This window comes from Algoriphagus boseongensis, from assembly GCF_004362805.1.
Lineage (GTDB): Bacteria > Bacteroidota > Bacteroidia > Cytophagales > Cyclobacteriaceae > Algoriphagus > Algoriphagus boseongensis.
In genome coordinates, this window is record NZ_SNYF01000008.1 from 1 (window position 1) to 55,538 (window position 55,538).

The following is a 55,538-nucleotide window of genomic DNA, read 5'->3' on the forward strand; positions in this document are numbered from 1 at the left end:
CCTCTTCCCATCCCGAACAGAGAAGTTAAGCCCTGCAGCGCCGATGGTACTGGGGTTACACCCGGGAGAGTAGGTCGCCGCCACATTATTCAAAAAGCCCTTCGATCACTCGGAGGGCTTTTGACGTTTATAGGCGAGAAGAACAAAGACACTAGAAACAAGACGCAAGACACTAGACATAAGAATAGGCTTACCTAGGACAATTTCACATATTAACGCAGAGGTTAGGATGCCATAATAGCCAATAAGGAGCCCAAATTATTCTGACCTGCTTTTTTGTTAAAACGAATTTCTGCTGAAAATTCTTTTTGCAGTTGTCTGGCTTAAATTCTGATATCTGGCCTTCTTTTCCAATTGGTGATTTATGTGTTTCAATTTTCACTGTACTAGTTTTCACCTTATAACATTTCATTTTAGGGAATATTATTGCAGTTTTGCACTAAATCTTAATGGATGTCAGTATTATTTAAGAATCTCAGATTTATTCGTAACGGAAAAATTTCCGAACCAAAAAACTTTTTTATCCATGATCAATCTTTCAAAGAATTGGTCGATTCTTCAGAATCAGAGTTCAAGGAAATAATTGATTGCTCTTCCTATTTTGCTTCTTCTGGCTGGATAGATCTCCGTTGTGGCCTTGGTGAGCCTGGACAAGAATATCGAGAAACAGTAGAAAGTCTTTGTCAAAGCTTGATTTCTTCTGGTTTCGTAAAGGCGGTTATTATGCCCAATACCGATCCGGTTATTCAATCCAAAAATGAAGTGGATTTTGTCCTAAATAGATCCAGAAAATTTGGGATAGATCTTGAAATCATGGGTGCTGTTACCAAGAATACTTTGGGAGAAGATTTAACCGAGATTCTTGATATGCACTTTCAATCAGGTGTTAAGATTTTTGGAGATGGGATTAAGCCTCTCTCCAATTCGGACCGCTTCATGAAGATTTTGCAGTACCTCCAAAAGTTTGACGGGGTACTGTTTGATCATGCCTATGATCCGCTTCTTTCAATATTTGGACAAATGCATGAAGGTGAAATCTCGACTCAACTCGGAATGAAAGGGATCCCCAATCTTTCTGAAGATATTGCTATTCAAAGAAATCTTGAAATACTTCGCTATACTGGTGGTAGGGTTCATTTTCAGACATTGAGTACCAAAAAGGGGGTAGAATTGATCAGGAAAGCTAAAGCAGAGGGCTTAAATGTTACCGCTGATACTTCTATCTATCAGTTAATTTTTAAGGATAAAGATCTGATGACCTTTGATCCTAACTATAAGGTGAACCCTCCTTTCAGGTCAGAATCCGATAGGGCCGCCTTGATTGATGGAATTCTGGATGGAACTATTGATGCGCTAGTTTCTAATCACCAACCTCAAGATTTTGATTCCAAATTTTCAGAATTTGATTTGGCATCTTTTGGGATGGCAGGACTTCAGGCTTTCCTTCCTGCTCTAGTTCAACTTTCGCAGGAATTGAGTTGGGAGGTTTTAATTGAAAAAATCACCGCTGGGCCTTCAAAAATTATTGGATCGCAAAATGAATCCGTGACTATTTTCGACCCTACCCAATCCTGGGTTTATGATGAAAAGTCAAATAAATCCCTTTCCTCTAATCATCCTTGGTTTGGAACAAGTCTTACTGGACAGGTAAAGTTTGTATTTCAAAAGGGAAACCTCCAGAGAGTAAATGAATAAATACCTTAAAACTGCCTATCAGTTCGGAGTTTTAGGTGGTGTCCTCAGTTTGATTTCCTTCTTTTTACTTCGGTTTTTAAGCCCTGATCCGACTAATCTGAGTTTGATTTTTGGTTATGTACTTATACCTGTCGCGGTTTTTTTGGCGATTAAGTTTTTCAAGGAATATTCCAATAACGGATTTCTTTCTTTTGCGGAAGGAATGACAATTGGATTTGTAACCTATACCATGATAGGAATACTGTCTTCACTTGGAATTTGGCTTGTACTTTCTTTAATGCCAGATTTTTTTCAATTAATCAAAGAATCAAAGATTCAAGTATTGCAAGAAAACAGGGACATGATAATATCCCAGGTAGGTGAAGCATCTTTTAACTATACTCAAGAAAGTATAAAATCGCTTACCTCGTGGGATATAGCTTTCAATGATGGGCTATGGAAAATCATTCCTGGAATGTTTTTCAGCATTATTATTTCTATTATTTTAAGGAAAAATCCTAACTGATATCTTATGGAAGAGCAAGCACAATCCCCTTTTCAAGCAGCAATTAAGCCAGGGATCACTATGGGTCTAATAGCTTTGGCGCTGACCTATATTGCCTATTTTGTTGATTCTACCTTACTGGCCACTTGGTGGTTTGGTTTGGGATTTCTGGTCATTTTCTTTGGTTTGATTATTTATTTCGGAAAGCAATACAGAACCGAACTTGGTGGGTTCATGTCCTTTGGTACCGCCTTCAATTTCAGTTTTCTTACCATGATCGTTTCGGGATTAGTTTCCTTGGTAGGACAGCTATTATTATTCCAAGTAATTGACCCGGATTTGGGTTCAGTTTTGGCAGATATAACTTTCGAAAACTCTATGAAAATGATGGAGAGCTTTGGAGGTAATCCAGATTCATTAAGTCCAGAAATGCTTGATGAGATGCGTAAAAGCTCCTCAGATCCTTATACCCTTTCAGGTCAATTGAAAGGCTTTGGTTTCGGATTGATTGCTTATGCGATAATTGCATTAATTTTGGGAGCAATTTTAAAGAAACGAGACAAGTCCCTCGATTATTAATCTATGATCCAAATTTCCGTCGTAATACCAGTTTTTAACGAAGAGGAATCCTTACCAGAATTAACCCAATGGATCAGCCGTGTGATGAATGCACACGGCTTTTCTTATGAGGTGATTTTGGTAAACGATGGAAGTACGGACAGGTCCTGGGAAGTGATCTTAGAATTGACTGAAAAGGATTCTTGTTTGCGGGGTTTGAATTTTACCAGAAATTATGGGAAATCCGCTGCCCTTGATGCCGGTTTTAAAAGAGCTCTCGGTGAAGTAGTAATCACCATGGATGCGGATTTACAAGACAGTCCAGATGAAATTCCTGGCCTTTATGAAATGGTAAAAGGAGGTCTTGATGTGGTTTCGGGTTGGAAAAAAGATCGCCATGACCCTATTTCAAAAACTATCCCTTCAAAATTTTTCAATGGAGTAACACGATGGATTTCCGGAATTCAGTTGCATGATTTCAATTGCGGTTTGAAAGCCTATCGAAATAAAGTAGTCAAAAATATCCATGTTTACGGGGAAATGCATCGGTATATCCCGCTATTAGCCAAGTGGAATGGTTTTCCAAAAATCGGAGAAAAAGTAGTTCAGCATCAAGCCAGAAAGTATGGTTATTCCAAATTTGGACTAGAACGTTTCCTTAATGGGTTTCTGGATTTGGTCAGCGTTACGTTTGTACACCGGTACAAAAAGAAACCTATGCATTTTTTCGGATTGCTGGGAAGTCTTTCTTTCATGACCGGTTTTATAATAACTGCATATTTGATTTTTGAAAAAATCTATGGACTTAGCAAAGGGCTAAAAGTAAGGGAGATTGTCGATCAACCATTGTTTTTCCTCGCCTTGGTTGCTTTGATCATCGGGGTACAACTTTTTGTCACAGGCTTCTTGGCTGAATTGATGACTTCCAATACAGCCAAGGAAACAGAATATAAAATCGATGAAGAGGTCAATTTTGATTTCTGATGTTCTTTTCTGTAATCATTCCAGTTTTTAATCGCCCGGAAGAATTAAGGGAGCTTCTTGAAAGCCTTAGAAATCAAAGTTTTACTGATTTTGAAGTGCTGGTGGTTGAAGATGGTTCATCGATTGATTCTAAGGAGGTTTGTGAATATTACGCTTCAAAACTTTCCTTATCCTATTTTTTTCAATTCAATACCGGACAGGGATTCGCTCGGAATTTCGGAATGAGTCGCGCCAAAGGAGACTTTTTTGTTATTCTAGACTCAGATGTAATTCTTCCTAAGGATTATCTTCAAAATCTTTGGAATGCAATTAAAAGCCGAAGTTTAGATGCTTTTGGAGGTCCCGATGCAGCTGGTGAGGACTTTACCAATCTTCAAAAGGCAATGGATTTTGCCATGACTTCTTTTTGGACTACTGGGGGGATCAGAGGAAAATTAAAAGATGTTTCCAAGTATCAGGCCCGCGGCTTTAATATGGGTGTTTCCCGAAAGGTTTTTGAGGAAGTAGGAGGCTTTGTAGATCCTAATAGAGGTGAGGATATTGAATGGAGTATCAGAATTAAAAAAGCCGGGTACAGAATGGAATTGGTTCAGGATGCATATGTTTTTCACAAAAGAAAAAACACCCTTTTTTCATTTGCTAAGCAAGCATTTTCCTTTGGTAGAAATCGAGTAAATGTTTCAAGATTTCACCCCGATGCCATTAAACTGGTACACTTGCTTCCTAGTGGGTTTTTGTTGTTTTTGCTTTCCATTCCCGTTTTTGGAGTTTTGGGCTTCCTGATTTTTAAGCTTCAGCTAGTGATTTTGGGAGCCTGGATGTTGGGTGTTTTTTTAAATTCATTAGCCAAATACCAATCTCTTCAGGTTGCGGTTTTGAGTTTAATTACTTCTATTATCCAATTAATGGCTTACGGATCCGGGCTAATTTTTGAATGGATAAAGAAAAAGATTACGAGTTAAACTCCCTTTCTGCATACAAAAATCACTTCATCTGGCGCTAATGCGTGACGTTTAACGAGTTCTTTTGGAAGGTTTTTAACAAACTGATTTTCCTCAATTAAAAGACCTGATTTTCTCAGCCTTTCAGCATAATCTTTCCCAAATTTCCTGACATGATCTCTTTGGCCAAATAAGCGTTCTCGTTCTGCGGGGTCGGTTATAGATTTATCTTCTATGGTTTTTTCAAGGTTATAAACGGGGGATTGTAGGATTCCCCAACCTCCGGGCTTTAAAACCCTGTTGAATTCGGAGCAGGCTAAAATGTCGTCATCTACATGTTCCAAAACGTGGTTACAAAAGATGACATCAAAAGAATTTTCCGGAAAAGGGATCGCATGGACGTCCATTTTCACCTTGGCCAGAGGAGATTCTATATCGGCTGTGATGTAGTCAAGATTTGGCAGTGACTCAAATCGATCAATGAAACAATGCTCAGGAGCCACATGAAGTACCTTCAAGGAATCGGTAAAAAATGCAGTTTCTTCCTGCAAATAGAGCCACATCAGGCGGTGTCTTTCCAGAGAAAGGCAGGAAGGACAAAGTGCATTTTCTCTTGGGTTTCTGCCATAGGGAAGGAATTTTTTATACTCACTTTTGCAAATTGGGCATTGTACGTCCTTTCCTTGATTTAATGTGCCGAGGACTTTCATGACCAATGGACTAACCTGCTGAAGGATAGGCCTTGGAATAAATCTTATGGCTAAACTGATTACTTTTTTCATGGGTTAGATTCAGCCTCAAAGGTAAAAAAATCTCTTTCTCCTTAAGCCTAAAAAAACCTTTGGATTATCTATAAAAAAAGAGCCTTAAAAAGGCTCTGCTTAAAATTGGATTATCCATCTTTTTTATTTTCCCGGATATATTCCTCTAGGTCCTCGATCTCCTTTTCAATCTTTTCAATTTTCTTGGTTTGATCGCTTAAGGACTTGGTTTGTTTTGAAATCGCATCGGGAGAAAGTTTTCCTTTAGAGCTTGATTTCTCAAAGCTCTTTTGCATTTTGCTTCGCTTTTCTCTTTCTTCATTTAGTTTTTCTTTTGCTTTTTCAAGGTCAATTTCAGCCTTTTCAAGGCTTTCCTTAGCCTTAAGAAGTTTTTTCTCCTCCTTAGTTAGCTCAGTGCTTGCTTCTTGTGCAAAAGAGGAAATGGCTGGAGTTAAATAAGCTGTAAAAACTAAACTCCCGAGAAATAGGATTTTCTTTAAATATTTCATGGTAAAAGAATTTTAACTTTTTCAATTTACCAAAATCCTTTTATCAAATCTGAATTTGGAGTGGCTATTTGAATAGATTCAAGGAATCTATCCTAAAACCTACTTCTGCAGCCTACCCGCTTTTTTCAAAGCTTCTCGTATGATCCATTCCAATTGCCCATTTGTACTGCGGAATTCATCGGCAGCCCATTTTTCAATGGCTTTTAGCGTTTCTTCATCTAACCTCAGGGCAAAAGCTTTCTTTTTTGACATGCTATTCCTCCTTTACCCATTCTTCAATATAGGACTTAAGCTCTTTTGGTTTCTGTGTGCCAATCATGACTTTCTTCTTTTGGCCGATATCCAATAAAAGCCCCTGATCACCTAAAACGCTGTAGGCTTTTGTCGATCTATTTCCCTTTAATCCCCATCCACCAAAGTCGGATAATGGGCTATATTCCACCACTTCAATACTCAGGATTTCCTCTTTTCGGAAAGTTTTCCAGCTATTGATAAAAGGTGAAAATCTGAATTTCACACCATCTGGGTCAATTCGTGTTTTTAGCTTGATAGACATCAAGAAAAAAAACACCAAACTCAAAACTCCAAGGAAAGACCCAATGATTAAGACAGCCCTACTTTTATCAGGCTCTGATCTCCAAATTAAAAAGGAGACCAGTGAAATCATTGGGACTTCCAGCATTAGAATAAGATACATCAGCCAGGTCCCTCGATAGGATTGTTCCTCTTTGAAGATCAGATTGGTCATGGGAATTATTGATGTAAGGTTCCGACATTTAATACCGGGCTGGCACTTTTATCTGAGCAAAGGACTACCATTAGATTGGATACCATGGTTGCCTTTTTCTCCTCGTCAAATTCGATGATGTCTTTGATCTTTAGGTCTGCTAATGCCATTTCTACCATGCCTACTGCTCCTTCTACAATCTTTTGGCGAGCTGCTACAATTGCAGTTGCTTGCTGTCTTTGGAGCATGGCTGAGGCAATTTCTGAAGCATAAGCCAAGTGAGAGATTCTAGCTTCGATTACTTTAATGCCGGCGTGGTTTAATCGCTCTTTGATTTCTTTCTCCAAGGAATGGTTGACTTCTTCTACCCCAGATCTAAGCGTGACTTCCGCTTCTTCATCCTCAAAATTATCGTAAGGATAAAGGCCAGCCATTTTTCTTACAGCTGCATCAGTTTGTAGGTGCACAAAGTTTTCGTAGTCTTCTACATCAAAGATTGCCTTGAAGGTGTCTTCGACCTGCCAAACAACGATGGTTCCAACCATGACAGGATTACCAATTTTATCATTAACCTTTAACGGCTTATTCTCAAAATTTCTTACCCGGAGTGAGATTTTTTGCTTGCTCATAAATGGGTTTACCCAAAAGAAGCCATTGGCCTTTACAGTTCCTTTGTAGGCTCCAAATAGAATCAAAACCATTGCCTTGTTTGGCTGAAGGGTAAAATACCCAGGAATAATTAGGATCATTAGTAGGCCCAAAATGGCGCCCAGTAAATGCAATTCATTGATAAACGAAAATGCAGCAGCGGGAATCAAGGCAAGATCTACGCAAAGGATAAGATAGCCTGAAAGAGGTTTAGTTATTTTTTCCATTTCAATATGATGTTAAAATGATATCATTGTGAATTACGATAAAAAAAGAATTAGGTTCAAATTTTTTCAAAAAAAAAGTCCAACCGGAGCTGGACTTTAAGAGGAAGAAGGATTTCTTATTTCTTTTTGAATAGAGAATCCACAAATTCTTTTCGGTTGAAAATCTGAAGATCAGTCATCTTTTCTCCGACCCCAATATATTTCACAGGGATTTTGAATTGGTCAGAAATCCCGATTACTACCCCACCTTTTGCCGTTCCGTCCAGCTTGGTTATCGCCAGTGAGGTGACTTCCGTTGCTTTTGTGAATTCCTTGGCCTGAATAAAAGCGTTTTGTCCTGTAGAACCATCAAGGACTAGCATGATTTCATGAGGTGCGTCCGGGATGAACTTTTGCATTACGCGTTTGATCTTGCTTAGCTCATTCATCAAATTGACTTTGGTATGAAGTCTTCCTGCAGTATCGACAATTACCACGTCCGCTTGGGTGTCTACTCCTTGCTTCACTGCGTCAAAAGCAACAGAAGCAGGGTCTGTATTCATTCCGTGAGAAACCACAGGAACACCAACTCTATTTCCCCAAAGAATCAATTGGTCGACTGCCGCAGCTCTAAAAGTATCTGCCGCACCTAGTATTACCGATTTGCCTGCGTTTTTGAAAAGGTTGGCAAGTTTTCCGATGGTAGTGGTTTTTCCTACCCCGTTTACTCCTACCACCATTATTACATAAGGCTTTTTATCTGCAGGGATTTCAAAATCCAAAAATTCTTTAGTATTGCTTTCTTCCAATAGGCCTGCGACTTCTTCTCTAAGAATGGTGTCCAGTTCAGCTGCATTGAGGTATTTGTCTTTGGCAACCCGCTCCTCGATTCTTCTGATGATTTTAATGGTGGTATCAACACCTACATCAGAAGTAATTAGAATTTCTTCGAGCTCATCCAGAATTTCTTCATCGACGGTGGATTTGCCGACTACAGCCTTACTGATTTTAGAAAAGATCGATTCATTGGTCTTTTGAAGACCTTGGTCAAGACTTTCTTTTTTATCTTTTGAAAAGAAACCAAAGATTCCCATGCTTGGATTATGTTTATAAAAATGGAATATAACGAAAAAGTCCCTACTGATTGAGGTCAGAGGGACTTGGATACATTACGATGCACTAGGCAAATTATTTTTTCAAGGTGTCCTGAACCAATGTGGAAGGAACCATTTCTTCTTTGAAGGTATATGCACCAGTCTTGTCAGACTTTACGGCACGGATAACTTTGGCGTAAGACACGCCACCTTCTTTTTTTAGGGTTGCTACTACTTTCTTAGCCATTTCTTTGTCGTTTAAGTGGGCCTAGACCCAAGCTAAATTACTTGATTTCTTTATGAACAGTCACTTTCTTAAGGATTGGGTTGAATTTCTTCAATTCCAATCTTTCGGTAGTGTTCTTTCTGTTTTTGGTAGTGATGTATCTTGAAGTACCTGGCATGCCAGAGTTCTTGTGCTCTGTACATTCCAAAATCACTTGTACTCTATTACCTTTCTTAGCCATCTCGGTGTTGATTTAAGGGACTGTGACTTTGATTATTTGATTACAATCATGCCGTTATCCTGAGCTTCTTTCAAAACTGCAGAAATTCCTTTCTTGTTGATTGTCTTCAGCGCTTTTGAGCTTACTTTCAATGTAATCCATGCGTCTTCTTCAGGTACGTAGAAGCTCTTCTTATGAAGATTTGGATAAAATCTACGCTTCGTCTTGTTGTTTGCATGGGACACGTTGTTACCTACTCGAGGTCTTTTGCCGGTAATGTCACAAACTTTTGCCATGATCTATATCGTAATTGGTATGCGTTTCTGTAATGAGTCTGCAAATATCGGAACTTTTTGGGAATTACCAACAAAGCATTTTAAAAATATTCTGAATGATCCTACCCTTTTGGATAAGGGCAGTGTTTGCAGCCGCTTCCGCAGCAATATCCCCGCTTCAGATGATATTTTTCAGTGAAAACCATCAGTCCATTTTCATTTATATAATAATCCTCTTTGGTAAGGGGGGAACTTTGGTTCTTTTTATTATTCATGGCTTAGCCTTCCAGCAATCACTATATTTAGGGCAAAATTGAAGAAAAAGCCCAAAAATTGATATGAAAATGGAAAAAATTACCTCAAGCAAGCAGGCCATTGAGCTCGAAAACAAATATGGAGCGCATAACTATCATCCATTGCCTGTTGTGCTTTCAAGAGGTGAAGGTGTATTCCTTTGGGATGTAGAAGGGAAAAAATATTATGATTTCCTTTCTGCTTACTCAGCAGTAAATCAAGGCCACTGTCATCCTAAAATCAAAGATGCTATGATTGAACAAGTGGGAACACTGACTTTGACTTCCCGGGCATTTTACAACGATCTTTTGGGTCCCTTTGAAAAATACATCACCGAATATTTCGGATTTGACATGGTGTTGCCCATGAATACTGGTGCGGAAGGAGTAGAAACTGCCTTGAAAATCGCCAGGAAATGGGGATATGAGAAAAAAGGAGTAGACGAGAATCAGGCAAAAATCATTGTCGCTGAAAATAATTTTCATGGTAGAACCACCACGATCATTTCTTTTTCCAATGATTCAAATGCGAGAAAGAATTTTGGTCCATTCACTGATGGTTTTATTCGCATACCTTATAATAATGTAGAAGCGCTTAAATCTGCCTTGGAAATAGATGGAGTGGTAGCATTTTTAGTTGAGCCAATTCAGGGAGAAGCCGGTGTATATACTCCAGCTGAAGATTATATCAAAAAAGCTAAAGAAGCCTGCGAATCTAAAGGAGTACTCCTCATTGCCGATGAGATCCAGACAGGGATAGCCAGAACAGGTTCTTTACTTGCAGTTTGTGGGAATTGTACTTGTGAAGGTCATTGTGAAAAGCAGGAGACTTATACCAAACCAGATATTTTGATTTTGGGTAAAGCGCTTTCAGGAGGTTTTTATCCGGTTTCAGCAGTCTTGTCTGACAAGTCTATCATGGAAGTCATCAAGCCAGGGCAGCATGGATCCACTTTTGGAGGAAATCCTCTGGGAGTAAAAGTTGCGATGACTGCTTTGGAAGTAGTTCGAGATGAAAAATTGGCTCAAAACGCCAGAAAACTAGGGGAGATTTTCAGATCTCGAATGCAGCAAATGGTCAATAAATACTCTATCGCCAAACTCGTTAGAGGAAAAGGATTGTTGAATGCAGTGGTAATCAATGATAGCCCGGAAAGCTCAACTGCCTGGGATATTTGTGTGAAACTTGCTGAAAATGGTCTTTTGGCAAAACCTACCCATGGAAATATCATCCGATTTGCACCTCCATTAGTAATGACTGAAGAGCAAATTCATGAGTGTTGCGACATTATTGAAAAAGTGATTTCAGCCTTTGATAAGAAGTAACTTCAAGATTGCCTGATTACTAAAATGTCCAAAGCAGTCATATTTGATATGGATGGGGTGATTTGTCATACCAACCCATTCCACTCGCAAGCTTTTAAATTATTCTTCGAAAAAAGGAATTTGTTTCCGACTGAAGAGGATTTCAAAGCTCACATGTATGGAAAAAACAATGGGTATATCCTGAGCCACTTCTTGGGCAGAAAGATAGAAGGGCAAGAGCTGCTGGAGTTGGAAGATGAAAAGGAGAGTTTGTTTCGCGAGATATATAAACACCATGTAGAGCCGATTTCAGGTTTTATGGAGTTTTTTAGGGATTTGAGATCTGCAGGTTTTAAGACTGGGGTCGCAACTTCAGCTCCCTTTGCAAATTTGGAATTGATTGCTGGACATTTAGATTTATTCCCCCATTTGGAATCTGCCTTAGCTAGCGAGCACGTATCCAAACACAAACCTGACCCGGAAGTTTATTTAAATGCTGCAAGCAATTTGTCCTTCAAACCATCAGATTGCCTCGTTTTTGAGGATTCATTTTCTGGGGTAATGGCAGCCAAAAATGCAGGGATGAAAGTGGTTGGTGTCCTTTCCACGCATGAAAAAAGCGATTTGCCTCCTTGTGAAGCTTATATTACTAGTTATACGGAAATTTCATCTGATGATGTTTTAGCCCTTTTGATTTGAGTTAATCTCCTGAAAAGGTTAATATCATACAAAGCCAAAGTAGTTTTCCTTCATTAGTTTTGCCCGATAATTCCTATACATATGCAGAGAAGACCTAGAAGAAACCGGAAATCAGAGTCTATTCGTGGACTGGTAGAAGAAACCCAAGTTTCTGTCAAAGACCTCATATTTCCTTTATTCCTTGTAGATGGAAGAAATAAGCAAATAGAGGTGAATTCCATGCCAGGCATCCATAGGTATTCCATTGATTTGATGCTGAAAGAAATTGAATCTTGCATGAATTTGGGGATTATGGCCTTTGATGTATTTCCGGCTTATCCTGAGACCTTAAAAGATTCCATTGCTTCTGAAAGTTATAATCCGGAGACTTTTTATCTGAAAGCCCTAAGGGAAATCAAGAAGCGGTTTCCTGAAGTTTGCCTGATGTCCGATGTGGCAATGGATCCCTACAGTAGTGATGGACATGATGGTTTGGTGAAAGGTGGAAAGATTTTAAATGATGAAACCCTGACAATCCTTGGGAGAATGTCTCTTGCTCAGGCTGATGCGGGGGTAGATATTTTGGGCCCTTCGGATATGATGGATGGCCGTGTGGGCTATATCCGGGATATTTTGGACGAAAACGGATTTATCGACACGTCAATCATGTCCTATACTGCAAAATATGCCAGTGCATTTTATGGGCCTTTCCGTGATGCCTTGGATTCAGCTCCGAAATTCGGGGATAAAAAAACCTATCAAATGAATCCAGCAAATTCTCAAGAAGCTCTGATTGAAGCTGATTTAGATGTAGAAGAAGGCGCTGATTTCTTAATGGTCAAGCCGGCTTTAAGTTATTTGGATATTATTAAGCTATTGGCGGACCAATATCCCTTGCCAATCGCGGCTTACAATGTATCCGGAGAGTATAGCATGGTAAAGGCAGCAGCAGAAAAAGGCTGGTTAGATTATGATCGATCCATGAATGAAATACTTCTATCCATTAAGAGAGCCGGAGCCAAGATTATCCTGAGCTACTTTGCAAAAGATTTTGCAAAGGCTCAGAAGTAAGCTGTTTTAAAAACAAACTTAAAATCCCGATTTATCGGGATTTTTTTTGCTTGTAGGGTTAATTTTTACTTTAAAAATGAATCATTGTGAGACTTTTTTAAATAAGAGGTTAAAAAAAATATCTGATTTTTTAAAAATTATATTTTCGATAATTTTTTAATTGAAGACAAAAATTCTGAAAAACTAGTTTTTAAAGAATTAAAATCCGAATAATGATTTTTTTAAGATAAAATATTCTGATAAAGTCTTTTCGTAATCGATTCCAGAAAATATTCTAAAGAAATTCAAAATTTTATTTCTTATCACAATAGGCTCTCAAAATGACTTGTTTTTAAATAAAAATTGAAAAAAATGAAATTTTGGGTTTAAAAATGATAGTTATTTTACCTATTTAATGCATTAGTTTCAAAAACTGGTTTGTTTTTTTATAATTTTTATAATTACATTCGAAAAAGAGAATTGCTCTCAAACCTATATTAAATTCTGAAATAAGTTCAAAATTTAAACTCAAACCTATGAAGTATTTCGCAACCCTGTTGGCCAATGATGTGGCCGTGATGGATTTGTCGGTAGAGATTTCGAAAAATCTCCTCACGACAAACAATGTTTGGATGATGCTTTCCACTGCCTTGGTGTTTATCATGCACTTGGGATTTGCGGGAGTGGAAGCAGGTTTTGGCCAGGCCAAAAACACTGTAAACATCCTTTTCAAAAACACAATCACACCAATTATCGGCATTATCTCCTATGCGGCGATTGGATTTTACTTAATGTATCCGGGTTTTGAAGTTCCGGGGTGGTTGTCTTTTGATTTTGCAGGCTGGAATTTATTCTGGTTTGCTCCTGCTACCGCAGATGTTTCAGCCGCTTATGCAGATGCCGGTTACACGTATTGGACTGATTTTCTTTTTCAGGCCATGTTTGCAGCAACCGCCGCCACGATCGTTTCTGGAGCAATTGCCGAACGGGTAAAGCTCGGAGCTTATTTGATTTTCACCTTATTCTTTGTGGGATTGGTTTATCCTATCATCGGAAGTTGGAAATGGGGCGGTGGCGCATTGGATGAAATGGGCTTCTATGATTTTGCAGGAAGCACTTTGGTTCATTCCGTAGGAGGCTGGGGAGCCTTGGCAGGTGTAATTTTAGTGGGTCCTCGAATCGGTAAATACGTCAATGGAAAGACCATTGAAAAACCTGGAGCCAGTGTTCCTTTGGCTGTAATTGGTGTATTCCTTTTGTGGTTGGGATGGTTTGGATTCAATGGAGGATCAGTACTTTCCGCGGATCCGGGTCTGGTTTCTTTTGTACTGGTGACTACTTCTCTGGCAGCTTGCGCTGGCGGGCTTGGTGGATTTTTGGCAGCTTATTTCGCTTTTAAAAGATTGGACCTTGGGATGGTATTAAACGGGATATTGGCTGGGCTTGTGTCTATTACAGCTGGTGCCGATGTAATCAATCCAGGAGGGGCCGTCTTAGTCGGATTTATCGGAGGGATTTTAGTAGTGGTATCCGCAGTCCTTTTGGACAAAGCCAGACTTGATGATGTAGTAGGCGCAGTTTCCGTTCACCTTACCTGTGGTATTTGGGGAACTTTAGCTGTTGGAATTTTCTCCACAAATCCAGAGCATTCCTTTCTTACCCAATTAATAGGCGTAGCTATTTGTGGAGTTACTGCTTTTTCTGCAGCATTCGGAATTTTCTATATCCTCAAAAAGACGGTCGGAATCAGAGTTTCTGAAGAACATGAAAGAACAGGGCTGGACTCCCATGAACACGGGATCAGAGGATACACCATCGTTTTTGACGAATAAAAACCACCAATCATAAACAAAACGAACCCCGTCCGGAGAAAAAAACGCGACTCTCTTTCGACCGGATCGGGGATCTATTGATCAACTCTATCATTAACCAACACTCAAAATTAAAATGAAAAAAATATTCCTACTAATACTTTGCGCATCTCTATTTGGTTCTCAAGTTGTAATGGCTCAAGAAGAGTCTTCTGAAGAGGAAGGTACATTAACCCTCTCAGGCTCTGTAGATGCTTATTTCCGCACTAATTTCAATGCTCCCAACAAGGGAGAAAATTTTCAAGCTCCAGCTTCATCTTTTGGAAACCTTCCTGGATTTTCTTTGGGTATGGCAAATATCATTGCCACTTACCAAGGTAAAAAAGTAGGGGCTGTGGCAGATCTGGTCTTTGGACCTAGAGGTGAAGATGCTGTTTTTGGCTCTCCTTTATATGCCAATGGAATGGCAGGTTCCTCGCAAATTGTAAATCAATTATATGTCTATTGGAATGTGTCTGACAAGGTAACTTTGACATTTGGAAACTTCAATACCTTTTTAGGATATGAGGTGATTTCTCCAACTGCTAATTTCAATTATTCCACATCCTATATGTTCTCGTATGGTCCGTTTTCTCATACGGGCTTGAAAGCTAATTTTCAGTTGTCTGACAAGTTTTCCTTTTTGGCAGCGGTCATGAACCCTACGGATATGACTGAGTTTAATTTAAATGGGACATATACTCTAGGAGCACAATTGGGTTATTCCACAGATTTGGGAAGTACTTACCTTAATTTTGTGTATGGTGACCAAGATGGAAGGCTAAGCGATGACGGAGGCTTGATTACTGATCAATCTTCTTTAGGTAAAACCTTTCAAGTTGATTTGACTACTGGATTTGATCTTTCAGAGAAATTCTATTTGGGAGTAAATACGACCTATAATACCACCAGTGCAGGAGAATTTTACACTGGATCTGAGATCCAAGATTTGGATGGAGATGGTGCTGGTTTCTACGGATTTGCAGGATATCTTCAAGTGAAACCAACTGAGAAGTTTGGTTTGGGATTCAGGGGTGAATACTTCAGTGTATTCAACAATGGTCTCGAAGGCGTGGTTGGAATTGATCCTTCGACTGGTGATGGAGGTGTATTTGCTGCAACTTTGTCCGGAAATATCAAGGTTGGTGGAAATCTTACCCTAATTCCTGAATTAAGGGTAGATAGCATGAAGGAGGAATTCTTCGTCAATAAGGACTTAAACGGAAGTAAAGGATTGGCTTCATTTTTATTCGCTGCCGTATTTGCTTTCTAAAAATATTTAAGATTATAAACAGGGTCTATTGTTATAAAAGCCGGGGTGATTTTCACCTCGGTTTTTTCTTTTTTATAGATGATTTCTAATAATTGGGTTGGATTTTTAGTAAGATATTAATGAATCTATGAAAAAATTGAAAATTACAGTTTCAAAACAATGTATTGTTTGAATATTTTTAAATCATTGTAAACGAATAAAATTTCAAAAAATATAGGTTTTTGACTTAAATCAGTCGAATCTTAAAACATTTGGTATTCTAAATCTGTATATTTTTGTACAACCCAAATATACAGATATGAAAAAGTTAACCTTCATATTTTCAGCCATGCTATTTGCCATGACTGCCTATTCCCAAGATTTCTTGATGGGACCTAAAGCCAAAAATGCAACGGTTGGAAAGTCCTTTAGCCCTAAAATCACCCTTGTCCACGATTCTGCTCCGAGTTCATTGCAAGGCCCGGTAGCTAAAAATTCAGAAGTTTGGATGGGGAAGCCTTCCAAAAAACTAAAAGTAGGATTCAGAGAGACCATCGATAATCCAAAAGGATTGCAAGCTAAAAATAGTAAGCCTTGGGAGCGAAAAACAAGAATTCCTAATTCTAAGGCGGTGTACGAAGAACCAAAATCCATGAAACCCAAGAAGGTTTGGATCCATTAAAATAAAGAAGCCCGATTCTCATCGGGCTTCATTTTTATAGGTCATGTTCTCTTTCCAGCATGAGGATCGCTCCCTGGGAAACGATGTAGTATTTTTCACCTTCATAAATTACCTCGTGGGCTCCAGAAAGTAGAAAAATTGCCAAATCACCTTCTTTTGCCTGTAGAGGCACGTATTTGACTTTTTCTTCACTATCCATCCACGGCTCGTGATCTTCCACTGGCATAGGAATTGGGTACCCTGGACCTGCTTTGATGATATATCCTTGCTGAACTTTTTCCTTTTCCTGAACTCCAGGGGGGAGATAAAGTCCTGAGTCAGTTTTTTCATGTGGCTTCTTTAGTCGGATCAAAACTCGGTCTCCAACTACGATTAGCTTTTTTAATTTATTATCTGCTGTGAGCTGCATAAAAATTGAAGTGTCTTTCAAGTGAATCGTTTATCTGGACTATAGGGCTAGGAAAATAAACGGCACCTGTTTTTCAACAGATGCCGACCTATTTGGTTTAGTTTACCTTATTTTTTGTCTTCGCTAACCTCTTCATAGTCTACGTCAGAAACTCCGTCTCCGGAAGTACCTGAATTAGCTTCTGCGTCAGGTCCTGGTTGAGCTCCAGCGCCTTGAGTAGCGTTATACATTTCTGTGGATGCAGCTTCCCATGCTTTGTTCAAATTAGCCATCGCCTCATCGATACCTTCGATGTTTTTGGCTCCGTGAGCTGACTTCAACGCTTCCAAAGCAGAATTGATATTTGCCTTGTTTCCATCCGATAGCTTATCTCCATACTCTTTCAATTGCTTGTCAGTTTGGAAAATCAAACTGTCAGCCTGATTGAGCTTTTCGATTTTTTCCTTTTCAGCCTTATCAGCAGCAGCATTAGCTTCTGCTTCTCTCTTCATTCTTTCGATATCATCTTGAGAAAGACCTGAAGAAGCTTCAATCTTAATCTTTTGCTCCTTGCCAGTTCCCTTGTCTTTAGCAGACACATTTAGGATACCATTGGCATCAATGTCAAAGGTTACTTCGATTTGAGGAACGCCTCTTGGAGCTGGTGGAATGTCAGACAATTGGAATCTACCGATTGATCTGTTGTCCTTAGCCAATGGTCGCTCTCCCTGAAGTACGTGGATATCTACTGCAGGCTGATTGTCAGCAGCGGTGGAGAATACCTCTGACTTTTTGGTAGGGATAGTAGTATTAGCTTCGATCAGTTTGGTAAATACTCCGCCCATGGTTTCGATACCCAAGGAAAGAGGAGTCACGTCCAAAAGAAGTACGTCTTTTACCTCACCAGTCAAAACACCACCTTGAATAGCAGCACCAATTGCTACCACTTCGTCAGGGTTTACACCTTTGGAAGGTTTCTTTCCGAAGAACTTCTCTACCTCTTCCTGAATTTTAGGAATACGGGTAGATCCACCAACCAAGATGACTTCGTCGATATCAGCAGCGCTAAGGCCAGCGTCCTTTAGAGCCTTAGCACAAGGCTCCATTGATCTTCTTACCAAAGTTTCTGAAAGCTGCTCAAACTTGGCTCTACTTAGATTTCTCACTAAGTGCTTTGGCCCAGTCTGTGTTGCTGTGATATAAGGCAAGTTGATCTCAGTAGAAGCAGAGCTTGACAACTCGATTTTAGCCTTTTCAGCAGCTTCCTTCAGACGCTGAAGTGCCATTGGGTCTTTTCTCAAGTCAATTTGCTCCTCAGCTTGGAATTCAGCGGCCAACCAGTCGATGATTACTTGGTCGAAGTCATCACCACCCAAGTGAACATCACCGTTTGTGGATTTTACTTCGAATACCCCATCGCCTAGTTCCAAGATTGAAATATCGAATGTACCACCACCAAGGTCATACACCGCTATTTTCATGTCCTGGTTTTTCTTGTCCATGCCATAAGCCAAAGCTGCGGCAGTAGGTTCGTTGATGATACGCTTTACTTCCAAACCTGCGATTTGTCCAGCTTCTTTGGTTGCTTGACGCTCAGCATCATTGAAGTATGCAGGTACAGTGATGACAGCTTCGGTTACGGTTTGTCCCAAGAAGTCTTCCGCAGTACTCTTCATTTTCTGAAGGATCATGGCAGAAATCTCCTGTGGAGTATAAGATCTGTCGCCAATTCGGATACCTACCGTATCGTTTGGTCCTTGTTCTACTTTATAGGAAGCATGTTTTTTCTCCTCAGATACTTCAGAGAATTTCTTTCCCATAAATCTTTTTACTGAGGAAATAGTATTAGCTGGGTTGGTGATAGCCTGACGCTTTGCAGGGTCACCTACTTTTCGCTCTCCGTTTCCATTGTCCAAGAAAGCCACGATTGATGGCGTGGTTCTTCTTCCTTCACTGTTTTGGATGACTACAGGCTCGTTACCCTCCATAACGGCTACGCAGGAGTTGGTGGTACCCAAGTCAATGCCTATAATTTTTCCCATGATTATATATGTTTTTGTGTTTTCAGTTTGAATACATTCCCCTTTCTTCAATGGATGTGCCATAGGGGATTTTTAAGGATTTGGTGTCAGTTTGTCAGGAATTATGGCTCATTCGCTTGAGATAAAAATCAGATTTGTCATTTTTCCTCCTGAATTCAGAGTTTGCTTTGACATGTTTTTGTCAGAGTATTTTAGGAGATGCAACCTCAACTGCTCTTTGGTCATCTAGTGAGGTATGGGACTTTTTTCATCCAAGGTAAATCAGGAGAGAGCTAGGTGGCTTGCTGTCATTGGGTTTGGCTTTCTTGTCATGGCAGTTGTTGAAAACATCGATTTCACCTCTTTTTTCTCTCAATGCATTTATGCTTTTACTTCTGGTAATTTTCTCCCCTTTGGCTAATCTTCAGGAGATATTAGTCTAATTTTGGGCTATGGAAAAGGAATTGGTTGTACAGGATATTTTTATTTATCCCATCAAGTCTCTTGGAGGGATTCGCTTGGAAAGTGCCAAAGTGGAGGAAAAAGGCTTTCAATATGATCGCCGTTGGATGTTGGTAGATCATTCCGGAATGTTTGTTTCACAGCGGACTTATCCTCAATTGGCTCTTTTGGGTGTGAAAATTCTTCAAGACCAGCTGGAGGTTTTTCATAAACAGAATATTTCCTATCAGTTGACCTTTCCTATGGATAGAGCTACCGGACCAGAAATGGAAGTGACTGTTTGGGATGATCAGGTTTTGGCAAAAATAGTAGATCCAAAAGTTTCCAAATGGTTTTCTGATTTTTTAGGATTTGAAGTTCATTTGGTAGTAATGCCTGAAAATTCACACCGAAAGGTTGATCCTCGCTACGCGGTACAGGGTGAGTCAGTAAGTTTTGCAGATGGCATGCCCTATTTGATAATCGGTGAGGCTTCTTTGGAGGATTTGAATTCCAAATTGGAAACTCCAGTGCCTATGGACCGATTCCGTCCAAATATCGTTTTCTCAGGAGGGGTTGCTTTTTCTGAAGATGGATTTAAAAAAATAACCATTGGAGAAGTTTCTTTTCAAGTAATAAAACCTTGTGCTCGATGTGTACTCACTACGGTAGACCAGCAAACAGGGGAGCAAGGAAAAGAGCCTTTAAAAACCTTGGCGAGCTATCGAACCCAAAACAACAAAGTTTATTTCGGACAAAATATGGTTGCTCTTCATAAGGGTATTGTTTCTCAAGGTGATTTCCTAAAAACTGTATGATTAGCAAGAGATTTTACAGGCTAATTGCCTTATGGGTTCTTGCAGAGACTTTTTTGGGAGGCTTATTGCATGCCTTTCGAATTCCCCTGGCAGGAGTTTTTATTGCTTGTTTTTCGGCTTTGTTCATTTCTTTGATATATACAGTTACGGGAAGTTCAAAGAAGGTACTTCATGCGACAGTTATCGTATTGATTTTCAAAATGATTCTAAGCCCTCATGCCCCTCTTGGAGCATTTCTTTCAGTTGCCTTGCAGGGGGGATTTGGGGCTATTGCATTGGCAGCTATTCCTTCAACCAAAACAGCTCGAATGTTAGTCACTGTTTTCGCATACCTACAATCTGCCACGCTCAAATTGATAAGTTTGACGATTTTATTTGGAATGGGTTTTTGGGAAGCCTTGGATGAATTTATGCTTTCAATAGTTTCCTATTTTCCATTCTTTGCCACAATCTTGAGTGCTAAAAATCTTGTACTTGCCTATTTGGGGATTTACCTGCTAAGTGGTGTTATTGCTGGCTGGATGATAGGAAGGGTTACTCTGAATCCGGTAAAGATCAACTTGGATATCGAAGTGAAAAATGGCAGGATCGCTAAGAAAAAAGGAAGTCTTTTGCAATCTGAGTGGTTGTTGATTGCTGGATTGAGTGCGGTCTATTTTGTTCCAATTTTTCCAGACTCTTTTCGAGAAATGTGTTTGAGGGCAGCAATAATTCTCACGGCCTGGCATTTGATTTTTGGCCCATTACTCAAAAAGGCCTTGTTCAGGATTCTTGGAATTAGGAAATCTAGCCTACTCAGGGAGATCTTATTGATTGAATCTATTTTACCTGAGCTCAGAGAAAATCTAAGCCGCTCTTGGCAAATAGCTTCTACTCAAAATTTGATGAGAAGAATTCCGTTTTTTGTCAAGACCTGGCTACAGATGAGTCTCTAAGATTATTTTTTCTTAGTTAAACTCTTTGACAGTTTGGATAAATACCTTAACCATTTCGGGATCAATATCCGGATAGACTCCATGTCCGAGGTTGGCTATATGTCTTTTTCCACGAAACTGTTCCATCATTTCTTGGGTTGCTGCTCTGACCTGCTCAGGATTTCCGTAAAGTGCTGCAGGATCTAAATTTCCTTGTAGCGTTTTGTTCGGGCCAATCAGTTTATGGGATTCCTCAATTCCCATATTCCAATCCAATCCGATTGTTTCGCAGTTTAATTTCCCCATTTCTTCTCTTGCGAAAAAAGCACCCTTTGCAAAAACTGTAACAGGGACTTCTGTTATCGCATCGCAGATTTGAGAAATGTATTTCAGAGAAAATTCCTGGTATTGCTTTGGTCCCAAAATACCTGCCCAGCTATCAAAGATTTGTACCAAGTCTGCTCCTGCTCGAATTTGAGCCTTGAGGTAATTGATCGTAGAATCCGTTATTAACTGAAGCAGCTGATGGGAAAAAACAGGATCTCTGTAAAGCATTTCCCTGGATTTCGAAAAAGTTTTGCTTCCACTTCCTTCGACCATATAGGCAAAAATGGTCCATGGAGCTCCTGCAAATCCTATCAAAGGAACTCTACCATTCAGATTCTTTTTTGTGAGCTGAATCGCATCGATCACATATTTCAGATCATTTTCCCCGTCTGCTACCCGGAGTTTTTTGAGATCAGCTTGGCTTCTTACTGTTTGAGGAAACCAAGGTCCCCGCTTTTCTACCATTTCATAGGGTAATCCCATGGCTTCGGGAATCACCAAAATGTCAGAAAAAATAATGGCAGCATCTACCCCCAAAATATCCACCGGCTGAATTGTTACCTCCGCCGCTAATTCCGGTGTTTGAGCCAATTCAATAAATCCACTGACTGATTCTCTAACTGCGCGGTATTCAGGGAGAATTCTTCCAGCCTGACGCATAAGCCAAACGGGAGTTCTTTCAGTTTTTTCGCCTCGGGCTGCTCTTAGCAGCAAATCATTTTGGAGTTGCATGGCGCAAAGATAAGCGCCAAATTTTATTCGGAAGCGCTTCTTTCCAACATAAAAAAGAAGGACCTGATTTCAATCAGGTCCTTCAATAGGTTTGTCATTAGAATTTAGAATTATTTCTTGGTTCCTAGCTTGATGAAATCTTTCTCTTCAATGCCGAGAAGTCTGGTGACTCCTTCATAATCCGTCCAATCTATTCTTCCTCCTGCAAAATCAGCAGGGACTACTATAAGTCTGAATACTTGATTTTGAGTCCAATCTGGACCCAAAGAAGAGAAGTCAATGGCTCCGTCTAAAAACAAGCGAAAATCAGTTCTGGTAAAATCATAATTGTAGACCAAAACTCCGTTGTTGAAAAAGACATTCTGAGGCAATGCTCTCCAAACAGGCTGATTGCTTGAGGTGGTTTCCCACTGTATAAAAGCAAGAACTACATCGCTTTGGACAATAGCCGGATCGAAATCAAAAATAGATTCGTATCCGTTTTGAGAGGTGAAGTCAACTTCTACTTCGAATGCTTCCCCTACAATGGTGACACCAGGTTCACCTTCTGGACCTTGAGGACCTGGAGGGCCAATTGGGCCTTCACATGCCTGAAAAGCCAATAGGCCGATCAGTGCAAAAATGCTTAGATATCTGTTCATAGTTGGAATAGTTTGTTCCTTTTCCACGGCAGGTATCATGCCAAGGTTATCTTTTGTTTTGGTTAATAAACCTTAAAAGCCTAATCCTTTACTGGTGCAATTACCTGAACTTCTGATTCAGAGATGATTTTATCGATAAAAATTCCAGACAGCTCAACTTGATTTTTCTTGGCAAATTCCTCGATTTGAGCTTTTACTTTGGCTGGACTTGGCATCACCCACTTGTTAGCTGTAATGGTAGCTTGGATATATTTTTTTTCTGAAAAAGTTTTTCCTTCCAAGTCCCCAGTTGCAAAAGGTAGATTGAGACCAACAAAAACATTCATGGTGTCCAATTTGCCAGCTGGTTCGATATAATAGATGGTATGAATTTTTGTCCCGGGATTCAAGGTCTTAAGGGATTCAATGGACTTGAACGTTTCCTCCAATTTGGGATCCTGAGGAATTCCGATAAAGGTTTTTCCAGCCATTGTCTCTGGAGAACTTTCTATCAAAATCATCTCAATGGGAGTATTTCCTCCTAGCTGATTGAAGAAATAAAATCCTGCAAAACCCAGAAACAACAAGAAAATTAAAATGAACCCAAGTTTTTTCATGCCCTAAAATAAGTAGCGAACCCCAATTCCTCCTTGACCTCTCATATTGATTCTGTCAATTAATTCTACGAAAAGCCCAATTTCTACGAAAACACTGATTGGTGTTTCATCAAAGTAATATTCAGCTCCTCCAAAGACTTCAGGGCCAAAATCAAAATTGGTTCTTTCTTCCTCCAAAAAAGGACCGGACTGAATGGGATTGGGTTGATAGGCGTAGGTCACCCGAGTTGTTCTGATTTGAGCTCCTGCGCCGGCATAGCCAAGAAGATATCCCTGTTCAATGTCAAACATATCGGTGATGTCTTCATGCAAAGCCATCCTGAAATTCAAGGAAATTCCCCGGTCTGCGGTATGGTTTAGGTAAAATGAATTAGAGGAAGGAGGGTTGTTTTCAAAGGATTTTCTATAGTAATCTCCCTTGTTGACTCCTCCCGAACCTACCATTACTTCAAAAGAAAGGTAGTCATCAAGAAAGTCTTTATAGGTTAATGAGAAAGGTTCACCAAGACGGACTCCAGCTCCTCTTTCTTGAGCCAAACCCAGAAATGGTAAAAATAAAATCAGCAGGGTAAATCTGAATTTCATTAGTTATTGGTTTAGTATGCTTTAGATGGCCATAGTCTTCAACTGCATTTGGTGCAGCTGAGTATAGTATCCTCCAAGTTCCAAAAGAGAGGAATGGGTTCCTGTTTCCACGATTTCTCCTTTGTGGAGGACTATAATTTTATCTGCTTTTTGAATGGTAGAAAGTCGATGGGCGATGACGATCGATGTTCTTCCTTTCATCATTTTTTCGATAGATTCCTGAATCAATTCCTCAGTTTCAGTATCCACAGAAGAAGTAGCTTCATCCAAAATCAAAATCTCAGGATTGTAAACCATCGCTCGGACAAAGGAAATCAATTGCCTTTGGCCCACTGAAAGCGTAGAGCCGCGCTCCATGACGTTGTAGTCTAAGCCTCCCGGAAGTCTTTCAATAAATTTTCTCGCCCCAACCAATTCGGCAGCTTCCAGTACCTGTTCTTTGGAGATGCTCGGATTTCCCAAGGTGATGTTATGGTAAATGCTGTTAGAGAATAGGAAGACATCCTGAAGAACAACTCCGATATGTTTTCTAAGTATACCAAGTTCAAATTCTCGGACGTCAGTTCCATCAATCAGAATCTGCCCTTTATTGATTTCATAAAAACGAGAAATCAGGTTAATGATTGAAGATTTTCCGGCTCCCGTCGCTCCAACCAAGGCGACGGTTTCACCTCTTTTCACTTCGAAATTGATGTCCTTCAGGACATATTCCTCGTCATTATAAGCAAACCAGACATTTTTTAGCTCGATGTTTCCTTGGAGTTTTTCAGGCTTGAAGCTGCCTTCGTTGGCGATGTGCTCTGAAGAAGCCAATAATTTGAAAATTCTGGAGGAACTCACCACTCCCATTTGAAGGGTGTTGAATCGGTCTGCAATCATCCGAATCGGTCGGAAGAATAATTGCAAGTACATGATAAATGAAATCAGAACACCGATCTGGATATCCATTCCCAAAACTCTGACAGCACCATACCAAACCACTAATCCAATCCCGATAGCCTGAATAATTTCAGCTACTGGAAAATAGATCGAGTAATACAAAACTGATTTGATATGAGCAGTTCTGTGCTCGCGGTTGATTTCTTTAAATTTCTCAAATTCTCGGGCCTCACGGTTGAATATTTGCACAATATTCATCCCGGTGATATGCTCTTGAAGAAAAGAGTTAAGGTTAGAAACTGCGTTTCGGACATCGTTAAAAGTCACTTTGATCTTTTCTTTGAACACATAAGTGGAAATGACCAAAAGTGGAAGCGTACATAAACTGACCAAGGTTAACCTCCAGTCGATGTAAAACATGACCCCAAGGATGGTGACGATCTGAAGTAAATCTCCAATGATTGCCGCCAAGCCCTCACTGAATACATCTGCTAAGGTCTCAATGTCAGAAATATTTCGAGTCACCAATCTTCCGATAGGTGTATTGTCAAAAAACTTCAGGCGTAACTTGAGCAAATGCTTGTATAATCTAACCCGGATGTCCTTGATAATTACCTGGCCGATCCAACCCGAATAAAAAGTATGTGCCCATTGGACTACTGCCTGTAAAACCATCAATCCTATCAGGATATAAATGATCTTGATCAAGCCCGGAACATCCCCCAAAGCCACATAGTCATCGATGGCAACTTGGATGTAATAGGGTCTTGTAGGAGCCAAAATGGCCAAGGCTATCGTCAAAAAGACCAAAAAGTAAAACTGAAGACGATAGGGCTTTACAAAACTGTAAAGCTGCTTCAGGACTTTCATGTCTATGATTTCCCCGGAGGATTCTTTTTCTTTTTCTAAGCTCAAGGCTGTTTAGTCTAAGTAGATGGTGGTTGGGTAATTAATGTTGCACAAAAACAAACCCTTTGCGGGGGCGGCTTTTCCTGCTTTTGTTCGGTCTTTGGAAAGAATCAGCTCTTCCATGGATTCGATTGATCTGGTACCCAAGCCAATTTCCATCAAAGTTCCAACAATTGCTCTTACCATTCCACGCAAAAAGCGATTGGCGGTTATATGAAATAACAATTGGCCGTCCTTTTGTTCCCAATGGGCAGAATAGATTTTGCAACGGAAGTGATTTACTTCCGTGTGGACCTTGCTGAAGCATTCAAAATCCTCATGCCCAAGTAGGATTTTGGCTGCCTGATTCATTTTTTCAATATCAGGATTATGGAAAATCAACCAAGCCAAATCGTCCAAGAAAGGATTTTTTTGGAAGATGATCCGATAGAAATAGGATCGGTTTTTCGCATCAAATCGCGCATGGGCATCTGGCTTTACCAATCGGATACTATGAATTGCGATTTCCTTGGGTAAGATCGCATTGATTCCTTTCAGGAAATTTTCACTTGGAATCTGATCCACCAAATCAAAATGGCAGACTTGCATGCTGGCATGAACTCCCGTGTCGGTTCTCCCACTACCCATGATTGCAATGGGCTGTCTGAAAAAAGTAGAAAGCCCTTTTTCCAAACATTCCTGAACAGTAAAGGCATTTTGCTGAATTTGCCAGCCATGGAAAGGAGTGCCTTTGTAGCTTAATTCCAGAAAATACCTTCGGGTCACTTGCATAGGACTGCAAAGATACAATTCCGATTCAATTCCCCTTGAGAGAAGTGGATTCTTGGTATTCAATGGAAATGGGCTTTTCTTTGCAAAAAATTAAAAACAATGATTCAGCGAATTCAATCAATTTTTCTATTGCTAGTGGTGATCAGCATGGGAGTTACTATTGGAACAGAACTTTGGGAGCAAACCGTAAATGAGCAAACTTGGAAGCTAAATGCTTTTGTGTTGGAAAACTTTGATGCTAACCAAGAAGTAGTGAGCAGTACGTCTAAATGGTTTTTGGGAGCACTTGCTGCATTTTCAGGTCTTTTGGCTTTGATTTCTATATTTCAATATAAAAACCGAACCCGTCAGATGATGATCAACATGATCAATAGTCTCTTGATGGTGGGTTTGGTAGCTGCTACTTTTTTGACAACCAATGGGCTTAATTCCGAAATGGGAATCGAAGCTGCAGGAACTTATAAAATTGGATTTTGGGCAATCTTGGCAGCTATGGTGTTCAATATGCTCGCTAATCGATTTATCCGAAAGGACGAAATGCTGGTCCGCTCTGTGGATCGAATCAGATAATACGAAACCCGGTTACTCACCGGGTTTTTTTGTATTCTGTGACTAAAGGCATCTAATTCTTCTGCAGACTTTCCTATTTTCAACTCAAATTCTTTTCGCTATGAAATTCGAAACCCTAGCCATTCACAAAGGCAATCTGATCTCTGATAAAAACAAACCTGTAGTCCAGCCCATTACGCTGAGTACCACCTTTGAGCATGGAAACGAAGGGGGAGTATTGTACACCCGTGCGGGAAATCCCAATAGATTGGCTTTGGAAGAAGTCATTGCGGCTTTGGAAAAAGGAGTGGATGCTGCGGCTTTTTCATCCGGGAATGCAGCAGGGACGGCAGTGTTTCAGGCATTAGAAGCGGGTTCGCATATCATCGCTCCTGATGATATGTACCATGGCTTACACAATTCCATGGTCATGTTATTCAAAGGAGTTTTAGAAGTGAGCTTTGTGGATATGAGCAAGTTGGAGGAAGTAGAAAAAGCCATGCGACCAAATACCCGACTGATTTGGGTGGAAACACCTTCCAATCCATTGCTGAAGATTACAGATATCCGAGCCGTTTCTACTTTGGCAAAAAAGCATGGGGCGATTTTAGCTTGCGATAACACGTTTGCCACTCCGGTATTTCAGAACCCATTGCTTTTGGGAGCGGATATCGTGATGCATAGCAGTACGAAGTATTTTGGAGGCCACTCGGATATTTTGGGTGGTGCTTTGGTGACCAAAGAAAAAAATGCCTTTTGGGAAAAAATCCGAACAGTTCAGAAAGTCGGAGGGGCAGTTCCTTCTCCTGCAGATTGTTATTGGCTGGCCAGAAGTATCCGAACTTTGGCTTACCGAATGAAAGGGCATGCAGAACATGCCATGATTTTAGCGGAATACCTGAGCAATCATACGAAGGTTGAAAAAGTATTTTATCCGGGTTTAAAAACCCACCCCGGACATGCCGTTGCGGCTTCTCAGATGACAGGTTTTGGGGGTATTGTTTCCTTTACTGTTAAAGGAGGAGCGAAGGAAGCGGATGAGGTAGTTTCAAAACTCCACCTATTCATGAATGCAACAAGTCTCGGAGGTGTGGAAAGTCTAATCGAACGCCGAGCTGCTGTGGAAGGACCAGACACGTTGACTCCACCCAATCTCTTGAGAGTTTCCGTTGGTCTGGAGCATACCGATGATTTGCTCGAAGATATGGATCAGGCTTTGGGATAAGAGTTTGAAATTTAAAGTGAAAAAAAGGGCTTCGGTATTCCGAAGCCCTTTTTCGTTATTTCTTGTAGATTTCTACTGGCCAAGAGTCATTACCCAAATTGATATCAGTAATCACTTTGTCAGGATCGATTTCCACTGCAGTTACTTTTTTGGAGGTTTTAAGAAGATGAGTCCAGCTATCTCCTCTTTGCCAAATTTCCACCGGTAATTTCACCCGTTCTTTGCTTCCATCTTCGAATGAGATTTCCAAAAGAACTGGCATTGGGAAATCTCCTTTATTCACCAAGCTGATCAGGTAATTACCTCCATAAGGTTGAACTCCAGTGATTCCCAAATCAATATTTCCATTTCCATAAAACCAACCTTTCCAGAACCAGCTCAGGTTTTCACCTGACACATTTTCCATGTGGTTAAAAAAGTCGTTAGGCTGAGGATGCTTGTATGCCCAGGTTTTGATGTAAGATCGGAAGGCATTGTCAAAGCGCTCAGGTCCAAGGATGTATTCCCGAAGCATGATCAATCCGATTCCTGGTTTCATATAAGCCACCATTCCCAAATTTCGCGTATCCGTCACATCTGGGTAATTGTCGATGCCTTCTCTTCCTTCATTGGTGAAATAGCTGTTGAATCGACGAGTCTGGGTAAGGGAGCTTGGATATTCCCCATTGTTAAATGCATTGGAGCTGTAATGGTTGATGAAGGTATTGAAGCCTTCATCCATCCAGGCGTATCTTCTTTCGTTGGTGCCGACAATCATCGGGAACCAGTTGTGCCCAAATTCATGGTCCGTTACTCCCCAAAGTGAGGCGCCTTTGGAATTATAATGGCAGAAATTTAAACCAGGATACTCCATGCCATTGATCTCCGCTGCAACGTTGGTAGCAGTTTCGTAGGGGAATTCAAACCATTGCTTGGAGTAGTATTCGATGGAAGCTTTGCTGTATTCGGTTGATCTGGACCAGGCTTCCTGACTATTGCTTTCCATTGGATAAACCGACTGAGAGAGGATAGTTTTTCCGCTTGGGAGATTGATTTTGGCAGCATCCCAGATAAATGCATTCGAAGTAGCAAAAGCTGCATCTCTGGAATTTTGGATTCTGAAATGCCAGGTGATCATTCCATCTTGCTTTGGACGGGTAAGGGCTGTGTTTTTGATTTCCTCTGGAGAAATCAGATAAACGGTTTCATCACTTTGAGCAGCTTTGGCATAGCGGTTTTGAAGCTCTTTACTCAAAACTTCCCCCGGGTTCATCAGTTTTCCCGAACCTACCACTATGTGGTTGTAGGGTACAGTGACTTTATAGTCAAAGTTTCCATATTCCAGATAAAACTCGCCTGCACCTAAATAGGGTTCGATATTCCAGCCTTCGATGTCGTCAAAAACAGCCACCTTTGGATACCACTGAGCAAAGGCATAAATCCATCCGTCATTTACTTTCAATCGACCCATCCGGTCCATTCCTTTTACTGGAACTTTGAATGAAAAATCCATCGAAACAGTTGCTTTTCCACCTTTTGCTGGGATTGGCTCAGCAAACCAAACCTGCATTCTGGTGTCATCGATCAGGTGCTTGGAGGAATTTGCTCCCTTAGCTCCAACTTTTGCTGAAACATTGGAAATCTGATATCCACCATCAGTGTCCCCATTGTATCGGTTGCCTTGGATAGGAGTGGTCAAAGTCCCTCGTGAATCTGGAGTAAATCGGTTTTGCTCCAATTGAAGCCAGATGAAATCCAGAGGCTCCGGACTATTGTTGGTGTAGGTAATCGTTACTTTTCCACCTAGGGAAAAATTGGCTTCGTCCAAAGCTACCTCGATCTGGTAGTCAGCGGCATTTTGCCAATAGCCTTCTCCAGGCTTTCCTGAGGCTGTCCGATAGTAGTTTCCTTTTCGGTCTAAAAACTCCGAGAAATCCTTTTGATTATTATCGCGCCCTTGCTGGGCGAAAAGAGTATTTCCCTCTACCAAAAGAAATAGCGAGAGCAATCCTGCGATCAAACTTGTTTTTTTCATATCACTTTCCTGATTTGCGGCTAAAATAGCCACAATCGCTTTTTATATCATTAGAAATTATTTTTCCGGACAAGGTTTAACCATTTTTTAGATACTGATCCAATTTGCTTGGGAAGAGAAAACACTTGTACTTTTGGGAGCCAATTATTCTACCCTAAATGAAAAAAGCACTTCTCTTGGGCGGGTTGACGGTTCTTTCCTTCTCTTTGAAAGCCCAAACCGACACCACCACCCAAAAACTGGATGAGATAATCATCCAGGAAAACCGTATTCAAATTCCTTTTTCCAAGCAAAGCCGAAACATTACCCTAATCGACAGGCCTCAGCTCGAAACGACTCCTGCAAGAAGCCTTCAGGAAATTCTCTCCTTTGTGCCCGGAGTGGATGTAAGGCAGCGGGGAGTTTCTGGGGTTCAGGCGGACATTGGAATTCGTGGAGGTTCTTTCGAGCAAACCCTGATGCTACTCAATGGGATCAAACTTACCGATCCCCAGACAGGGCACCATATGATGAATATTCCCGTGCCATTGGTCAATATTGATCGGGTGGAGGTTTTGAAAGGTCCGGCATCACGAATTTTTGGGCAAAACGCTTTCGCCGGTGCGGTGAACGTGATTACTCAATTGAGCGAAGTCAGAAACCTTAGAGTGCAGGGCTATGCAGGGGATTTTGGGATGAAAGGAATCAATTTTGCAGGTTCTCTCCCAGTCGGAAATTATCGCCAAAATTTGGCTATCTCTTATGACGACTCGGATGGTTACCAGTACAACTCAGACTATCAAATCAGCAATATTTTCTACGAAGGCGGAGTTCAGCTCAATGAAAAGAACAGCCTGAGGGGAATGCTGGCCTATACCGACAGGACTTTCGGGGCAAATGGTTTTTATACCTCTGCCTTCCCTGATCAGTGGGAAAGTATTCAGACTGCTTTAGGTTCCCTTTCCCACACTTTTCAAGGAGATCGATTTTACTTCAATACCCGGGCCTATTGGAGGAGAAATGAGGACGAGTACCGATTGAGAAGGAATGAGCCGGCTTTTTACCAAAATAATCATACTTCTGATGTTTTGGCTTTGGAAGGGAATGGAAGCTATGAAAGTAAGTTGGGTATTACGGGCTTTGGAATCGAGGCCAGAAAAGAGCAAATCGAATCCAATAATCTTGGAGCTCATGACAGAACCCTGTATGGATTGTTTTTGGAACAGCTCATCAATTTTGGAAGTAAAGTAGACCTCAGAGCTGGCTTGTATTCCAACTATTATTCCGAATACGGCTGGAAGCATTTCCCGGGAGCCGAACTGGGTTTCCAGGCCAGCAAATCGCTCCGTTTGTATTCTGGAATTGGCTCTAGTTTCCGGATTCCAACCTATACCGACTTGTATTACAAGGGTCCTACCAATATTGGAAACCCAGACCTTCAACCCGAACAGGCTCGTTCATTTGAAATTGGAGGAAAATGGGCCAAGTCCAACTGGAGAGCGGAGTTGGTTTATTTCAACCGATTCAGTGAAAGCCTAATCGAATGGGTGAGGACTTCCTCCTCTGAACCTTGGCAGCCCCAAAACTTAAATGAAGTTACTTTTAATGGAATCGAAGCTTCTCTGGCTTACCGAATCAATCCAAGCGGTATGAATATTCAGTTGAAAGAGGTTTTGCTTTCCTATAATTACATCGATGCAGAATTCAGTTCTCAGCCTGGCTTAGAGTCTCGATATGCGCTAACAGCTTTGAAGAATCAGGTAATCGGAGGGTTTCTAGTCGGAGTTGGAAAAAAGCTGGAATGGAATACCAAAATGCGCTACGTAGAGCGTATCAGTTGGGATCCGTATTTTCTCCTCGACATGCGGGTAGATTACAACCGAATGGGTAAACTTGGCTTTTTTGCAGAAGCCTCCAATATCACCAATGAAGATTACATTGAGGCAGGAACCGTTCAGATGCCGGGAAGATGGTTTCGAGCTGGATTTATGCTGAATTTAGAGTAGAAGAATTTCTCTCACAGATAGCACAGATTAACACAGAAAAAATCGGCGGATCTCAAAAAGATCCGCCGTTTTATTTTTCTAGAAAACCGTCGTAGTTCCTTTTGGAACAAAAAAGCCCCATCCTCGATAACTTTCGGGATGAGGCTTAATGTGGAAGTTGAGGGATTCGAACCCCCGACCCTCTGCTTGTAAGGCAGATGCTCTGAACCAGCTGAGCTAAACTTCCGGAAGGACTGTTGGTATTTGTTTAAGTGGAAGTTGAGGGATTCGAACCCCCGACCCTCTGCTTGTAAGGCAGATGCTCTGAACCAGCTGAGCTAAACTTCCAAATCGTTTGCGTTCCAAACGGATTGCAAAGGTAGATTCTAAATTCTGAAAGGCAAATAAAAAATAAAAAGTCTTTACAATTCTTTGAAAATGAGTTGAATTATTTTCTTGAATTCGGGCTTGTTATGATATTTCAAATTTTAAATCCCAAATTTCAAACAACCTAATACCCATATTTCCCCTTCCATTTACTAGAAAGGTATTTCCTCAACTCATTCTCTCGGGCATTTTCTCCGGGTTCGTAGAGTTTGGTGTTTTTGATTTCATCCGGTAAAAACTCTTGCTCCACAAAATTGCCGGGGAAATCATGGGAATACTTATAGGCTTTTCCATAATTCAGGTCCTTCATCAACTTTGTCGGGGCATTTCTAAGATGAAGGGGAACGGATAAATTTCCGGTTTGGGCGACTAGCGCTTGGGCTTGATTGATGGCTAGGTAGGAAGCATTGCTTTTTGGAGAACTTGCCAAGTAAGTCACGCATTGGGAAAGGATAATTCTCGCTTCAGGATAACCAATGATTTTTACCGCCTCGAAGCAATTTGTGGCTAATAAGAGGGCATTGGGATTGGCATTTCCGATGTCTTCGGAAGCCAAAATAACCAAGCGTCTTGCGATAAATTTGACATCCTCTCCTCCTTCAATCATTCGGGCCAGCCAATACACGGCAGCATTGGGATCTGATCCCCGGATTGATTTGATAAAAGCAGAAATGATATCGTAATGCTGTTCGCCGGATTTGTCATAAAGCGCCACTTTTTGCTGGGCGATCTGCATCACCTTTTCATCCGTGATCACGCAGGGATCCTCACTGATTCCATCGATCACGATCTCCAAAAGGTTCAGCAGCTTTCTTCCATCTCCTCCTGAGATTCTCAGCAAGGCATCAATTTCCTGTAATTCAACTTTGATTTTTTTTAAATCAGAATCCTTTTCCAGCGCCTGCTTCATCATGGCTTCCAATTCCACTTTTCCCAAAGGATTCAAAATGAAAACTTGGCATCTGGAAAGAAGTGCTGAGTTGACTTCAAAGCTCGGGTTTTCGGTAGTAGCTCCGATCAAGCGAATAGTTCCTTTTTCCACAGCCCCTAAAAGTGCGTCTTGCTGGGATTTATTGAAGCGGTGAATTTCATCGATGAATAGGACGACTCCCTGTTGAAACCTAGCTTTCTCGATCACCTCTCGGATGTCTTTTACTCCAGAACTGATAGCGCTCAAGGTGTAAAATGGAGCCTTGATCTCGTTGGCGATGATATTGGCAATGGTCGTCTTGCCCACGCCCGGAGGTCCCCAGAGAATCAGAGAAGGGACATTACCTGACTTGATGGCTTTGTAAAGAAAGGAACTGGGAGAAGATAGATGTTCTTGCCCGATCAGATCTTCCAATCGGGTAGGCCTCATTCGTTCTGCCAGTGGGGTAGGGTTCATACCTTAAAATTAGAACAAGGAAGAAATCCTTCTCCCAAACTCATATAAATGCTCATCCTTGAAATCGTGGTGAGTCACAAAACGGACTAGATCTTTTCCAAATTTTACGGATTTGATATTCTTTTCAGCCAGTCTTTTCATGAATTCCTCTGGAGAAATTCCTTCTAATCGGGCTATCACGATGTTGGTGGAAACGGGTAGAATTTCTGAAACCACCGGAAGTTTAGCCAACATTTTTCCTAATTCTCTGGCTCGGGCATGATCTTCTTTTAGTCTTTCCACCTGATGATCCAAAGCATATATCCCCGCCGCAGCCAAAAATCCTGCTTGTCTCATTCCACCTCCAAATACTTTTCGGACTTTTCTGGCCCGCTTGATGTCTGCTTTTGTTCCCAAAAGAACTGACCCAATAGGACAACCCAATCCTTTGCTCAGGCAAATTGAAATCGTATCGAAGTGAGCCCCCCATGCTGCTGGTTTTTCTCCTGTCTCTACCAAAGCATTGAAAAGTCGGGCTCCATCTAAATGGAGTTTCAGGCCTTTTTCTTTGCACAGTTGATAAATAGGCTTGATTTCTTCCAAGGTATAGATGCTTCCCCCGCCTTTGTTCATTGTGTTTTCCAATGAAACCAAAGTTGTCTCAGGCGCATGCACATCATCTGGATTGATGGATTCTTCTATTTGGGAGGCGGTAATTTTTCCCAAATCCCCATCCAATAATTTCACCGAGGCCAAAGAATTAGCCATAATTCCTCCTCCTTCATATAGGTAGATGTGGGAATATTTATGGCAAATGACCTCAGTTTGGGGGCGTGTATGCAGCCTTATAGCGATTTGGTTCGTCATAGTTCCGGAGGGGCAAAAGATAGCCGCCTCCATACCGAAAAGTTTGGCAATTTTTTCCTCCAAGGTGTTCACTGTTGGATCTTCACCAAACACATCATCCCCGACAGGAGCAGAAAACATCGCTTCTTTCATTCCCGGAGTTGGCCGGGTCACTGTATCACTTCGTAAATCAATTAGCATGGGTAAAATACTTGGATTTGGAACTTGTTTTTGGGCTTAGGGTTTGGATTGCTTTGGCAGCTTCGATTGGACGATCTGTGGCCAAAATATCCGCTCCATTTTGGACAAAGCTAGCATACAATTGATCTCCTCTGGCTTCTGCACTTTGATCTAAGTTGCCTAAAACACCCAAAATAGTGAATACACCTCGTTGATGGAGGGCTTTATTAAATTCAGGAGACCGCTCTGCAAGTCCGGTAAAGGCAATTATTCTGGACCATGGAATACCTGTTTCTTCCAATCTTTTGATTTCCTCCTCATTTCGGATGGTTACTGAAAGCATCAATTCTGGAGCTAAGGAATTTAATTTTTTCGCTGCAGGAAAAGTATAAGAAATCAAGGCTGCGTATGCCTCACTTTCTGTTTTCCGAACTTCTTCAATAACTTTTTCAAAAGGAACCGAACGCTTGATATCAACCGTCAAGAGCGCTTTTCCCTTGGACCAAAGAAGTGCCTCCTTCAGCGTTGGAACTTTGAATTCGGTTAGGTTCCCTTCATTATCTTCCAAAAAAAGGCCTTGGATATAGGCGAAATCGACCTCCTCGACTTTTCCGGTTCCGTTGGTCGTGCGGTCCAAGTCGTCATCGTGCATCAGCACCAAAACCGAATCTCTGGTCATTGCAACATCTAGCTCGATGACTGCTGGAGTGAATTTTAAAATATTATCAAAAGTCTCAATCGCATTTTCAGGAAAACCGGGATAAGGTCCTCCCCGGTGTGCAGAAACCAAAGGAATTCTGTCCGAGGTCCATTCGTAAAAAGTATAGGTCTCATCCAGAGAAAATAACTGGATATGATTGGCCTCGACCTGAGATTCTACAGTGTTTTCTTGGACTTGAACATTTTTTGGAGTGCAAAAGCCAAGCAGTAAAAGGCAGGCAAGAAGCCCTAAATTTGGTTTAATCATGATCTTTTTTGACTTCCTTTTTAAAGAAAATATCCAGGCTACTTTTCCGCTTTTCAAAGATTTCCTCCATATCCGAAAGTTCTAAGTTTAGCGCTTTCGTTGAGATTTGAATTTCAATCAATGAAATCCCCAAAGCGATTAGGAGAGAAGCCATACTGGCTACAAATACCCAGTTGGCAGCAGAGGTTTGCCCTTGGAAAAGCAAATACATACAAATCACGCAGAGTAAAAAGCTAAAGACTCCGAAAAGCTGCATGTTTTTGATCAATGTCAGCCGGCGACGGAGGTTATGGATTTGTTCTACGATTAACTCTGAATCGGGCTCCTTCAGGTAGTTTTTGTGTAAGCCACGAATCAAAGTCGCAATGGCTAGAAAGCGATTTGTAAAAGCTAACATCAATAAAGTGATCGCAGAAAAAAGCAGGGCAGGGGTGGAGAGTTGGAGTTCCATAGGGTTAGAAAGTGCTTTCTGAAAGGGGAAGTTCGGCAAAAGCCATGAAAAAAGCCTGCTCTTGGGAAGCAGGCTTGATTTTTATTTCAATTTAAAATTATCCTATAAAACGAAAGGTCATCTTCATCATTTGAATTTTTCTTTATATAAATGCCTGATGGTAATACAAAATATTCACAAGTTATATCAGGAATCATTTTAGTTAATTCTTCGATATAAGCTGTTTTTAATTTTGAATTAAGGACCTCAAGGAAAATTCCACCATCATATAATTTGTTTTTGGAACTTGGTCCTTTTACCAATCTAAAGAAATTATCGCTATTTGGAATAGAATAAATAGGCCCAAAAGATATGTCGTTATTCCAAATTTTTGAGACTTCTATAAATTTTGAAAAATCAGAAATAGGCTCCTTAGGGAATTCATCTTTTTTTGATTTGAAATAGGGTGAGCCTGAGATTATTTTATAATTAAAAGGTTTTGATTTTTCTAGTATCCAAACTTCACTTGTGTGATAAAAAGAAATTATTAATCCCTGACTTGTTTCGGTAGCATATGGTATAGTTCCTTTTTCTAAAGTACTTGATCCATATTTGAAACCTAGTTTGTTTTTTTCCAAAATCGATTCATCAGGGAATGGTAAAAAAGATAAACTGTCCGGGGTATGAAATTTGGCAAGCTGGTAATTTTTTTTTGTATCCGAATCAGAAAATAGTATATAAAAGTTGTTTTCTGAGCACTTAATGCAGTTTCCAAATTCAGAGGCTGGAGGTTGGAAAAAGTATCGTTGGATTTTACCGGGGAATTTTTGAATAATACTCTCTTTTTCAGTGAGTTTATTGTTGCTCTTGAATAATGTGTTTGCACCCTGAAATACGAGGTATTGTTCAACGGGATAAAAAATCACAAACTCAGGAAGACTATTTGGACCCTCAATTTCAAGTTGATCCCCTTTTAAATAGTTTTTACTTGTAAAGTCTAAAGTATCTATGGATGATTCAAATTTGTTGAAGAAAATTACTTTATTTTTATCGGTATAAAAAGGTGCACTAATTTGATTAGTGTATAAAGATTTATCGGTTTTAAAATTAAGTTCTGATATAGTCAATTTCACGGAATCTAAATTTTCTTTTTGACTACATGAAATAAGGAATGCACAAAGTATTATCCCCAGTATTATGGATTTTGACATAAATACATTAAGCTTTTGATTCACTATAATTAACCAGCCTTGGCATATGCTAAAGCTGGTTAATCTAACTTAATTTATGCTTGCAGCGCAGCTTGAATTTGGACCATCCTCCTCATTTCTAAGAGTGAAAGAACCAGCATCACAATCTGTCACAGAAATGTCTCCGGCACAGCAGTTTTGGGAGACTTGAATCATAAATTCTAAAAGATTTCCACAGGTGTACCACGTAGAACCACCACAAGCATTGCTTTCTGTTGAAGCAAGGAAGAATGAGCCAAATAGAATGGCAGATGAAAGGGTTAATTTTTTCATAAAAATATTTAAGTTTATTACCTTGCAAATTAGTTTAAAAAAAGTGATTCTATTTTTTTTTTTTTTTTTTTGAGTGGTTATTAATGAATTTTGAACGGATGTTATTTAGTTTATTTGATATTTATTTAACTGTAAGGTTTTGTTGTTCTAAAATTTATCCCCAGTCTTCATTTGAGGAAAATTTCATTCTCAACCTAAGCTACAACTTCACCCAATACTACCAACTTGTTCAATGTCGGTGCTTTTGAACCTCCTTTTGGCTCAATGGTGATCGCAAAGGCACCCGCTTCAGCTACAGCCTGCATTTGCTGCAAAGTGAATTTTTCTCCGGGATTGACTAAGCCGATTCCTACGGGGCCATCTTTGCCGATTGCCCAAAGCTGGTAGTCAAATTCTGAAGAAAGCGAATTCAGATTATTTACCGCTACAAAAACCTCCTGTGCTTTTTGATCCCAGAAGACATCTACTTTAGCATCCTTTTGCATGGGAAGGGCCTCGCCTTTCATTTCCACTCGTCGAAAATCCCCAGATACCAGTCGATCCAATCTTGAGTCGGTCTCCTCGTACTGAAGCTTGACTTGGTTCAGATTATCAGCCATCACCTGCTGATCCTGAAGCAATGCCGTAAATTTTTCTTCGGTATCGTAAAACTTGCTTGCAAAGAAAATTGCAGCAGCGCTGGCTAAGACGGCAATCAAAGAAGCCGCGGCAGCCAACCCTCTCCAAGGGCCCAATTTTACCTGATTAGGAGCTGTAGGTTTAAACTCAATTGTTTTCTTTTCTTCCTTTTGGAATTCATTGTCCAGGCTAGCAAAGATTTTATCCTTCACTTTATTGGATGGTTTCGGTCCTGTTGCCTGATCAAAAGCAAACATGGCCTCTTCCAAAGCATCTAGCTCCTGTTGGATTTCAGGATAGGTTTTGGCTAGCGTCAGGACTTCCTCACGCTCACGCTCGTTCAACTCTCCCAGAAGAAAGAGTTCGAGTTTGCCTGATTCTATGTAGTCTTGAATGTTCACTAGATGCTGTCTATGTTCTTTTTTAATACCTGAAGTGCCGCTCTGATCCGAGATTTGACGGTTCCAAGAGGAATATCAAACTCCTCTGAAATTTCTGCATGGGTATACCCTTTGAAGTAAATATACTCGATTATGAATTTTTGATCAGGGTTAAGTCTATCCATTAATTCCTTTACACCAATTCCATCCACAAATTCTTGAGTTCCGGTTTGGCTCTCAAGACCATATACGAAGTCATCGATGGTATTAGTCTTACCGGATTTTGAAATTTCTTTGGATCGCAGCTTGTCAATGGCAGAATTTCTACAAATGTTCGCCATCCAAGTGTAAAGGCGTCCTTTGGATTCCTCATAGGAATCTATTTTTCGGGTGATTTTGATAAAAGCATCGTGAAAAACCTCCTCAGCAATATCCTGATCTGAGATTATTCTTGATATCACTGCGAAAAGGGCCCTAGAATACTTTTCATATAAGTATTCAGTTGTTTTTCTGTCGTGGGCTCGAAGTCCGGCTATGATTTCTTCTTCCTGCAAAAGTGGGTTGTATAAGGATGGATGCTCTTAAAAGTAAGACACCGGACCAAATGTTTTAGTCCGGTGTCCTTTTATTTTCGAATAAATATTTCTTACAAGTGAATTACCTCATCATAAGCAGCAGCTGCCGCTTCCATAATGGCCTCAGACATGGTTGGGTGAGGGTGAACTGTTTTGATCAATTCATGACCGGTAGTTTCAAGTTTACGAATGGCCACGATTTCAGCGATCATTTCAGTGACGTTTGCACCGATCATGTGAGCACCAAGCAATTCTCCGTACTTCTTGTCAAAAACCAATTTCACAAAGCCGTCTTTTGCTCCAGCTGCAGAAGCTTTTCCTGAAGCGGAGAATGGGAACTTACCGATTCTAACTTCATGACCTGCTGCTTTAGCTTTTGATTCGGTCATGCCGACAGAGGCAATTTCAGGGGAGCAATACGTACAGCCTGGGATATTTCCATAATCCAATGGCTCTGGATGATGTCCTGCGATTTTTTCCACACAGATAATTCCTTCAGCAGAAGCCACGTGAGCCAAAGCTGGACCTGGAACTACGTCACCAATGGCATAATAGCCAGGCATATTGGTCTGGTAGTATTCGTTGACTTGGATTTTTCCTTTGTCTACCAAAATTCCCACATCTTCCAAACCGATGTTTTCCAAATTGGAAACCACACCTGCTGCAGAAAGCACGATATCGCATTCTAGGATTTCTTCTCCTTTAGCAGTTTTTACCGTCACTTTGCAGCCTGAACCTTTCGTGTCTACTCCGGTCACTTCAGATGAAGTCATGATTTTCATCCCTGCCTTTTTGTAGATTTTTTCCAAAGCCTTGGATACTTCTTCGTCTTCCACTGGTACAATTCTGTCCATGTATTCGACGATGGTTACTTCAGTTCCAATGGAATTGTAGAAATAAGCAAACTCAACTCCGATTGCTCCTGAACCTACTACAACCATTTTCTTGGGCTGAGTTTCCAAGGTCATCGCCTTTCTGTAGCCGATGATTTTTTTGTCATCGATTTTCATAGAAGGAAGTTCTCTTGATCTTGCTCCAGTTGCGACGATGATATTATCTGCAGAATAAGTTTCTTTTTTACCGTCTTTGTCAGTGACTTCGACTTTCTTTCCAGGTTGAATTTTTCCCCAGCCTGCGATGATTTCGATTTTGTTTTTCTTCATCAAAAACTGCACGCCTTTGCTCATGCCATCTGCAACTCCACGGCTTCTTTTGACCATTCCGCCAAAATCTGCTTCCGCTTCCTTCACAGAAATTCCATAATCACTTGCGTGGTGGATGTATTCAAAAACCTGTGCGCTTTTCAACAAGGCTTTGGTAGGGATACAGCCCCAGTTAAGGCAGATACCGCCTAGCTCTGCTGCTTCTACGATGGCTGTTTTCAATCCGAGTTGGGAAGCCCGAATGGCAGCTACGTATCCTCCAGGTCCGCTTCCTAGCACGATCAAGTCAAATTTTGTCGAAGACATATGTAAAAGGGTTTGATAACAAAATGAATTGTGCAAAAATAGGCCTTTTGCCTTCAGAAAAAAATCAGATTTTGGTCAGTGAAGTTCAGGCAAAAAGCCCTAAGGATGAATAATTTCCAGAAAACCGATGAATATTTTAAAGATTATGAAATTGAATAAAGGAAATAGCAAGGGATTGATTTTTAGGGAAATTTTCCTTCGGTTTTTAGGTCAGAAATTCCGACATGGCTTACCAAAGTCTCAAAAGTCCGGGAGTTTTTCTATTTTTGGCCAACTCAAATTTTACATTTCATGGGATTACTTTCAGGAAAAACTGCTTTGGTAACCGGAGCCTCTAAGGGTATCGGAAGAGCCATTGCAATCCGATTTGCTCAGGTAGGCGCCAATGTTGCCTTCACTTATTTGTCCAGCGTTGAAAAAGGGCAGGCTTTAGAATCTGAACTTGCAGCTTTTGGCGTCCAGGCCAAGGGTTACAGATCAGATGCTTCTGATTTCAAGGCAGCAGAGGATTTGGTGAATGCGGTGGTTGCCGACTTTGGTGGCTTGGATATTTTGGTCAATAATGCAGGTATCACCCGTGACAACCTGCTGATGAGAATGACTGAGGAATCTTGGGATGAAATCATGAATGTAAACCTGAAATCCTGCTTCAACACAGTGAAGGCTGCAACACGCACGATGATGAAAGCTAAGTCCGGTTCTATCATCAACATGACCTCCGTGGTCGGTGCCAAAGGAAACGCCGGTCAGGCTAATTATGCCGCTTCGAAAGCTGGAATCATCGGCTTCACCAAGTCTGTGGCTTTGGAATTAGGATCCAGAAATATCCGTTGCAATGCGATTGCACCTGGATTTATAGAAACTGAAATGACCGAAGTGCTGGATGAAAAGACCGTTCAGGGTTGGAGAGATGCTATCCCGATGAAGCGTGGAGGTAAGCCAGAAGAAATCGCTGACGCTTGCGTATTCTTGGGTTCAGACATGAGTACCTACATTTCAGGTCAGGTGCTGCATGTGAATGGAGCGATGTATACTTGATTTACGATTTTAGATTTACGAATTATGAATTACGAGCGGCTGAGGATACTCAGCCGTTTTTTTGGTTTATGAAAATTTATTTTGTTGAAAATCAAATATTTAGAAAAATAACTAAAAAAAAGATTAGCTATGTTTTCTTTCATGTAAAAAAAAACATAACATATTAAAATAGTTTTTAGCGCTAAAACTTTTAATTCAATCTAAAACTTATTTAATTATGAAAAAGAAAATTTTGTTAATCCTCCTCATTTTAGTTTCAGGGGGAACCAATTTATTTGCAGCTTATCATTATCGAATGGAGAGAGAACCTTGCAATTCAGGGAGAGGGTCTTTTTATGTTTGTCGCCCATTTCCAAATATTGGGTGTAGTGTTGAAGCACAAACAGTATGCGATGGATATGGTGGTGGCATTGAGTAATTTAAGAAGGGCATTGCCCTTCTTTTTAATTTGTTTTTGTTTTGGATGTGGGGAGGAAAAAAATGAAGAAAGCACGACTGCTATTTCTGTTCCTATTGATTTAAATAAATCAGAAAATGGTAATCTATCGGATGCATATCAATCAATAGACTATATTTTACTTGAAAATTCAGATACTTTATCATTGATAAGACCAATGAAGGTTATCATGAGTGAAGGATTGATTGGGATAGAGGATAGAGGAGGTGAGAAGTATGTATTTTATGACCAAAAAGGAAAACTAAGATTTGGTTTATCCGCTTCAGGAGATGGACCGGGAGAATTTATCAGAACGGAAGATTTTCAGGTTTTGGGAGAATCCATTTTGATAAAAGATCCATACCTGAATAAGATTTTGACATTTGATTTAAATGGAGTTTTTAAGAAGGAGGAGAAATTATCATCAATCTTAGGCAACTTTTATAGAACTAATTCATCAACTCTTTTTTATTCTAAAAATGGGTTTGACCTAGGAGCTTATTATTTTTTTAGATATAGAAAAAATACTTTCGAGGGGATTTTTGAAGCGGATCAACGGTTGGAAGGGAAAGTGTATTCTGGAAAGGATGGATTTGTTTTAAACCCGTTTACCAAGGAAATAATTTTTACAATTCCCTTTGAAACAACTTCAGTAATTTTTTCAAAGGATGGTGAAAATATCCGAACAATAAATTTTGATTTTGGTAGAGATCAAGCTTCTATGGAAGATTTTCATCGATTAAATCCTCAACAATTTGACGAGAGGGTAAAAAATGAGGGTTTGGTTAGTGAGATTTCTTCCTTTTATCCATTGGAAGATGGGTATTTTTTAAGAGTATTTAGAGGCGAAAAGGAGTTTCATGAGATTTTTTTAGATAAAGAATTTGTACCTACAGCTCAATTCAATAAATATAAGAATGACATAGATTATATGCCAATACGAAATTTACCCTGGTTTTTTTCTGAAAATAAAATTGGTTATTTGATTCCATCTTTTCTATTTCTAGAGGACTATGAAAAAAAGTTCATTAATAATTCTGAAGTTGAAATTAAAGGAAGTATTCATCAATTCGTCGAAGAAAATAAATCTGAGTTAAAAAAAGATTCTTATGTATTGGTATTTTTAGAAGTAAAAAATTCTGTTTTCAGAAAATAATGTTTTATGTATATCCGCTTTCTTACCAGTAGGCCAAAAGATAGAAATAATAGACCGATTGAAGTTCAGTTTTAGTCAGCTTCGGTCATCGGTCTTCGGACTTCCGACGACCAAACCAAAGGAATTTTGGATTGTGGTGCAATTGCGGATAATCATATAATGTTTATATATTTTCCATGAAAAGGCCTCCTATAGGAGGCCTTTTTTTATGTTTAAAATTTAATCCTTACTCAAAAAAGGATATCTGTAATCCTTAGGCGATACAAAGGTTTCCTTGATCGTACGAGGAGATACCCAACGCAGCAAGTTGATCATGGAGCCGGCTTTGTCATTGGTGCCGGAAGCTCTGGCTCCGCCAAATGGCTGCTGACCTACGACCGCTCCTGTTGGCTTGTCGTTGATGTAGAAATTTCCTGCAGCATTTCTCAATTTTTGAGTTGCCAATTCGATGGCATATCTGTCTTGGGAGAAAACTGCACCAGTCAAGGCATATGGAGAAGTCTGATCAACTAATTCCAATACAGTCTCAAAGTGCTCTGCATTGTATACATAAATGGTCAATACTGGTCCGAAAATCTCTTCGCACATTGTCGTGTACATCGGATCTTGTACCAAAAGAACGGTTGGCTCTATAAAATATCCTTTCGACTTATCGAAATTTCCACCTGCAATTACTTCCACTCCCGGAGAGTTTTTGGCTTGGGTGATGTAGTTGGAGATTTTATCAAAAGCCTTCTCGTCAATCACTGCATTGACGAAATTCGTGAAGTCCTCAGTTCCTCCCATTTTCATGGATGCAAGGTCTTCCAACATGGATTTTTTCACATCATCCCAAAGATTGGAAGGGATATAGGCTCTGGAAGCTGCAGAACATTTTTGTCCTTGGTATTCAAAAGCACCACGTACTAAACCAACTGCCACGGCTTTGGCATCAGCAGATTTATGAGCTAAGACAAAGTCCTTTCCTCCAGTTTCTCCGACAATTCTAGGATAGGACTTGTAGAGCTTGATGTTTTCTCCTATGGTTTTCCAAATGTGTTGGAATACTCCAGTTGAACCAGTAAAGTGGATTCCCGCAAAATCAGGATGCTTGAAAATCACCTCTCCAGCAGTAGGTCCGTCTACATAAATCAAGTTGATTACGCCATCAGGAACTCCTGCTTCTTTGAAGATTTCCATAAGAACATTTGCCGAATAAATCTGGGTATAGGCAGGTTTCCAAACAATCGTATTTCCCATCATCGCCGCAGAAGTTGGTAGGTTTCCGGCAATTGCAGTGAAGTTGAAAGGAGTCAAGGCGAACACGAATCCTTCCAAGGGTCTTTGCTCCACTCTATTCCAAACTCCACCTCCAGAAACGGGAGGCTGCTGGGCATAGATTTCTGTCATGTATTTGACATTGAAGCGAAGGAAATCGATGATTTCGCAGGCGGAGTCAATTTCAGCTTGGAAAGCATTTTTAGATTGACCAAGCATTGTAGCTGCGTTAAGCTTAGCTCGGTAAGGACCGGCGATCAGATCAGCTGCTTTTAGGAAAATTGCAGCTCGCTGTTCCCATTCTAAGTTTTCCCAAGCTTCTTTCGCGCCCAAAGCAGCATTAATCGCCTGTTCTACATGTCCTGCGTCTCCTTCATGGAAATAGCCCAAAATGTGCTGGTGATCGTGAGGAGGAGTCATGGCATGCGTTTTACCTGTCCGGACCTCCTCGCTACCAATGTACATGGGTACATCGATTTGCTTTGATCTCAGCTCAGCAAGCATGGCTTGGAGTTCTTTTCGCTCCGGGCTACCCGGGGCATATGACTTAATCGGCTCATTCACTGGAGCCGGTACGTTGAAAAATCCCTTTAGCATATTATTTGGTGTTTATTTGATTTCTGAGAGTCCAAAGATAGGCTTTCCTGCCATAATGGACAGTGATTTCGCTTACAAAAGGTCTTCAAGCTCTTTCAAATGCCGAATTTCGTAAGTGGGTTGAAGCTCGATTTTTTTCCCTTCCGGATTAAAGAAAACCTGGTCAATACTGGCTCTTTGGGCGCCTAAAATGTCTGAAGCAGGATTATCCCCAATCATAATACAAGCATCTGGACTTGTATTTAATTGAAGAAGTGCGTACTCGAAAATCCTTGGGTCTGGCTTTTTATGCCCGGTCGTCTCAGAAGTTACTACTAAGTCAAAATACCCATCCAATCCTGAGGATTTCATTTTTTTAGCCTGAGATTCATTGAAGCCGTTGGTGATGATATGGACTTTGTATTTTTTATTCAGGTAGTGAAGAATCTCCTTGGAATAGGGGAAAACATGCGGCTTGGAGGAAGTCCTGTGCATAAAGTCTTCTTCAAATTCCTGTGGAATGGCATCGGCTTTTCCTCCTGCATGGGAGAAAATCCTAGGGAAACGTTCTTTCCTCAAGTTATGCTTGTCGATTTTCCCCACATTGTACCAATCCCATAGCTGGAAATTGATATGATGGAAGGCTTGAAAGAATTTTTCGAAAGTTTCGATTCCAAGTTCGCTTAGGGAATAATGGTGGTAGAGTTCCGAAAGAGATTCGGTGACATTTCGATCGTAATCCCAAAGCGTATGGTCTAGATCGAAAAAGATGTGTTGGTAAGTTTTCACAGAAATTTCAGCGACGATATTGATTATTTTGAATCTTGTTGATCGCCAGTTCTCGATTAGACTTTAGGATTTCATAGGTTTCCTGATCCTTGATGAGACTGGGGTCTTTTTGGATAAACTTGAAAATCTGCTGAATGATTTCAAGATATTCCTCAAGGATGTAATAAAACATCCATTGATCGACCCTTCTGCTTCCCAAAAGGCCAGCATTTTTCAAATAAATCAGGTGCCGACTGGTTTTGGTTTGGGTAAAATCTAAAATATGCTCCAAGTCAGAGATACTTAATTCTTTGTTTAACATCAGTAAATGGATTATCCGAACGCGTGGTTCTTCTGAAAGCGCCTTAAAAATTCGCAATCCATAGTTTAAACTGATATTTTTAAGTCTCATTAGTAAGTTTTAACTTGAAATCGAGGGTGAAAATAAAATTTCAGCCGAAATTAGACTAAACTCGCAGCTGTATTTTACAGTTGATGTTATAAGAACAACGTTACGTGAAAATTTCTTCTCCTCTTCTTTTAGTGCTGGTTTTGGGATTTTTTTTCCTGACCCAGATGTCATTTGCCCAAGATCAACGAGATAAAAAAGTCATCCAGTTGTCGGGTATTATCCTCAATGCAGACAGCACAGATGCTGTTCCTGGTGTAAATATTTATGTACCGAAAAAGGGAAGAGGTACAGTTTCAGGACGATTTGGGTATTTCTCCATGCCAGTTCTCGAAGGCGATAGCGTGGTTTTTACCTTTATCGGGTTAAAAAAGCAAGAATTCAAAGTTCCTGATAAGGTAGATAATGATAGAATCAGTTTGATCCTGACCATGGAGGTAGACGAAATCGCCTTGGCCGAAATTGAAGTAATGCCTTATCCGACTGAGGAGGAATTCAAAAAGGCTGTAATAGCCATGAATGTGGTGGATCCTATGGCTATTTCTAGGTCAAATATGAGTCCGGAGATGTTGCTTCGATGGGCTGAGTCTATGCCAGCTTCTGGCAATGAGAATTTCAGGTACTTCCAACAAGGGCAGATGTTGCAAAATCAGGATTTGTACGGGCCTAGACCTTTGCGGATTTTGGACCCATTTGCTTGGTCTCAGTTTATTCGATCTATCAAAAGAGGGGACCTAAAAAGCAAATAAGTAGGCTTTTTCAAACTCCTCACACCAATTTCTAAATAAATCCTAGACAAAGATTTGGTGTGAGTGATTTAAAAGAATATCTTTGTGCCTCGTTTCAAAAAGGCAAAAGAAAACTAGCGATATTATGAAAGCAGATATTCATCCAAACTACAGAGACGTAGTATTCTACGATACCTCAAGCGAGTTTAAGTTTTTGACCAAATCCACTATCGAGACTTCTGAAACAATCGAATGGACTGATGGCAAAACTTATCCAGTATTCAAAATTGAAGTGAGCTCTGAGTCTCACCCATTCTATACCGGTAAGAAAATGTTGCTTGACACTGCTGGTAGAGTGGAGAAATTCAACAAAAGATACGCGAAGAAGTAATCTTCTTTCGATCATTCTTAAAAAGTCTCCCGGAGCAAGGATTCCGGGAGACTTTTTTATTTTTGCCCTATGAAGCAAATCCTTTTGTTTGACGATCCAGCCATTCGCGGATCATTACTTCCTTTTACTTTTACTAGACCTGTTGCGGATATCCGGGTTGGAATTATGAAAATCTCAGAAAAATGGGAGAAGTATTCCGGTGTAGAGGTTTCTTTTTTGACTCAAGATTATCTGCAGAAAAAATTCCCTAGAAATTCAGGAATATCCTTAGCTGTAAATGGTTCTTGGCTGCCTGAAGAAGGCTCAATTGAAATTCTGAAAAGCCTTAAGGAGGACGAAGTTTTAGTTTCTGGAAAGACCATTCTGGCCACCTACATCGGCGAAACTGAAAAAAATCTAGGATCCGCTTTGGAGAAGAAACAAATTCAGCTGGAAATGGAGCCAGTTCTCCTTCAGAAGACTTGGCAGATATTCCAGTTTAATGCTGCAGAAATCAGAAAAGACTTTAATCTCCTTACCAAGGGAAGAGTTTCTCAAGCTATTACCGATCCACATACCATGGTTTATGGAAAGGAAAATATTTTTGTCGAAGAAAGTGCTAAAATCAAAGCAGCAGTTCTTAATGCTGAAGGAGGACCCATTTACATCGGGAAAAACACAGAAATTCAGGAAGGTTCCTTGATCAGAGGGCCATTTGCGCTTTGTGAAGGATCTACCATTAACATGGGTGCTAAACTCCGAGGAGATACCACCGTTGGTCCATATTCTAAAGTTGGAGGAGAGGTTTCCAACTCAGTAATCTTTGGCTATTCCAATAAGGGACATGAGGGATTCTTGGGTAATTCGGTCGTCGGCGAATGGTGCAATCTAGGCGCGGACACCAATACTTCCAATCTGAAAAATAATTATGCTCCCGTTAAGCTTTGGGATTATACCAAAGGTGGTTTTGCCAATACAGGCCTACAGTTTTGCGGCTTGATGATGGGCGACCATAGCAAATGCGGCATCAACACCATGTTTAATACCGGAACAGTCGTCGGAGTCGGTGCGAATATTTTCGGGGATGGATTTCCAAGAAACTTTATTCCTTCCTTTTCATGGGGAGGGGCAGCAGGATTCTCTACCTTCACTTTACCTAAGTTCGAAGAAACTGCCAAGGCAGTTTATGGACGAAGAGGAAAGGAATTTACTTCCGAAGAAAAAGAAATTTTGGAGAAGGTTTTTGAATTGACCAAATCCTATAGAATTTGGGAAAAAACCACCTGATAAGCTCATGCAATTTGCTGAAATACCGGGTCTTCCCGAAACCAAAGAAAAGCTCCTCAATGCGATCAAATTCAATCATTTGGCGCATGCCTTGCTTTTCCATGGCCCTGAGGGATCAGCCAATTTGACCATGGCTTTGGCCTTGGCTACTTATCTTTTTTGCGAAAATCCGGGTGAGACAGATTCTTGTGGTACCTGTGCCAATTGCCAGCGGATGAAGCGCCTGGTAGTACCAGATTTAAGTTTTGCATTTCCAGTAGTCTCTAGTTCCAAGGAAGATGATGGACAGGAAGATGAAAAGGAAGGAAAGACTGATGTCCTTTCGAATTGGAGAAAGTTTGCGACAGAGCAGCCCTATGGCAATGTGCATGACTTCATTTACTTCAATGGATTTGAAAAAAAGCAGCTGAATATTTCTAAATCAGCTGCAAGAAAAATCATTCAGACTCTCTCCTTGATGTCTTTCGAAGGTGGGTATAAAATCATGCTCATCTGGGCTCCGGAATTTTTACATCCTTCTGCGGCAAATTCCTTGTTGAAAATAATTGAAGAACCGCCGGCAAAGACAATTTTCATGTTGGTTACTTCTCAAGCGGATCACTTATTGACGACCATTTTGTCCAGAACCCAAAAGATTTTGGTGAGGGCTTTTTCAGACGAAGAAATCAAATCTCATTTGGTTGATTCCGGACTCTGCGAGGCCAAGGCAGCAGAGCAAATTGCCATGCTTGCCGATGGAAACCTCAGGGAAGCTTACCGACTTCTCGACCAGGTAGAAGATCAGACAGTAAGACAGGTTAGAGACTGGTTTAGATTGTGCGCAACCAGGAACCTTAAGGATATTTTTATCCTTTCAGATGATTTTCACAAAGCGGATAAAGAGGCACAAAAGTCGCTCATGCTTGCAGGTTTGAATGTGACCAGGGAGATCATGCTGAAGAATTTGGACTTGGACGCACTTTTAAGGACTACCGAAGAAGACCGAACGTTTATTGATAATATCAGTAAGAAAATTCTTACTGAAGAACATGCTTTAAAAATGTATGAGGCCTTTAATCAGGCTCATTATCATTTGGAAAGAAACGGAAATGCCAAGATGATTTTCACGGATTTGTCCATGGAGATCCTGTTGATGATGGCTAAAAACTAATCCCATGGATAAGAAAATCATCGGGAGAAAAGAAAAAATCACCTTGCCGGAACTAGGGCTGAATTTGGTTTGGGCAAAAATTGATACAGGAGCCTATACCAGCAGTCTCCATGCAGAAGAGATTCGAGAAATCGAATTAAACGGAAAGCCAGTTTTGACTTTTCAAATCCTGATGCCTAGCCATCAAAAATTCACGGGTAAAACCCTGACTTTTGAAAAATTCAGAAAGAAGAAAGTCAAAAACTCCTTTGGACATGCAGAGGAAAGGTATCTGATCGAGACGAAAATTCAATTGGCTGGGGAAACCTACCGCGCGGAATTTACGCTCACGGATCGGTCGAGCATGAAAAACTCGATTTTACTGGGAAGGAAAATTCTTAGGGGACGCTTCTTGGTAGATGTTTCACAAACCAACTTGGGTAAATCACACCGCCACAAAAAATGAAAATTGCAATCCTATCCAGGAATCCTAAATTATATTCCACCCGCAGGCTTTTCCAGGAAATCCAAAATTCGGGACACGAGGCCTTGATTGTTGATCATAGCCTTTGCGATCTGATTATTGAGCAGGAGGGCCCATCCATCATTTATAAAGGCCAAAAATTAGAGGGGATCGATGCTATCATTCCGAGAATTGGTGCTTCGATTACTTTTTATGGAACTGCTGTAGTTCGCCAATTTGAGCTAATGGGTGCATTTTCTGTGGTCAATTCCCAAGCGATTGTTAGGAGTAGAGATAAGCTAAGAAGCTTACAAATCCTCTCCAAAAACGGCTTGGGAATGCCGAAAACTGCCTTTACCAATTTTTCCAAAGGTGGAGAAAAGCAACTGATCGAACAGGTTGGCGGAGCTCCTGTGATTGTCAAATTGCTAGAGGGTACTCAGGGATTGGGAGTAGTTTTGGCTGAAACCAAAAAAGCCGCACAATCTGTTGTCGAAGCTTTTCATGGACTTAAGGCAAGAATTATTGTTCAGGAATTTGTAAAAGAGGCTAAGGGAGCTGATATCCGAGCATTTGTGGTGAATGGAAAAGTGGTGGGAGCAATGAAAAGACAGGGCGCAGAGGGAGAATTCAGATCCAATTTACATAGAGGAGGAGTGGCAACTGTCATCAAACTTTCTCGGGCTGAAAAGCAAGCAGCTTTAAATGCAGCCAAAGCCCTTGGTTTGGATGTGGCGGGAGTAGATATGCTTCAATCTGCCCGAGGACCTTTGATTTTGGAGGTGAATAGTTCTCCAGGATTGGAAGGAATCGAAGCTGCAACCGGAATCAATATTGCCGGAGAGATTATCAAATTTGTCGAAGAAGGAGTAAGGAAAAAGTCTTCGAAAAGAGAAAAGCATTAAATGAGCAGGAAAATAAAAATCGGAACCAGAGGAAGTAAGTTGGCGCTTTGGCAAGCCTACCATGTGGAGGAATTGCTGAAAAAAGCCGGACTGGAATCTGAAATCGTGATTATTGATACCAAAGGAGATCAGATTCTAGATGTTTCAATTTCCAAAATCGGGTCTAAAGGAGTCTTTACCCAAGAGCTGGAAGACCAGTTGCTGGATGGAAGAATAGATATCGCGGTTCATTCTGCCAAAGACATGCAGTCCAACTTGGCGGAAGAATTTGAACTCATCGCCTTTACTGAAAGGGAAAAAGAAAACGATATTCTTTTATCCAAGCAAAAAGGGATTTCTATCAAAAACACCACTCAGTCTCTAGTCTTGGGCACGTCCTCAACCCGGAGAGTTGCGACGCTGAAGCATTTTTATCCGCATGTAAAGACTGTTGACGTACGCGGAAATCTTCAAACACGAATTCGAAAAATGGAGGAGGGGCTTTGCGATGCGCTTTTATTGGCTTATGCTGGGGTTCACCGAATGGGCTATGAGGAAATGATAGCCGAGTACCTGGATCTGGAGGAATTTACCCCAGCAGTGGGACAAGGCTCAGTAGCCATTGAGGCTTCAAAAGCATTGAATTCAGAGTTGAAAGAACAAATTATAAAAGCATGCAACCATCCCGAAACTGAAGCAAGACTACGGGCAGAAAGGGCATATCTCCGGGTTTTGGAAGGAGGATGCAGCATTCCTGTGTTTGCCTTGGCAAATTGGGAAAAAGGAAAACTTACTTTAAAAGGTGGAATCGTTAGCCTTGATGGGAAGAAAAGAATTTCCTTTGAAGTCCTAGGCGATGGTTCCCAGCCTGAAGCTTTAGGAAATGAATTGGCTGAAAAAGTTTTGGCTGCCGGAGGAAAGGAAATTTTAGATCAAATCAAAAAAGCACAATCCTGATATGAAAAAAATCACCCGTTTACTTTTTGTGTTTCTCTCTTTGCTCAGCTTTTGGGCTTGTGGAAAAGACAAGGATTATCTCATTACAATTTCCACTCGGCATGGGGAGATTAAGGCCATTTTATTTGACGATACTCCTGAGCATAAGGCTAATTTTATTGCTTTGGCGGAAGCTGGAAGATTTGATTCGACCCAATTTCACCGGGTTATTGAAGGGTTTATGGTTCAGGGTGGGGATGTTTTCGGGAAAGAAGGTCTTCCTGCTGAACAGTGGCCTACTTTACCTGCTGAAATCTCCACAAATCATGTCCATGTCAAAGGAATGATTGCGGCAGCCCGACAAGGCGATAATATCAATCCTCAGAAAAGAAGTAATGGCTCCCAATTTTACATCGTTCAGGGAAGAACTTATGAGGCTTTGGAATTGACTACGGACTTTACAGCTTTGCAAAAGGCTGTTTTTCAGTTTATGCAATTGGGAAGTCAACAAGAGTTGAAGCAGGAATATAACCGGCTTTACCAAGAGGAAAAGTTTGACAGTCTGACCAATTTGATTCTTTCCAAGCGAGATGAAATTGCCAAGACCTTGAATATCAAATTAACCAAGGACTATACTCCAGAGCAGATTAAAGCCTATGCAGAAATTGGCGGGACTCCTCATTTGGATTTCGAATACACAGTTTTTGGGCAGGTGCTTTCAGGGTTGGATGTAGTGGATAAAATAGCTATTGAACCGACTACACGGGAAGTGCCTAACAATCCGGTAATTATGACAGTGACTGTAGAAAAAGTATCCAAGAAAAAAATCGAAAAAGAATTTGGCTATGTCTATCCTCAATCCAAATAAACCAAAAATCCTGATTACAGGGGCTAATGGCCTTTTGGGTCAAAAGCTTGTCGAACAGTTGGTTGAGGAGGGGAAGTTTCATGTTATTGCTACTGGAAAAGGAGAATGTCGTCTAAAAGGGGATGGCTTTACCTATGTAACTTTAGATATCACCAATCCAGAACAGGTGGAAGAGGTCTTTGATCACCTCGCTCCTGAAACGGTAATTCATGGTGCAGCCATGACCCATGTGGATGAATGCGAACTTCACCAAGAGGCCTGTTTTTTGGCTAATGTCAAAGCAACAGAATACCTGATTAAAGCCGCTGAGCGAGTTAATTCTCATTTCATTTTCGTATCCACGGATTTTATTTTTTCTGGAGAGGATGGAAATAATCCCTACGACGAAGAAGCCGAGCCGGATCCGGTGAATTTTTATGGTTGGACTAAATTGGAGGGAGAGCGATTGCTTCGGGAGTCGAAATTGAAATGGGCTATTGCCAGAACCGTTTTGGTATATGGTATCGCTAATGACCTCAGTCGATCCAATATTATTCTTTGGGTGAAATCTTCTTTGGAACAAGGAAAGGAAATCCAGGTGGTAGATGACCAAGTAAGAACTCCAACTCTTGCGGAGGATTTAGCCGCTGGATGTATCCTGATTGCAGAGAATGAGGCGACAGGAATTTTTAATATTTCAGGGTCCGACCTATTGACTCCTTATGATATGGCCATGGAAACAGCCGAATTTTTCGGTCTTAACAAAGCCTTAATTAAAAGGACGGATTCTACCCAATTCAAACAAGCAGCCAGAAGACCGATGAAAACTGGCTTTATCATCGATAAAGCTCGAAAACAGCTCGGATACGAGCCGAAAACTTTTCAAGCGGGGATAGGTATTTTGGCAAAACAAATTATCTTAGCCCGCTCTTAAATAGCAGTATACACCCTTTAATTTAACTTTAGCATCATCTATGGCAGTTAGTTCAAATAGCGAAGAAAGAGGTCAATTTGGATCTAGTCTGGGCTTTATCATGGCAGCGGCAGGTTCGGCCGTTGGATTGGGTAATATTTGGAGGTTTCCTTACCTCACCGGCGAAAACGGTGGAGGAGCTTTCGTTTTTGTTTACATCCTTTGTGTATTATTCATTGGTTTGCCTTTGTTGTTCAATGAAATTGCCCTAGGAAGAAAGTCTAGAAAAAACCCAATCGGGGCTATCCGTGATACAGGTGGAAATAAGATCTGGCAACTGGCAGGTGTACTCTGCGTGATGGTCTGTTTCTTCGTATTCAGCTATTATTCTGTGATTGCGGGCTGGACTGTGGGATACATTTTCACTGAAATAATCAATATTCCAATTGACTTTGAAGAGTTTGTGGAGACGCCGTTGTACGTGATTCCGTTGACCTTCTTCTTTATTTTGATGACCATTCTGATCGTGTTGGGCGGAGTTTCAGGAGGTATCGAAAAGGCTGCAAAATTCTTGATGCCAATTCTATTTATCATCATCCTATTTATCGCGGGTAGATCTGTGACACTTGAAGGTGCTGAGGCTGGTATTCAATACTATCTTAACCCAGACTTTTCCAAGATTAATGGAACTGTAATTCTACAGGCAATGGGTCAGGCCTTCTTCTCCATGTCTGTTGGATGGGGCTTGATGATCACTTTCGGGTCTTATTTGGATAAGAAATCCAACATTATTCAATCCTCTGGCTGGATTGCTGGGATGGATACTGCGGTTGCCCTTTTGGGTGGTTTGATGGTTTTCCCTGCATTATTTGCCTTGCTTCCAGGAAAAGATCCTGCTGCAGGTCCTGCCTTGGTTTTCGATGTTTTGCCTAAAGTATTTGATGCGATGCCAGGTGGAAATATCATCGGTGGATTGTTCTTTATCCTGTTGATGGTAGCCGCTTTGACTTCAACTATTTCAATGCTGGAGGTTCCAGTTGCTTACCTGATTGATGACAGAAAGTGGAATAGAAAAACCGCCACCTGGACTGTTGGTATTGCAGCAATGGTACTTTCCATTCCATCTGCCCTTTCTTCTATTGAGGGAAATGTTTTTGCTGAAATCCGATTCACTTTCTTAAGCAATGAATTGGTTGGATTCTTCGGTGCAATGGACTTTATCTTCGGAACTTTCGCTGTAATTGTGATCTGTTTGATGCTTTCCCTGTACACAGGATGGGGTCAGAAAATTTCCGACTATGCGGATGAATTAGCTTTAGGAGCTCCTGGATTTAAAGGAGTTTTCAGAACAGGTTGGATATTTTTCATCAAGTGGGTTTGCCCAATTG

At 40.7% G+C, this 55,538-nt stretch carries 59 protein-coding genes, 2 tRNA genes and 1 rRNA gene (1 of these 62 running past the window's edge); 29 read left to right on the forward strand and 33 right to left on the reverse strand.

Annotation, left to right across the window (positions count from 1 at the left end; translation table 11 throughout):
- The 6 genes from rrf to DFQ04_RS13815 form a co-directional block, all read left to right on the forward strand.
- Window positions 1-86: ribosomal RNA gene (gene rrf / locus DFQ04_RS13790) — 5S ribosomal RNA — on the forward strand; the annotation flags it as partial.
- A 367-nt stretch (window positions 87-453) separates the two neighbouring features.
- On the forward strand, window positions 454-1,695 hold the full coding sequence (locus tag DFQ04_RS13795) for a dihydroorotase (protein ID WP_133556856.1): 1,242 nt from the start codon (window positions 454-456) through the stop codon (window positions 1,693-1,695).
- Window positions 1,688-2,200: a DUF4199 domain-containing protein gene (locus DFQ04_RS13800; RefSeq protein WP_133556858.1), complete on the forward strand. Its 513-nt coding sequence runs from the start codon at window positions 1,688-1,690 to the stop codon at window positions 2,198-2,200. The genes DFQ04_RS13795 and DFQ04_RS13800 overlap by 8 nt, the downstream gene beginning before the upstream one ends.
- Before the next feature lie 6 nt (window positions 2,201-2,206).
- Window positions 2,207-2,758, forward strand: coding sequence for a DUF4199 domain-containing protein (locus DFQ04_RS13805; protein WP_133556860.1), 552 nt, complete (start codon window positions 2,207-2,209; stop codon window positions 2,756-2,758).
- Window positions 2,759-2,761: 3 nt separating this feature from the next.
- Window positions 2,762-3,721, forward strand: a complete 960-nt coding sequence (locus tag DFQ04_RS13810) for a glycosyltransferase family 2 protein (protein WP_133556862.1) — start codon at window positions 2,762-2,764, stop codon at window positions 3,719-3,721.
- On the forward strand, window positions 3,721-4,683 hold the full coding sequence (locus DFQ04_RS13815; protein WP_133556864.1) for a glycosyltransferase: 963 nt from the start codon (window positions 3,721-3,723) through the stop codon (window positions 4,681-4,683). Before DFQ04_RS13810 ends, DFQ04_RS13815 begins: the two co-directional genes overlap by 1 nt.
- Here the strand turns inward: DFQ04_RS13815 and DFQ04_RS13820 are convergent.
- The 10 genes from DFQ04_RS13820 to DFQ04_RS18360 all read right to left on the reverse strand — a co-directional run bounded on the left by DFQ04_RS13820 (window position 4,680) and on the right by DFQ04_RS18360 (window position 9,603).
- The gene (locus tag DFQ04_RS13820; RefSeq protein ID WP_133556866.1) at window positions 4,680-5,444 is read right to left on the reverse strand and encodes a class I SAM-dependent methyltransferase; all 765 of its coding nucleotides are present in this window, start codon (window positions 5,442-5,444) and stop codon (window positions 4,680-4,682) included. The two genes, DFQ04_RS13815 and DFQ04_RS13820, sit on opposite strands and share 4 nt — an antisense overlap.
- A gap of 110 nt (window positions 5,445-5,554) precedes the next feature.
- Window positions 5,555-5,932 (reverse strand): hypothetical protein, encoded by a 378-nt coding sequence (locus tag DFQ04_RS13825; protein ID WP_133556868.1) that lies wholly within the window; start codon window positions 5,930-5,932, stop codon window positions 5,555-5,557.
- Window positions 5,933-6,031: 99 nt separating this feature from the next.
- The gene (locus DFQ04_RS13830) at window positions 6,032-6,184 is read right to left on the reverse strand and encodes an Arc family DNA-binding protein (protein ID WP_133556869.1); all 153 of its coding nucleotides are present in this window, start codon (window positions 6,182-6,184) and stop codon (window positions 6,032-6,034) included.
- A gap of 1 nt (window position 6,185) precedes the next feature.
- Window positions 6,186-6,680 carry a hypothetical protein gene (locus DFQ04_RS13835; protein WP_133556871.1) on the reverse strand — a complete coding sequence of 165 codons (495 nt, stop codon included), beginning with the start codon at window positions 6,678-6,680 and terminating at the stop codon, window positions 6,186-6,188.
- Between the two features lie 5 nt (window positions 6,681-6,685).
- Complete coding sequence (locus tag DFQ04_RS13840) at window positions 6,686-7,534, reverse strand: SPFH domain-containing protein (protein ID WP_133556873.1); 849 nt, start codon at window positions 7,532-7,534, stop codon at window positions 6,686-6,688.
- A gap of 116 nt (window positions 7,535-7,650) precedes the next feature.
- Entirely contained in the window at window positions 7,651-8,607 is a 957-nt protein-coding gene (gene ftsY, locus DFQ04_RS13845; protein WP_133556874.1) for a signal recognition particle-docking protein FtsY, read from the reverse strand.
- 94 nt (window positions 8,608-8,701) lie between these two features.
- Window positions 8,702-8,854 carry a DUF4295 domain-containing protein gene (locus tag DFQ04_RS13850; protein WP_075350620.1) on the reverse strand — a complete coding sequence of 51 codons (153 nt, stop codon included), beginning with the start codon at window positions 8,852-8,854 and terminating at the stop codon, window positions 8,702-8,704.
- Between the two features lie 37 nt (window positions 8,855-8,891).
- On the reverse strand, window positions 8,892-9,074 hold the full coding sequence (gene rpmG / locus DFQ04_RS13855; protein ID WP_026950880.1) for a 50S ribosomal protein L33: 183 nt from the start codon (window positions 9,072-9,074) through the stop codon (window positions 8,892-8,894).
- 32 nt (window positions 9,075-9,106) lie between these two features.
- Window positions 9,107-9,349 (reverse strand): 50S ribosomal protein L28, encoded by a 243-nt coding sequence (rpmB, locus tag DFQ04_RS13860; RefSeq protein ID WP_133556876.1) that lies wholly within the window; start codon window positions 9,347-9,349, stop codon window positions 9,107-9,109.
- Window positions 9,350-9,450: 101 nt separating this feature from the next.
- Window positions 9,451-9,603: a DUF5522 domain-containing protein gene (locus DFQ04_RS18360; protein WP_166637311.1), complete on the reverse strand. Its 153-nt coding sequence runs from the start codon at window positions 9,601-9,603 to the stop codon at window positions 9,451-9,453.
- A 69-nt stretch (window positions 9,604-9,672) separates the two neighbouring features.
- On the opposite strand from DFQ04_RS18360, the gene rocD reads away from it, so the two are divergent.
- From rocD to DFQ04_RS13890, 6 genes are all read left to right on the forward strand, one after another.
- Window positions 9,673-10,947 (forward strand): ornithine--oxo-acid transaminase, encoded by a 1,275-nt coding sequence (gene rocD / locus DFQ04_RS13865; protein WP_133556877.1) that lies wholly within the window; start codon window positions 9,673-9,675, stop codon window positions 10,945-10,947.
- 24 nt (window positions 10,948-10,971) lie between these two features.
- Entirely contained in the window at window positions 10,972-11,625 is a 654-nt protein-coding gene (locus DFQ04_RS13870) for an HAD family hydrolase (protein ID WP_133556879.1), read from the forward strand.
- Window positions 11,626-11,706: 81 nt separating this feature from the next.
- Window positions 11,707-12,675: a porphobilinogen synthase gene (hemB, locus tag DFQ04_RS13875; RefSeq protein WP_133556881.1), complete on the forward strand. Its 969-nt coding sequence runs from the start codon at window positions 11,707-11,709 to the stop codon at window positions 12,673-12,675.
- A gap of 515 nt (window positions 12,676-13,190) precedes the next feature.
- Entirely contained in the window at window positions 13,191-14,486 is a 1,296-nt protein-coding gene (locus DFQ04_RS13880; RefSeq protein ID WP_133556883.1) for an ammonium transporter, read from the forward strand.
- 115 nt (window positions 14,487-14,601) lie between these two features.
- Window positions 14,602-15,777 carry a porin gene (locus tag DFQ04_RS13885; protein WP_133556884.1) on the forward strand — a complete coding sequence of 392 codons (1,176 nt, stop codon included), beginning with the start codon at window positions 14,602-14,604 and terminating at the stop codon, window positions 15,775-15,777.
- 298 nt (window positions 15,778-16,075) lie between these two features.
- Window positions 16,076-16,438 (forward strand): hypothetical protein, encoded by a 363-nt coding sequence (locus tag DFQ04_RS13890; RefSeq protein ID WP_133556886.1) that lies wholly within the window; start codon window positions 16,076-16,078, stop codon window positions 16,436-16,438.
- Window positions 16,439-16,472: 34 nt separating this feature from the next.
- Here DFQ04_RS13890 and DFQ04_RS13895 read toward each other — a convergent pair whose 3' ends face one another.
- Both DFQ04_RS13895 and dnaK read right to left on the reverse strand, forming a co-directional pair.
- Window positions 16,473-16,847 carry a co-chaperone GroES gene (locus tag DFQ04_RS13895; protein WP_133557573.1) on the reverse strand — a complete coding sequence of 125 codons (375 nt, stop codon included), beginning with the start codon at window positions 16,845-16,847 and terminating at the stop codon, window positions 16,473-16,475.
- Between the two features lie 107 nt (window positions 16,848-16,954).
- Window positions 16,955-18,868 carry a molecular chaperone DnaK gene (dnaK, locus tag DFQ04_RS13900; protein ID WP_133556887.1) on the reverse strand — a complete coding sequence of 638 codons (1,914 nt, stop codon included), beginning with the start codon at window positions 18,866-18,868 and terminating at the stop codon, window positions 16,955-16,957.
- Between the two features lie 431 nt (window positions 18,869-19,299).
- Between dnaK and DFQ04_RS13905 the strand changes: the two genes are divergently transcribed.
- Together DFQ04_RS13905 and DFQ04_RS13910 are read left to right on the forward strand one after the other, a co-directional pair.
- Complete coding sequence (locus tag DFQ04_RS13905) at window positions 19,300-20,106, forward strand: MOSC domain-containing protein (RefSeq protein WP_243739693.1); 807 nt, start codon at window positions 19,300-19,302, stop codon at window positions 20,104-20,106.
- Entirely contained in the window at window positions 20,103-21,041 is a 939-nt protein-coding gene (locus DFQ04_RS13910) for a hypothetical protein (RefSeq protein WP_133556889.1), read from the forward strand. The genes DFQ04_RS13905 and DFQ04_RS13910 overlap by 4 nt, the downstream gene beginning before the upstream one ends.
- Window positions 21,042-21,053: 12 nt before the next feature.
- Here DFQ04_RS13910 and hemE read toward each other — a convergent pair whose 3' ends face one another.
- The 6 genes from hemE to truA all read right to left on the reverse strand — a co-directional run bounded on the left by hemE (window position 21,054) and on the right by truA (window position 26,523).
- Window positions 21,054-22,079: a uroporphyrinogen decarboxylase gene (hemE, locus tag DFQ04_RS13915; protein WP_133556890.1), complete on the reverse strand. Its 1,026-nt coding sequence runs from the start codon at window positions 22,077-22,079 to the stop codon at window positions 21,054-21,056.
- Between the two features lie 110 nt (window positions 22,080-22,189).
- Complete coding sequence (locus DFQ04_RS13920) at window positions 22,190-22,720, reverse strand: hypothetical protein (protein ID WP_133556892.1); 531 nt, start codon at window positions 22,718-22,720, stop codon at window positions 22,190-22,192.
- A gap of 80 nt (window positions 22,721-22,800) precedes the next feature.
- Window positions 22,801-23,316 carry a hypothetical protein gene (locus tag DFQ04_RS13925; RefSeq protein WP_133556894.1) on the reverse strand — a complete coding sequence of 172 codons (516 nt, stop codon included), beginning with the start codon at window positions 23,314-23,316 and terminating at the stop codon, window positions 22,801-22,803.
- A 3-nt stretch (window positions 23,317-23,319) separates the two neighbouring features.
- On the reverse strand, window positions 23,320-23,901 hold the full coding sequence (locus DFQ04_RS13930) for a hypothetical protein (protein ID WP_133556896.1): 582 nt from the start codon (window positions 23,899-23,901) through the stop codon (window positions 23,320-23,322).
- 21 nt (window positions 23,902-23,922) lie between these two features.
- The gene (locus DFQ04_RS13935; protein WP_133556897.1) at window positions 23,923-25,695 is read right to left on the reverse strand and encodes an ABC transporter ATP-binding protein; all 1,773 of its coding nucleotides are present in this window, start codon (window positions 25,693-25,695) and stop codon (window positions 23,923-23,925) included.
- A 6-nt stretch (window positions 25,696-25,701) separates the two neighbouring features.
- Window positions 25,702-26,523 (reverse strand): tRNA pseudouridine(38-40) synthase TruA, encoded by an 822-nt coding sequence (truA, locus tag DFQ04_RS13940; protein WP_317129605.1) that lies wholly within the window; start codon window positions 26,521-26,523, stop codon window positions 25,702-25,704.
- Between the two features lie 36 nt (window positions 26,524-26,559).
- Between truA and DFQ04_RS13945 the strand changes: the two genes are divergently transcribed.
- Both DFQ04_RS13945 and DFQ04_RS13950 read left to right on the forward strand, forming a co-directional pair.
- Entirely contained in the window at window positions 26,560-27,030 is a 471-nt protein-coding gene (locus tag DFQ04_RS13945) for a DUF4293 domain-containing protein (protein ID WP_133556899.1), read from the forward strand.
- A gap of 100 nt (window positions 27,031-27,130) precedes the next feature.
- Window positions 27,131-28,234, forward strand: coding sequence for a trans-sulfuration enzyme family protein (locus tag DFQ04_RS13950; RefSeq protein WP_133556901.1), 1,104 nt, complete (start codon window positions 27,131-27,133; stop codon window positions 28,232-28,234).
- Window positions 28,235-28,289: 55 nt separating this feature from the next.
- On the opposite strand, the gene DFQ04_RS13955 is transcribed toward DFQ04_RS13950, so the two are convergent.
- On the reverse strand, window positions 28,290-30,248 hold the full coding sequence (locus tag DFQ04_RS13955; RefSeq protein WP_133556903.1) for a M1 family metallopeptidase: 1,959 nt from the start codon (window positions 30,246-30,248) through the stop codon (window positions 28,290-28,292).
- 158 nt (window positions 30,249-30,406) lie between these two features.
- On the opposite strand from DFQ04_RS13955, the gene DFQ04_RS13960 reads away from it, so the two are divergent.
- Window positions 30,407-32,233 (forward strand): TonB-dependent receptor, encoded by a 1,827-nt coding sequence (locus DFQ04_RS13960; RefSeq protein WP_133556905.1) that lies wholly within the window; start codon window positions 30,407-30,409, stop codon window positions 32,231-32,233.
- A gap of 151 nt (window positions 32,234-32,384) precedes the next feature.
- Here DFQ04_RS13960 and DFQ04_RS13965 read toward each other — a convergent pair.
- The 11 genes from DFQ04_RS13965 to lpdA all read right to left on the reverse strand — a co-directional run bounded on the left by DFQ04_RS13965 (window position 32,385) and on the right by lpdA (window position 40,953).
- A tRNA-Val gene (locus DFQ04_RS13965) sits at window positions 32,385-32,459 on the reverse strand.
- A 26-nt stretch (window positions 32,460-32,485) separates the two neighbouring features.
- Window positions 32,486-32,560: transfer RNA gene (locus DFQ04_RS13970), tRNA-Val, on the reverse strand.
- Between the two features lie 163 nt (window positions 32,561-32,723).
- Complete coding sequence (locus tag DFQ04_RS13975) at window positions 32,724-33,986, reverse strand: replication-associated recombination protein A (RefSeq protein ID WP_133556907.1); 1,263 nt, start codon at window positions 33,984-33,986, stop codon at window positions 32,724-32,726.
- Window positions 33,987-33,995: 9 nt separating this feature from the next.
- The gene (locus DFQ04_RS13980) at window positions 33,996-35,012 is read right to left on the reverse strand and encodes a threonine aldolase family protein (protein ID WP_133556909.1); all 1,017 of its coding nucleotides are present in this window, start codon (window positions 35,010-35,012) and stop codon (window positions 33,996-33,998) included.
- Window positions 35,002-35,958 carry a glycerophosphodiester phosphodiesterase family protein gene (locus tag DFQ04_RS13985; RefSeq protein ID WP_133556911.1) on the reverse strand — a complete coding sequence of 319 codons (957 nt, stop codon included), beginning with the start codon at window positions 35,956-35,958 and terminating at the stop codon, window positions 35,002-35,004. The genes DFQ04_RS13980 and DFQ04_RS13985 overlap by 11 nt, the downstream gene beginning before the upstream one ends.
- Window positions 35,951-36,409, reverse strand: a complete 459-nt coding sequence (locus DFQ04_RS13990; RefSeq protein ID WP_133556913.1) for a DUF2721 domain-containing protein — start codon at window positions 36,407-36,409, stop codon at window positions 35,951-35,953. Before DFQ04_RS13990 ends, DFQ04_RS13985 begins: the two co-directional genes overlap by 8 nt.
- Before the next feature lie 86 nt (window positions 36,410-36,495).
- Entirely contained in the window at window positions 36,496-37,599 is a 1,104-nt protein-coding gene (locus tag DFQ04_RS13995; protein WP_133556915.1) for a hypothetical protein, read from the reverse strand.
- Between the two features lie 69 nt (window positions 37,600-37,668).
- Window positions 37,669-37,911, reverse strand: a complete 243-nt coding sequence (locus DFQ04_RS14000) for a hypothetical protein (protein WP_133556917.1) — start codon at window positions 37,909-37,911, stop codon at window positions 37,669-37,671.
- Between the two features lie 194 nt (window positions 37,912-38,105).
- Entirely contained in the window at window positions 38,106-38,930 is an 825-nt protein-coding gene (locus tag DFQ04_RS14005) for an anti-sigma factor (RefSeq protein WP_133556919.1), read from the reverse strand.
- The gene (locus DFQ04_RS14010) at window positions 38,930-39,463 is read right to left on the reverse strand and encodes an RNA polymerase sigma factor (protein WP_133556921.1); all 534 of its coding nucleotides are present in this window, start codon (window positions 39,461-39,463) and stop codon (window positions 38,930-38,932) included. Before DFQ04_RS14010 ends, DFQ04_RS14005 begins: the two co-directional genes overlap by 1 nt.
- A gap of 92 nt (window positions 39,464-39,555) precedes the next feature.
- Window positions 39,556-40,953, reverse strand: coding sequence for a dihydrolipoyl dehydrogenase (gene lpdA / locus DFQ04_RS14015; protein ID WP_133556923.1), 1,398 nt, complete (start codon window positions 40,951-40,953; stop codon window positions 39,556-39,558).
- 291 nt (window positions 40,954-41,244) lie between these two features.
- Between lpdA and fabG the strand changes: the two genes are divergently transcribed.
- Complete coding sequence (gene fabG, locus DFQ04_RS14020; RefSeq protein WP_133556925.1) at window positions 41,245-41,991, forward strand: 3-oxoacyl-[acyl-carrier-protein] reductase; 747 nt, start codon at window positions 41,245-41,247, stop codon at window positions 41,989-41,991.
- Window positions 41,992-42,266: 275 nt separating this feature from the next.
- Window positions 42,267-43,583 carry a 6-bladed beta-propeller gene (locus tag DFQ04_RS14025; RefSeq protein WP_133556927.1) on the forward strand — a complete coding sequence of 439 codons (1,317 nt, stop codon included), beginning with the start codon at window positions 42,267-42,269 and terminating at the stop codon, window positions 43,581-43,583.
- Window positions 43,584-43,802: 219 nt separating this feature from the next.
- On the opposite strand, the gene pruA is transcribed toward DFQ04_RS14025, so the two are convergent.
- The 3 genes from pruA to DFQ04_RS14040 form a co-directional block, all read right to left on the reverse strand.
- Complete coding sequence (gene pruA, locus DFQ04_RS14030) at window positions 43,803-45,437, reverse strand: L-glutamate gamma-semialdehyde dehydrogenase (RefSeq protein ID WP_133556929.1); 1,635 nt, start codon at window positions 45,435-45,437, stop codon at window positions 43,803-43,805.
- A 72-nt stretch (window positions 45,438-45,509) separates the two neighbouring features.
- Window positions 45,510-46,205, reverse strand: a complete 696-nt coding sequence (locus DFQ04_RS14035) for a YjjG family noncanonical pyrimidine nucleotidase (RefSeq protein ID WP_133556931.1) — start codon at window positions 46,203-46,205, stop codon at window positions 45,510-45,512.
- Window positions 46,206-46,212: 7 nt separating this feature from the next.
- On the reverse strand, window positions 46,213-46,596 hold the full coding sequence (locus tag DFQ04_RS14040; protein WP_133556933.1) for an ArsR/SmtB family transcription factor: 384 nt from the start codon (window positions 46,594-46,596) through the stop codon (window positions 46,213-46,215).
- Between the two features lie 164 nt (window positions 46,597-46,760).
- On the opposite strand from DFQ04_RS14040, the gene DFQ04_RS14045 reads away from it, so the two are divergent.
- From DFQ04_RS14045 to DFQ04_RS14090, 10 genes are all read left to right on the forward strand, one after another.
- Complete coding sequence (locus tag DFQ04_RS14045; protein WP_133557579.1) at window positions 46,761-47,342, forward strand: carboxypeptidase-like regulatory domain-containing protein; 582 nt, start codon at window positions 46,761-46,763, stop codon at window positions 47,340-47,342.
- A gap of 124 nt (window positions 47,343-47,466) precedes the next feature.
- The gene (locus DFQ04_RS14050) at window positions 47,467-47,712 is read left to right on the forward strand and encodes a type B 50S ribosomal protein L31 (RefSeq protein WP_133556936.1); all 246 of its coding nucleotides are present in this window, start codon (window positions 47,467-47,469) and stop codon (window positions 47,710-47,712) included.
- A 69-nt stretch (window positions 47,713-47,781) separates the two neighbouring features.
- The gene (locus tag DFQ04_RS14055) at window positions 47,782-48,978 is read left to right on the forward strand and encodes a GlmU family protein (protein WP_133556938.1); all 1,197 of its coding nucleotides are present in this window, start codon (window positions 47,782-47,784) and stop codon (window positions 48,976-48,978) included.
- Window positions 48,979-48,985: 7 nt separating this feature from the next.
- A complete protein-coding gene (locus DFQ04_RS14060) occupies window positions 48,986-50,128 on the forward strand; it encodes a DNA polymerase III subunit (protein ID WP_133556940.1) in 1,143 nt (380 codons plus the stop codon).
- Between the two features lie 4 nt (window positions 50,129-50,132).
- On the forward strand, window positions 50,133-50,573 hold the full coding sequence (locus DFQ04_RS14065; protein ID WP_133556942.1) for an ATP-dependent zinc protease family protein: 441 nt from the start codon (window positions 50,133-50,135) through the stop codon (window positions 50,571-50,573).
- Window positions 50,570-51,475, forward strand: coding sequence for a 30S ribosomal protein S6--L-glutamate ligase (rimK, locus tag DFQ04_RS14070; RefSeq protein WP_133556944.1), 906 nt, complete (start codon window positions 50,570-50,572; stop codon window positions 51,473-51,475). Before DFQ04_RS14065 ends, rimK begins: the two co-directional genes overlap by 4 nt.
- The gene (gene hemC, locus DFQ04_RS14075; RefSeq protein ID WP_133556946.1) at window positions 51,476-52,411 is read left to right on the forward strand and encodes a hydroxymethylbilane synthase; all 936 of its coding nucleotides are present in this window, start codon (window positions 51,476-51,478) and stop codon (window positions 52,409-52,411) included. It begins immediately after the preceding gene.
- Between the two features lies 1 nt (window position 52,412).
- Window positions 52,413-53,258, forward strand: coding sequence for a peptidylprolyl isomerase (locus DFQ04_RS14080; RefSeq protein ID WP_133556948.1), 846 nt, complete (start codon window positions 52,413-52,415; stop codon window positions 53,256-53,258).
- The gene (locus DFQ04_RS14085) at window positions 53,236-54,171 is read left to right on the forward strand and encodes an SDR family oxidoreductase (protein WP_133556950.1); all 936 of its coding nucleotides are present in this window, start codon (window positions 53,236-53,238) and stop codon (window positions 54,169-54,171) included. Before DFQ04_RS14080 ends, DFQ04_RS14085 begins: the two co-directional genes overlap by 23 nt.
- Before the next feature lie 40 nt (window positions 54,172-54,211).
- Window positions 54,212-55,538: the 5' portion of a sodium-dependent transporter gene (locus DFQ04_RS14090; RefSeq protein ID WP_133556952.1), read on the forward strand. 59 nt of this gene lie beyond the right edge of the window; the window shows 1,327 of its 1,386 coding nt (coding positions 1-1,327); it begins with the start codon at window positions 54,212-54,214; the stop codon falls past the right edge of the window.

What these genes read in the sequence shown, in the direction of transcription:
- DFQ04_RS13985 (WP_133556911.1), bottom strand. Translation starts at nt 35,958, where the DNA reads ATGATTAAACCAAATTTAGGGCTTCTTGCCTGCCTTTTACTGCTTGGC.
- DFQ04_RS13830 (WP_133556869.1), bottom strand. Translation starts at nt 6,184, where the DNA reads ATGTCAAAAAAGAAAGCTTTTGCCCTGAGGTTAGATGAAGAAACGCTA.
- DFQ04_RS13990 (WP_133556913.1), bottom strand. Translation starts at nt 36,409, where the DNA reads ATGGAACTCCAACTCTCCACCCCTGCCCTGCTTTTTTCTGCGATCACT.
- DFQ04_RS14045 (WP_133557579.1), top strand. Translation starts at nt 46,761, where the DNA reads ATGTCATTTGCCCAAGATCAACGAGATAAAAAAGTCATCCAGTTGTCG.
- DFQ04_RS13890 (WP_133556886.1), top strand. Translation starts at nt 16,076, where the DNA reads ATGAAAAAGTTAACCTTCATATTTTCAGCCATGCTATTTGCCATGACT.
- DFQ04_RS13810 (WP_133556862.1), top strand. Translation starts at nt 2,762, where the DNA reads ATGATCCAAATTTCCGTCGTAATACCAGTTTTTAACGAAGAGGAATCC.
- DFQ04_RS13815 (WP_133556864.1), top strand. Translation starts at nt 3,721, where the DNA reads ATGTTCTTTTCTGTAATCATTCCAGTTTTTAATCGCCCGGAAGAATTA.
- pruA (WP_133556929.1), bottom strand. Translation starts at nt 45,437, where the DNA reads ATGCTAAAGGGATTTTTCAACGTACCGGCTCCAGTGAATGAGCCGATT.
- DFQ04_RS13825 (WP_133556868.1), bottom strand. Translation starts at nt 5,932, where the DNA reads ATGAAATATTTAAAGAAAATCCTATTTCTCGGGAGTTTAGTTTTTACA.
- lpdA (WP_133556923.1), bottom strand. Translation starts at nt 40,953, where the DNA reads ATGTCTTCGACAAAATTTGACTTGATCGTGCTAGGAAGCGGACCTGGA.
- DFQ04_RS13920 (WP_133556892.1), bottom strand. Translation starts at nt 22,720, where the DNA reads ATGAACAGATATCTAAGCATTTTTGCACTGATCGGCCTATTGGCTTTT.
- DFQ04_RS13885 (WP_133556884.1), top strand. Translation starts at nt 14,602, where the DNA reads ATGAAAAAAATATTCCTACTAATACTTTGCGCATCTCTATTTGGTTCT.
- DFQ04_RS18360 (WP_166637311.1), bottom strand. Translation starts at nt 9,603, where the DNA reads ATGAATAATAAAAAGAACCAAAGTTCCCCCCTTACCAAAGAGGATTAT.
- DFQ04_RS13960 (WP_133556905.1), top strand. Translation starts at nt 30,407, where the DNA reads ATGAAAAAAGCACTTCTCTTGGGCGGGTTGACGGTTCTTTCCTTCTCT.
- hemC (WP_133556946.1), top strand. Translation starts at nt 51,476, where the DNA reads ATGAGCAGGAAAATAAAAATCGGAACCAGAGGAAGTAAGTTGGCGCTT.
- DFQ04_RS14080 (WP_133556948.1), top strand. Translation starts at nt 52,413, where the DNA reads ATGAAAAAAATCACCCGTTTACTTTTTGTGTTTCTCTCTTTGCTCAGC.
- DFQ04_RS13880 (WP_133556883.1), top strand. Translation starts at nt 13,191, where the DNA reads ATGAAGTATTTCGCAACCCTGTTGGCCAATGATGTGGCCGTGATGGAT.
- DFQ04_RS13895 (WP_133557573.1), bottom strand. Translation starts at nt 16,847, where the DNA reads ATGCAGCTCACAGCAGATAATAAATTAAAAAAGCTAATCGTAGTTGGA.
- rimK (WP_133556944.1), top strand. Translation starts at nt 50,570, where the DNA reads ATGAAAATTGCAATCCTATCCAGGAATCCTAAATTATATTCCACCCGC.
- DFQ04_RS13925 (WP_133556894.1), bottom strand. Translation starts at nt 23,316, where the DNA reads ATGAAAAAACTTGGGTTCATTTTAATTTTCTTGTTGTTTCTGGGTTTT.
- ftsY (WP_133556874.1), bottom strand. Translation starts at nt 8,607, where the DNA reads ATGGGAATCTTTGGTTTCTTTTCAAAAGATAAAAAAGAAAGTCTTGAC.
- DFQ04_RS13910 (WP_133556889.1), top strand. Translation starts at nt 20,103, where the DNA reads ATGATTAGCAAGAGATTTTACAGGCTAATTGCCTTATGGGTTCTTGCA.
- DFQ04_RS13905 (WP_243739693.1), top strand. Translation starts at nt 19,300, where the DNA reads ATGGAAAAGGAATTGGTTGTACAGGATATTTTTATTTATCCCATCAAG.
- DFQ04_RS14060 (WP_133556940.1), top strand. Translation starts at nt 48,986, where the DNA reads ATGCAATTTGCTGAAATACCGGGTCTTCCCGAAACCAAAGAAAAGCTC.
- DFQ04_RS13850 (WP_075350620.1), bottom strand. Translation starts at nt 8,854, where the DNA reads ATGGCTAAGAAAGTAGTAGCAACCCTAAAAAAAGAAGGTGGCGTGTCT.
- rpmB (WP_133556876.1), bottom strand. Translation starts at nt 9,349, where the DNA reads ATGGCAAAAGTTTGTGACATTACCGGCAAAAGACCTCGAGTAGGTAAC.
- DFQ04_RS14085 (WP_133556950.1), top strand. Translation starts at nt 53,236, where the DNA reads ATGTCTATCCTCAATCCAAATAAACCAAAAATCCTGATTACAGGGGCT.
- DFQ04_RS13820 (WP_133556866.1), bottom strand. Translation starts at nt 5,444, where the DNA reads ATGAAAAAAGTAATCAGTTTAGCCATAAGATTTATTCCAAGGCCTATC.
- DFQ04_RS13805 (WP_133556860.1), top strand. Translation starts at nt 2,207, where the DNA reads ATGGAAGAGCAAGCACAATCCCCTTTTCAAGCAGCAATTAAGCCAGGG.
- DFQ04_RS14055 (WP_133556938.1), top strand. Translation starts at nt 47,782, where the DNA reads ATGAAGCAAATCCTTTTGTTTGACGATCCAGCCATTCGCGGATCATTA.
- DFQ04_RS14065 (WP_133556942.1), top strand. Translation starts at nt 50,133, where the DNA reads ATGGATAAGAAAATCATCGGGAGAAAAGAAAAAATCACCTTGCCGGAA.
- DFQ04_RS13975 (WP_133556907.1), bottom strand. Translation starts at nt 33,986, where the DNA reads ATGAACCCTACCCCACTGGCAGAACGAATGAGGCCTACCCGATTGGAA.
- DFQ04_RS13930 (WP_133556896.1), bottom strand. Translation starts at nt 23,901, where the DNA reads ATGAAATTCAGATTTACCCTGCTGATTTTATTTTTACCATTTCTGGGT.
- DFQ04_RS13795 (WP_133556856.1), top strand. Translation starts at nt 454, where the DNA reads ATGTCAGTATTATTTAAGAATCTCAGATTTATTCGTAACGGAAAAATT.
- DFQ04_RS13870 (WP_133556879.1), top strand. Translation starts at nt 10,972, where the DNA reads ATGTCCAAAGCAGTCATATTTGATATGGATGGGGTGATTTGTCATACC.
- DFQ04_RS14050 (WP_133556936.1), top strand. Translation starts at nt 47,467, where the DNA reads ATGAAAGCAGATATTCATCCAAACTACAGAGACGTAGTATTCTACGAT.
- DFQ04_RS13945 (WP_133556899.1), top strand. Translation starts at nt 26,560, where the DNA reads ATGATTCAGCGAATTCAATCAATTTTTCTATTGCTAGTGGTGATCAGC.
- fabG (WP_133556925.1), top strand. Translation starts at nt 41,245, where the DNA reads ATGGGATTACTTTCAGGAAAAACTGCTTTGGTAACCGGAGCCTCTAAG.
- hemB (WP_133556881.1), top strand. Translation starts at nt 11,707, where the DNA reads ATGCAGAGAAGACCTAGAAGAAACCGGAAATCAGAGTCTATTCGTGGA.
- rocD (WP_133556877.1), top strand. Translation starts at nt 9,673, where the DNA reads ATGGAAAAAATTACCTCAAGCAAGCAGGCCATTGAGCTCGAAAACAAA.
- DFQ04_RS13835 (WP_133556871.1), bottom strand. Translation starts at nt 6,680, where the DNA reads ATGACCAATCTGATCTTCAAAGAGGAACAATCCTATCGAGGGACCTGG.
- DFQ04_RS13980 (WP_133556909.1), bottom strand. Translation starts at nt 35,012, where the DNA reads ATGCTAATTGATTTACGAAGTGATACAGTGACCCGGCCAACTCCGGGA.
- hemE (WP_133556890.1), bottom strand. Translation starts at nt 22,079, where the DNA reads ATGCAACTCCAAAATGATTTGCTGCTAAGAGCAGCCCGAGGCGAAAAA.
- DFQ04_RS13995 (WP_133556915.1), bottom strand. Translation starts at nt 37,599, where the DNA reads ATGTCAAAATCCATAATACTGGGGATAATACTTTGTGCATTCCTTATT.
- DFQ04_RS14000 (WP_133556917.1), bottom strand. Translation starts at nt 37,911, where the DNA reads ATGAAAAAATTAACCCTTTCATCTGCCATTCTATTTGGCTCATTCTTC.
- DFQ04_RS13800 (WP_133556858.1), top strand. Translation starts at nt 1,688, where the DNA reads ATGAATAAATACCTTAAAACTGCCTATCAGTTCGGAGTTTTAGGTGGT.
- dnaK (WP_133556887.1), bottom strand. Translation starts at nt 18,868, where the DNA reads ATGGGAAAAATTATAGGCATTGACTTGGGTACCACCAACTCCTGCGTA.
- DFQ04_RS13955 (WP_133556903.1), bottom strand. Translation starts at nt 30,248, where the DNA reads ATGAAAAAAACAAGTTTGATCGCAGGATTGCTCTCGCTATTTCTTTTG.
- DFQ04_RS13840 (WP_133556873.1), bottom strand. Translation starts at nt 7,534, where the DNA reads ATGGAAAAAATAACTAAACCTCTTTCAGGCTATCTTATCCTTTGCGTA.
- rpmG (WP_026950880.1), bottom strand. Translation starts at nt 9,074, where the DNA reads ATGGCTAAGAAAGGTAATAGAGTACAAGTGATTTTGGAATGTACAGAG.
- DFQ04_RS14040 (WP_133556933.1), bottom strand. Translation starts at nt 46,596, where the DNA reads ATGAGACTTAAAAATATCAGTTTAAACTATGGATTGCGAATTTTTAAG.
- DFQ04_RS13950 (WP_133556901.1), top strand. Translation starts at nt 27,131, where the DNA reads ATGAAATTCGAAACCCTAGCCATTCACAAAGGCAATCTGATCTCTGAT.